Origin of the sequence: Mesorhizobium sp. M6A.T.Cr.TU.017.01.1.1 (genome assembly GCF_004023115.1) — a bacterium.
GTDB lineage: Bacteria > Pseudomonadota > Alphaproteobacteria > Rhizobiales > Rhizobiaceae > Mesorhizobium > Mesorhizobium mediterraneum.
Genome location: NZ_RZTA01000024.1, coordinates 1 through 56,051, shown reverse-complemented (window position 1 = coordinate 56,051; position 56,051 = coordinate 1). Strand labels below are relative to the sequence as shown.

Here is a 56,051-nt window from a genome sequence, read left to right as displayed (position 1 = left end):
CGAAGAACGCCCATGTCACGCCTTGCGCCAATTCGATCAGGACCTGGGTGGTAGCCGGGTGGGAGCCTGCTGCAAATCTGCCAGCCAGAATAAGGGCCTCCATGGCGAAGCCGAGTGCGATCGCCAACCATGCAACCATGACGACTCGCCTGAGTGCCAGCCTGGCGCCATGAGAAAGTGGATCCACGTCCGACACGCCGGACGAAAGCTCAGTCGTGGCCATGTTGGCCTCCCCAAAACGGAAATTTTTGCAGAGCCGCGAACTATCGGTCGGTTGTAACGGCCCGATGTTGCCCGTCTGGGCCAGGGTAACACCTCACGTGAGAAGAAAACGGGCATGTCGGAACGCTCAAGCTGGTTTTGACAGCGCCTTGTCCGTTTCCGTACAGCGTATATAATTTAGCCAACCGCCAACGGATAAAGGCAGGCAAATTGCAGCTCAGCGTCCAGACACGCCGCGAGAAACAAAAGGCCGAACTGCGCTCCGAGCTTGTCGATGCGGCGCACAAGCTCGTGCAGGAGGAAGGCTATGAAGGCCTCACCATCCGCAAACTGGCCAAGCGCGTCGGCTATGCTCCGATGTCGGTCTATTCCTATTTCGCCGACAAACAGGACATCTTGTTCGCATTGGCCGAGGATGCGTTCGAGACTCTGGCAAAGCGTATCGAGGATCATCCGGCCGACGATCCGATCGAGGCGCTGCAGGTGATCATGACCGAATACGCGGCCTTCGGCCTCGGCAATCCCAACGAATACCGCACGGTGTTCATGACGGAAAAGACCAGACCGCCGGAAGGTAGGACCTTCGCCGAGATGCAAGAGGGCAACCCGTTGATGAAGGTGCTCATCAGCAGAGTCGAGGCCTGCGTTGCCGCCGGCAGGCTCAAGGGCGACCCACGCGCCATCGCCACCATGCTGTGGGCGGTCGGCCACGGCACGATCTCGCTGCTGATCACCTTTCCATTTTATCCGTTCGGCGATCAGCAGGCTTTCGTGAAGCGGATGTGCGACTTCACGCTTGCCGGGCTGGCCACGCAGGACGTGCCGCCGCTGACCGAAACACCGGCCAATTGCTGAAGGGTTCCTTCGGTTTCGAAGACCTGAAATCTCGCAAGGCACTGGTGAACGGCGCCGGGCGGCGCAACTCGGCGCGTGCCGACGCGATGCGATTCCAAACATTCAAATAAAATTGGTCGTACATGTACGACTTCTGGCTTGAACCTCGCGACTGTCGGGCGTATATGTACGCCATATCGTACATGTACGAAAAAGTTCAGCCGAGGAAACCGGAGACAGACGATGAAAAAGACAATCCTCGCCCTCGTAGCCGTCCTGGCATTGTCGGGTGCGGCCCTCGCCGGCCAGAGTCAGCCCGGCAAGCAGGCGCCAGCCGCCTGCGCCGACACCAACATCAAGCTCGATTGCGGCGCGACCGGATCGGTGGAAAAGGCAGGCTCGGCCACTCGCGATGGCTCGACTGAAAGCAAGGGCCCGCGGCTCGGCATCGACATCGATCCGTGGATCGTGCCCAGCACATTCTGAGGTTCAAAACAAATAGGCGGCAGGAAATCCTGACCGCCCGTTTTCGTGGCCATTTCAGCCCGGCTCCGCTGGAGCCTGATGGAAGCTATTTCCTGCGCTTCTTCATTCCGGCCACGATCTTGGCCTTGCCGGGCCTTGCGGGAGCGCCGGAAATCGAAGTCCCGGTGATCGACACCGGATCGCTGGCAGGAAACGTGTCCTCGAGACCTTCCTCGAGTTCCTCTTCCATGTTTGATTCTTCGTGCTTCTCGTGTTCGAGAGAGCGCACGGCCGACGTCTTCTGGACCGGTGGATTCGGCGCGGATTTCGACGGCATCGACATTCTCCCTCGACTTGCTCCGGCAAACGGTCGAGCGCAGCGAATGTTCCTAAGCCGCTGCGTCGCCTGCCGCCTCCGACAGGAAAGTAAAAACATAATCGGAGAAGGAACGCCAGCATTCGACCCGGAACGCATCGGCCGCGGTGCGCAACAGCACGATCTCGACCTTGCCCAGAATGGTGCGCGACGCCGCGCCTACCGGAAAGGCGTCAAGCGAGAGATCCTGCGGGCAGCCTGAATTGATTGTTGCCGCGGCTGCCGGGCCGGTGACCGATATGGCGACGTTGCGATGCGAGATGCCGACCGCCGAATGCAGCGCGGTCACCTCAACGCAGTCGGCGAGCGGATCTTTTGCCGCCTCGTCGATGACCAGCCATTCGTCCGGCCCTAGCCACAATGCAGTGCGCCCGGCCTTTGCCGCCGAGGTTTTGGGCTTTCGCGGCAGGGTCACGCCGAGCGCCTTCGAAAGCGCCGCGACCGAGGCCTCCGGCGCGCGCAGCGAAATGCGCTCCGCCGGCGGCAACACAGCAAGCGTGACGCCGGTGGCGGAAAATTCCTGGCCGGCGAGCGCCGGGCGGCGTTCGACCGATGGCGCAGTGGCGGCAGTTTTCTTCGCGGCGGCCTTAGCCATTGAGGCGCTCCCCCTTCTCGTCGAAGAACACCATGCCGGTGACCTCCACCTCGATCGTCCCGTTTGGCATCGGCACGTAAAGCGTCTCGCCCGTCCGATCACGGCCTCCGGCAACCAGAGCCAGCGCGATCGAGCGGCCGCAATTTTGCGACCAATAGCTGGAGGTGACATGGCCGATCATGGTCATCGGGATCGCCTGCTTCGGATCGCCGACGATCTGCGCGCCTTCTTCCAGCACCACCTTGGGGTCCTTGGTCTTCAGGCCGACAAGCTGCTTGCGGCCCTTGGCGACAAGATCCGGCCGCGCCATGCCCCTGATACCGACGAAATCGGTCTTCTTCTTGCCGACCGCCCAGTCGAGACCGGCATCGCCAGGCGTCACCGTGCCGTCGGTGTCCTGGCCGACGATGATGTAGCCTTTTTCGGCGCGCAGCACGTGCATCGCCTCGGTGCCGTAAGCGCAGGCGCCATGCTTCTGGCCCTCGGCCCACAGCGCTTCCCAGACGGCCTGGCCGTGGTCGGCCGGCACGTTGACCTCGAAACCGCGCTCGCCGGTGAACGACATGCGGAACAGCCTCGTCGGCACGCCGCAGATCTTGCCTTCGCGCACCGACATATGCGGCAGCGCCTCATCCGACAAGTCGATGCCTTCGACCAGCGGCGCGATGATGTCCCGAGACTTCGGTCCCTGCACGGCGATCACCGCCCACTGTTCGGTGATCGAGGTCAGCCAGACGTTGAGATGCGGGAACTCGGTCTGGAGGTAATCCTCCATATGGTTCATCACCCGCGGCGCGCCGCCCGTCGTCGTCGTCACATGGAAACGGTCCGGCGCCAGTCTTCCAACGACACCGTCGTCATAGATGAAGCCGTCCTCGCGCAGCATGATGCCATAGCGGCAGCGGCCGGGCTCCAGTTTCTCCCACGGATTGGTGTAGAGCAGTTCCATGAACTTGGCCGCATCCGGCCCGACCACCTCGATCTTGCCCAGCGTCGAGGCGTCGAACAGGCCGGCGGCCTTGCGCACGGTGACACACTCGCGATCGACGGCGGCATGCATGTCTTCGCCCGCTTTGGGAAAATACCAGGCGCGCTTCCATTGGCCGACATCCTCGAACACGGCACCTTGGCGCTCGGCCCAGGGATGAATCGCCGTCTTGCGGGTCGGGTCGAAGAGCGGACCCCGCGCGTGTCCGACGATCGAGCCGAAGGTGACCGGCGTGTAGGGCGCGCGGAACGTCGTCAGGCCGACTTGCGGGATCGGCTTGCCCAGCGTCTCGGCTGCGATGGCCAGGCCGTGCATGTTGGAGGTCTTGCCCTGGTCGGTCGCCATGCCGTTGGTGGTGAAGCGCTTGACGTGCTCGATCGAGCGCATGCCTTCATGCACCGCCTGGCGGATGTCCTTGGCGGTGACGTCGTTCTGGAAATCGACGAAGGCCTTTACCGTCGTGTCCGCACCGGCGCCGGGCGCCGCACCCAGCATGCCGCGCGACCAACTCTCGCTGGTGTCGACCTTCGGCTTGGCGCTGGCGCCGGCATTCTTGACGCCCGCATCCTTGGCCGCCTTGGCGCCCGCCGCATAGGCCTCGTCGATCGTCGCCGACAGCCCGTCCGTGCCGTTGCAGGCGCCGACGGAAACGCAGTCCTGCGCATAGGCGCCGGGCACGAAGCGCTTGGTTTCGTCGTTGAAGGCAACCTTGCCGCGCGACTGCGAGAACAGATGCACCGACGGCGTCCAGCCGGCCGACATCAGGATCGCGTCGACCGGGATGGTGCGCTCGCCGCCGCCGTTCTTCGGCTGCACGGTCATCGACGAGACGCGCAATTTGCCGCCGGCGCGGATCACCGCGCGGCCGAAATTGACCTCGATGCCGAGCGCCCTCGCCTCGTCGATCACCGGTCCGGTCGGGTTGTCGCGCAGGTCGACGATCGCCGCCACGCCGACACCAGCCTTCTTCAGGTCGATCGCCGCCGCATAGGCGGAATCATTGGCCGTATAGACGCCGACATTCCTGCCGACCGCGACGCCGTAATGGTTGAGATAGGTGCGCGCTGCCGACGCCAGCATGATGCCGGGCCGGTCGTTGTCGGCAAACACCATGTGCCGCTCGATGGCGCCGGTTGCCAGCACCACGCGGCTGGCGCGGCCCTGCCACAGCCGCTCGCGCGGCAGGTCGCGGCCGGGGCTCTGCAGATGATCGCTGACGCGCTCGACCAGCCCGACGAAATTCTGCGCGTAATAGCCGAAGGCCGTCGTGCGGGACAGCACGCGGACATTGTCCATGGCCTTGAGCTTGGCGACTGCACCTTGCGCCCAGGCAAAACCATCCTGGCCGTCGATCCTGGCGCCACTCTCGAAACGAAGGCTGCCGCCGAAATCCGCCTGTTCGTCGGCAAGGATGACGCGCACGCCGGTTTCGGCCGCGGCAAGTGCGGCGGCGATGCCGGCAGCGCCACCGCCCACCACCAGCACGTCGCAATGGGCATAGCGCGCCGAATAGTGGTCGGGATCCGGCTGGTCGGGGGCGACGCCGAGGCCGGCCGCAGCCCTGATCTTGGGCTCGTAGAGGTTCTTCCAGGCGGACTTCGGCCACATGAAGGTCTTGTAGTAGAAGCCCGCCGAAAGCAGCGGCGAGGCGATGTCGCCGACCGCGCTGACGTCGAAGGAAAGCGACGGCCAGCGGTTCTGCGACTGTGCCGTCAGCCCGTCATAGAGCTCCTGCACGGTGGCGCGGACATTCGGCGTCTTGCGCGCTGCGTCGCGCTTGACTTCAACCAGCGCGTTGGGCTCTTCCGCCCCGGCGGACAGGAAGCCGCGCGGCCGGTGGTATTTGAACGAACGGCCGACCAGATGGACGCCGTTGGCAAGCAGCGCCGAGGCCAGCGTATCGCCCTCGACACCGGCATAGGGCCGGCCGTCGAAGCTGAAGCTGGCCGTCTCTGCCTGCTTGAGGCGCCCAGCGCCGGGAATGCGGAACGCTGCGATCATTTGGAGGCTCCCGGCAGCTTCGCGGGCTTCGGCTCGCCGGCCTTGTAGGTCATCAGGAACCTGTCGCTGACGGTATCGCGCACGGCATTGAAGAACCGCGCGCAGCCATGCATGTGCCGCCAGCGCTCATAGATGATGCCTTTGGGATTCGAGCGGATGAAGAAGAACTTTTCGAAGTCGTCATCGCTTGTCGCGGCCATATCTGACGAACGTGCAATATGCGCCTCGCCGGCGTTGCGGAATTCGAGTTCCGGACGCTCTTCCTCGCAATAGGGGCAGCGGATGAGAAGCATGATTGTTCCTACAATTCGCCGTGGCCGACGCGAGCGCCGGCAGGTTGATCGCAAAGCCTCTGGCCCAACGTCACGAAAGGAGCGACGAGCCGGATGCGCTCCTCGATGCTTGCCGCGGGGCGAAAAAGCGCGCGGTTCGCCATGTTGCCGATAGTGAGCTGGATCGGATCGGTGGTGACGATGAGGCCGCGCGGCTCGAATGGCTCGTCCTCGTCCAGATCGGATGGCCGGCCTTCAAAGAAGGAAACGATTCTTTGCCCGCCGCTCCAGACGCAGGCCAGAACGCCGTCATCGACAGCAAACGGCCATTCCGCCTCGTTTTCGGCGCGACTGATCGGCTGCACGCGCACCTCGTCCGGCGACGGAAAATGAAACAGGCCTTGCTCTCCCGCGAGCATCAGCGGCATGGCGACAGCCATCTCGGCCATCATCAGTGCGCCACCGCCGCCGCAGCCGCCTCGTCGATCAGGCGACCGGTGCGGAAGCGCTCGATGGTGAAAGGCGCATTGATCGGATGCGGATCGTCCCTGGCGATGGTGTGGGCAAAGACATGGCCCGATCCGGGCGTTGCCTTGAAGCCGCCCGTGCCCCAGCCGCAATTGACATAGAGACCGGGCACCGGCGTCTTGGCCAGGATCGGCGAGCGGTCGGGCGTCACGTCGACGATGCCGCCCCACGAACGCAGCATCTTCATGCGGGTGAACATCGGGAACATCTCGCAGATGGCGTCGAGCGTGTGCTGCAGGATGTGCAGGCCGCCGGTCTGCGAATAGGAAATATACTGGTCGGTGCCGGCGCCGATGACCAGCTCGCCCTTGTCGGACTGCGAGATATAGGCATGCACGGTGTTCGACATCACCACGCAGGGGAATACCGGCTTGACCGGCTCCGACACCAGCGCCTGCAGCGGATAGCTTTCCAGCGGCATGCGCACGCCGGCCATGTTCATGATGACGGACGAATGGCCGGCGGCAACGACGCCGACCTTCCTGGCGCCGATGAAACCGCGCGTCGTCTCGACACCCATGACCGCACCGTTCGGCGCCCGCTTGACGCCGGTGACCTCGCAATTCTGGATGATGTGGACGCCGCGCGCCGAAGCGCCGCGCGCATAGCCCCAGGCAACGGCATCGTGACGGGCGGTGCCGCCGCGACGCTGCAGGGTCGCGCCCATCACCGGATAGCGGGCATCGCGCGAAATGTTGAGCGGCGGGCAGAATTCCTTCGCCGCTTCCGGCGTCAGCCACTCATTGTCGATGCCGTTCAGCCGGTTGGCGTGGACATGGCGCTTCAGCACCTGGATGTCGTGGACATTATGCGCCAGCATCATGACGCCGCGTGGCGAATACATGACGTTGTAGTTGAGCTCCTGGCTGAGCCCGTCCCACAGCTTCAGCGCATGGTCGTAGATGCCGGCGCTCTCGTCATAGAGATAGTTGGAGCGGATGATGGTGGTGTTGCGGCCGGTATTGCCGCCGCCGAGCCAGCCCTTTTCCAGCACCGCGACATTGGTGATGCCGTGCACCGTGGCGAGGTAGTAGGCGGTGGCCAGGCCATGGCCGCCGGCGCCGACGATGATGACGTCGTACTCCTTCTTCGGCTCTGGCGAGGACCACTGTTCCTCCCAGCCCTTGTGGCCGCGCATGGCCTCACGGGCGATGGCGAATACCGAGTATTTCTTCAACGTTCCAGCCTCGCAGATAGCGGCCGGGCATCCAATCGAGCGCCGGCGCGCGAGGTGTATCACTAGCGAAACAGCGCTGCCAGCCTTGCGCTGTTTGCGACGGCGCTTGCCGTTTTGCGCCGCGACAAAAAAGACCGGTCCGAAGCGGCGGGCCGAACGACGATGCATCCGGGCACCTTCGCAGGTATCGGGTGGCTCGCGCCGCCTCGACCTGCGATCAACACCCCGATTGCCGGCCAAGCTGGCGCGAAAAAAGGATGCAAAAAAATGTTCGCACTCACCAACAACGTCGCCATCGTCACCGGCGCCAGTTCCGGCATCGGCCGCGCCACGGCAAAACTCTTTGCCGAGGCAGGCGCCAAGGTGGTCGTCGCTGCCCGTCGCCAGGCAGAGCTGGACGCGCTCGTCGCTGAAATCGAGGAAGCCGACGGCACCGCGATCGCCCTTGCTGGCGATGTCCGAGACGAAGCCTATGCCAATGCCCTTGTGGATCTTGCGGTGGACAGGTTCGGCGGTCTCGACATCGCCTTCAACAACGCTGGCTCCGTCGGCCAGATGGGACCGGTTCCCGACATGTCGCTGAAGATGTGGCACGAGACCATCGACATCAATCTGACCGGCGCCTTTATCGGTGCAAAATACCAGGTGCCGGCGCTGCTGGAACGCGGCGGCGGCTCGCTGATCTTCACCTCCAGCTTCGTCGGTCGCACCGCCGGCATGCCGGGCATGGCCGCTTACGCTGCGGCCAAGGCCGGGCTGATCGGTTTGACGCAGGTTCTGGCGGCCGAATACGGAGCACAAGGGTTGCGCGTCAACGCGCTGCTGCCCGGCGGCACCGACACGCCGGGCGCGACGACGACCACACCCGAGGCCCGGGCTTTCGTCGAAGGCCTTCACGCCCTGAAACGAATGGCGCAGCCGGATGAGATCGCCCGCTCGGCGCTCTACCTGGCATCGGATGCGTCGAGCTTCACCACCGGAACTGCGCTGTTCGCAGACGGCGGTGTCTCGATCAACCGGACGTGAGGCATTTCCCGCGTGGGCGAGCGAGCCGCAATGTCGCAAAGGCGGTCTTGCTTTCCAGCGCGATTTGGCGATTTCTTCGGACACTGCTGTTCGAAGACGGGCCTAAAACATGCTGCTGATCAGGACCTACATCGCCGCGAGCGCAATCGAAGGCGTCGGCGTCTTTGCCGCCGAGCCGGTCCGGAAAGGGACGTCGATCTGGCAGCTCGATCCGGACTTCGACCGCCTGATCCCGATGGAAAAATATGAGGCGGCGCCGCCGCACCTCCAGGAATTGCTCGACAGATATGCCTATCCAAGTCCGGACCGGCCCGGATTCATGGTCTATGAAGTCGACAATGGCCGCTTTATGAACCACGCCGAACGGCCGAACACGGACTTTTCGCAGCATGGCGGGGCAACCGCGATCCGCGACATAGCGGCGGGCGAGGAAATAACCTGCGACTACGGTGAGTTCTTCGAGGATTTCGAGCGACTTCATTTGGCCACGGCATCATAGCGATCTGGTTGCGTCGTTTGAAGAAAACCCGGAGCGATGATCGGCTCCGGGCCAAATTTCCAGCCCCCAGCTTTAGTTTCGCTGGGCGTGCGGCTCGTCGGTATGCCGGCCGTCATACTGCAGGTCCAACTCGCGAATTGCCTCCTGGCCTTTCTGCGGATCGACCAGGGTGAGAAGCGCGTCGATCTTGGCCTCCATCCGGTCGGTACCCTCCTTAGATTGCGGCGAGCCGACGAAGAGCAGGAACGCCAGGCCACCGACCTGCCAAAGCAGTTGCAGGAATTCCGATTGCCAGTTTTCGAGCGTGTCGCGGCCCATCTCGATCAGATAGCCGCCGAACTCGGGCGGTTGGCCAAGCGCTCGCTGCTCGTCGAGATAGGCGAACCAGCCGAAGACCCAGTGGCCGACAAGCGAGATGATGAAGAAGCCGAGGGTAATCCAGGCATAGCTGTAAGCCCGCCACACCGAAGATGGCTTCACTTTGCCCGACGGCCTGCTGTCCTCACCGCTTGGCATCGTCGCTGTCCGACGCCGTGCGAGCCAGGAACTGCTCCGTGGTCGCGGGCAGGTTGTTTTTCAGCCACTCGGCCATCGCCTCCTCTTCCCGCAGGTTTTGCTCGCAGACGCGGGCGACCTCTGTTTCGCCAAGAGATTCGGCGGCCGCGATGAGGATCCTGTAGGAGGCAATCTCCATATGCTCGAAAGTGTAGCTCGCGAGTGAACCTTTCATCACCTCGTCCCCTGCGAAGACGCCGCTCAGGGACTGCGCCGCCGCCATCAGCTTGCCGCCGGCGTCCTTCAGCGTGGATGTATCCTCGTCTAAACTTTCCAGGCAGGTTCTGAGGCGTGCGGCCTGCCCCTTCGTCTCGTCGACGTGCTGGCTGATGCGCCTACTGAGCTCGGGATAGCTCTCCAGCCGGCTTAGCTGTCCGTTCAGCATGGTTTCGGCCTGCTCCTCCATCGCATGCGCGTCCCTGAGCCACTGGACAAGCCATTCACGGGTGTCTGACATCGGTTTTCTCCTCTGCTTGCGTCGCCGCAACAACCACCGCGGAGCGAAGTTGGTTCCTTCATCGATCAAGCCAGGCGGGCCGTTTTGCCGGATTGGGCAGCAGAAATTTATCGGTGGCGGAAATGCCAACGATCGCTCATCCGCGCGACAGGGACCCCTATCGAGAAGGCCGACACACCGCCCGAGGTCGCGATTCTTGCTTTTTGACGGCAGTTATGCTAGGTATTTTGGCATGGTGCTGATTTGCGCCGACGACCCGCCGCCGAGGCGGGTTTTTCGTTTCGGCAGTGGACAGAGCGGCATGATTCTGCTATCAGCCGCCACAATTCGTGGTGTAAATCGCTGCGGAGGCTAGTGGCTATGGCCGCTTGCCTGTTGATATCAAACACGAAAGACAGGATTGCCCGTGCAGGTACTCGTCCGCGACAACAATGTTGACCAGGCGCTTCGCGCGCTCAAGAAAAAGATGCAGCGCGAAGGCATCTTCCGCGAAATGAAGATGCGCGGACATTACGAGAAGCCGTCCGAGAAGCGCGCCCGCGAAAAGGCGGAAGCCGTTCGTCGCGCCCGCAAGCTGGCCCGCAAGCGCGCCCAGCGCGAAGGCCTGCTGCCGATGACGCCGCGCCCGGTGGCGGCTGGTGGTGCTGCTGGCGCCGGCGCTCCGCGTCCGCCGCGGTTCTGACGCCAATTTTTCGTCCTTTTCGAAGGATATCCAAGGTGGCGCGATGCGTAATCGCCGCCACCTTTTTATTTTGAATTCCTCGATTCGGAGAGGCCGGTTCGCGAGGCCGGTTCGGAGGGGGAACAGACCTGACGGCGCGGCGGGCAGTGAGGACAGAGCAGACATGAACGCAATAAGCGTGGAGCGCAGAACCGCATTGCGCGGCTTTGCACTGACGGCAACCTTGCTTTCCGGGCTGGCGCTCGCCGGCTGCCAGACAGCCCCGACCGGCGAATTCACCAACATCGACAAGGCACAAGGGTCGGCCGAGAACATCTCCTCGCTGTCGGCCGTTATCCAGCGCAGTCCCCAGGATCCGGAAGGCTACAATGTGCGTGGCTCGGCCTATGGTCGCGGCGGCCAGTATCAGGCGGCGCTCAAGGACTTCAACACCGCCATCCAGCTCAATCCGAATTTCTACCAGGCCTATTCGAACCGTGCTCTCATCCAGCGCTTCCTCGGCGACCAGGCAGCCGCGCTTACCGACTACAACCGCTCGATCCAGATCAATCCCGACTATGACGCCGCCTATATCGGCCGCGGCAATCTCTACCGCAAAGCCGGCCGCACCCAGGAAGCGTTCAACGATTTCCAGAAGGCGATCCAGCTCGACACGACCGATGCGCGCGCCTACCACAATCGCGGCCTGATCTATCAGAGCCAGGGCCAGCACGCTTTCGCCATCGAGGATTTCTCGACCGCCATCTCGCTGGCGCCGGACGCCGCCGAACCCTACAATGGCCGCGGCCTCTCCTACCTCGCCATGAACGACGAGGATAATGCCTTCGCCGACATCAACATGGCGATCAAGCTCGACGGCAAGAATGCCGAGGCCTGGTCCAACCAGGCGCTGATCTACGAGCGGCGCGGCGACAAGGCCAAGGCGGCGAAATCCTACCGCGAGGCAGTGCGTCTTAATCCCACCTACCAGCCGGCCAAGGACGGCCTGGCGCGCACCAGCGCCGGCTGACCGACGGCGACGTTGGGCCTGATATGGCAGGCCTGCCGTTTGGCATGCCTTCGAAGCCTTCAATCACTGTGCGTTAACGCCCGCCTTGATCGCGCCAAGTTTTCGGCGGAACGCTCGGGATGCTCAGCCGTTGTTCAAGGCAATTCGCAAAAGGACCCCTCCCATGATCAAGAAACTCGCCTGTGCCGCCGCCCTCGCCACCACGGTGCTCGCTGCCCCTGCCAGCGCGGGCAAGCTGGAGCTCGGCGTGCTCGACTGCACCATCGATGGCGGCACCGGCTATATCGTCACATCCAACAAAGGCGTGGCCTGCACCTTTCGCCCCCATCATGGCGGCCCGCCCGAAGCCTATACCGGGGTCATTTCCAAACTCGGCGTCGACGTCGGCAAGACGCACCAGGGCGAATTGATATGGGCGGTTCTGGCGGCCACTCGCGACCGTGATTCCGGCGATCTTGCCGGCAGCTATTATGGCGTCAACGCCGAGGCCAGCCTGGTGACCGGCGGCGGCGCCAATCTGCTGGTCGGCGGCTTGAACAGCGCCTTCTCGCTGCAGCCTCTCAACGTACAGGCGCAGACCGGCGTCAACCTGGCAGTCGCCGTCACCTCGCTGGAGCTGATCCACTCTTTCAAATAAGCGGCATTGCGTAGCTCTGCGCGGCGGAACAGGACAGGACCTGTTCCGCCGCCATGATTTTTGGGAACCGCCACGTCAATGATGTTCACAGCGATCGCCATGATCGCCGCCGGCATCAATCTTCTAAAGCGCGTCGCGTTGAAACGGATTCAATCGACGCGCTTTAAGCCTTTGTTTTATGCATGTCGTTATCCCAAAACCGCTGCGCACTTTTGGGCGACATGCACTATCATGCTGACTTCCCGCCTTCAGCATCCTCGGTGCACCCGCAAAAAACCTCTTGAACTCAACTGCGGTTGAGGTTTTACAACCCGTCCCCGAAGCGCCGCGTGCCATCTGGAGACGAAGAGCGCTCCACCATTTTTTGAATCGGCGTATAAGAAAGTTCGGAGGGCGGGGTGACCGAAACCAGCACAAACAGGGTCGATTGGCGCGCGCTGTGGGCGAGCGGCGATCTGGCGCGCTTCTGCTTCATCAGCCTCGGCATCCTGCTGCACGCCACCAATGAAACCATGGTGGCGACGGTGATGCCGGCCATGGTCGGCGAACTCGCTGGCGTTCAGCTGGTCGGCTGGTCGCTGGCGATCTACGAGCTCGGCGCCATCGTCGCCGGCGCTGCCGCCGGGCGGCTGGTGAGCTACGTCGCGCTGCGCACCAACATGGTGGTGGCCGCCCTGCTTTATGCGGCCGGCGCACTGGTCTGCGCCATCGCGCCCTCCATGCCGCTGTTCCTGACCGGGCGCCTGATCGAGGGGTTTGGCGGCGGCGCGCTAGTGTCGTTGGCCTTCGTCTCGGTCGAGCGGCTGTTTCCACGCGCCATCTGGCCACAGCTTTTCGGCGTCATGTCGGCGATCTGGGGCGTCGCCGCCTTCAGCGGCCCGGTGCTGGGCGCGTTGATGACCGAGTTGCTCTCCTGGCGCTGGGCTTTCGGCGTCTTCACGCTCGGCGGCACGGCCATGGCATTGGCGAGCTTCATCGTGCTCGACACGCCTGAGGCGACCAAGCCGCAGGCGATCACTGGGACGGCGCCGCCCTTCCCCTTCGCCGCGCTCGGCTGCCTTGCCGTCAGCGTCGTGCTGATCGCCACGGCCGGGGTCGACATTGCCCTGCTGCGTTCCTCCCTGCTGCTGGCCCTCGGCCTGGTCGGGCTTGCGCTGTTTGTCCGCATCGATGCGCTGAAGCCGCGCTCGCGGCTGTTCCCGTCGCGGCTGTTCTCTTGGCGCTCGCCGGTCGGCGCAGGCATGACCATGGTCGCTGCGTTCTCCGTGGCGACCTGTTCCTTCGCCGTCTACGGACCGCTGCTTCTGACCAGCCTGCACGGCATTCCGATCCTGACCACCGGCTACATCATCGCCGCCGAATCGATCGCCTGGTCGATCCTGTCGATCCTCGTCGCCAATGCGCCGCCGGAGCGCGAGAGGCTGATCATCACCGGCGGCGCGCTGATGATCGCGATGGGCATCGCTGGTTTCGCCTATGCCGTGCCGGCGGGTTCGATTCCGCTGATCCTGTTCTGCGCCTTGCTGCAAGGCGGCGGCTTCGGCATTGCCTGGCCCTTCGTCACCCGCGTGATCGTGGCATCGGCCAGGGATGGTGAGCAGACGATCGCCTCTGCCGCCGTGCCGACCATGCAGCGCATCGGCTATGCGGTCGGTGCAGCACTGACCGGCATCGTCGCCAACGCCAGCGGTTTTTCCGAAGGCCTGAACCGTGAGGCGGCGGCGAATGTCGCCACCTGGTTGTTCCTCGCCTTCGTGCCACTCGGCCTTCTGGGATGCCTTGCAGCCCTGAGGATCTCGGGGCCGGCAGCCCGGCCACAGGAAGCAACCGGCTAGACAGTAATTGTCTTCAGCCGCTCGGCGATCAGTGCCGCAAGCCGCGTCGCCACCTCGTCCTTGCTCATCTCGGGCCATTCGTCGACACCGGCCTTCGAGACGATCCGCACCCGGTTGCGATCGCCGCCCATCACGCCGCCTACGCGGGACACGTCGTTGGCGACGATGAAATCGGCGCCCTTCTTCCTGAGCTTGGCCTCGGCGTTCTTGACGAGATCCTGCGTCTCAGCGGCAAAGCCGACGACCAGGCTGGGCCGCCTTTTGTGATGACCGACACCGGCAAGAATATCGGGGTTTTCGATCATCTGCAGCGCCGGCGGCCCCTCGCCTGCCACTTTCTTGATCTTCTCGCCGGCCGAAGTCTCGCTACGCCAGTCGGCAACGGCAGCCACGAACACGGCCGCGTCCGCCGGCAGCAGCTGTTCGACCGCGCCCTTCATCTCGTTCGCGGTTTCGACATGCAGCGTGGTGACCCCGGCCGGATCGGCAATACCGACCGGACCGGAGACGAGGCGCACATCGGCGCCGAGCCTTGCCAGCGCCGCCGCAATGGCATGGCCCTGCTTGCCGGACGAGCGATTGGCGATGTAGCGCACCGGGTCGATCGGCTCATGCGTCGGCCCTGAGGTGACGATGATCTTTCTGCCGGCCAGCGGCTTCGGCCTGATGTCGAGCAGCGCCTCGATCGCGGCGACGATCTCCAGCGGCTCGGCCATGCGGCCCTCGCCTGCCTCGTTGCTCTCTGCCATCTCGCCCTTTGCCGGGCCGATGAATGCGATGCCGTCCTTCTGCAACGTCGCGCGGTTTCGCCGGGTCGCCGGGTGCGACCACATTTTCGGGTTCATGGCGGGCGCCATCAAAACCTGCTTGTCGGTGGCAATGAGCACAGTGGAGGCAAGGTCATTGGCGTGGCCGTTGGCGAGCTTCGCCATCAGGTCGGCGGTGGCCGGCGCCACGACGACAAGGTCGGCCTCGCGCGACAAGCGGATGTGGCCGACATCGTGCTCGTCATTGCGGTCGAACAAATCGGTGAAGACGTGGTCGGCAGCCAGCGCTCCAACCGACAGCGTGGTCACGAACTCCTGCGCCGCAGCGGTCATGACGACACGCACCGCAGCGCCCCGCTCGCGCAGCCGGCGGATCAGGTCGAGCGCCTTATAGGCGGCGATGCCGCCGCCGATGATCAGCAGGATGCGCTTGCCGGAAAGGATCATGCCCGAGACCAGTCCTTGTCCAAAGTCATGCCGGCTTCAGTACCGGCGTGATATCGGTATGGATGAAATCATCGCCCTTGAAAAGCAATGGCAGATCTCGGGTCTTGGCGAGAGCGTAGGCGAAGCAGTCGCCCATGTTGAGGTTGGCCGGGTGGCCGGTGCCGCGGCCATAGGTTGAATAGGCAAGGCGAGCTGCAGAAAGCTGCACCAAATCGAAGGCTAGAATTTCGAGTTGAAGCTCCGAAACTATCGCTTCAAGTCGGGCAGCTCCCTCCGGATATCTGCCTCGCAAGGCGACGCAATATGCTTCATATAGCGTGCCAGAACTGATCGACGGCAGCTCCGATCGGGCGATGGCGTTGGCGAACAACACGTTGTCTGATTCCCGCCCCAGAATGGAAATCAATGCCGACGTGTCGACGACAAGAGCGCTCACCGGAGGCCTTCGTCCCACATTTCATCTGTGAGTTTCTTCAGGTCGAAAGGCTCCGCTGGTTTCACGCCAAGCGCCAGAACCTTGTCAACGTCGATCCTTCGTCGTGCAGGGCTTTTAACCTCTCGCGCAAGAACTTCCCGAGCCTCCTGCTCCATCGAAACACCTCGCGCGGCGGCGCGCTCGCGAAGGGCCTGCTTCACGCTGTCGTCAAGATTGCGGATGGTGAGCGTACCCATGGCATTGCTCCTTCTCATCCAACATAGTTGATGAAAGGAATGCTTTCAATGACAGCGCCGACAGCACTGCTGTCATTGCTTGCATTCAAAGCAGCTTCCAAGCGATATAGACCAGCGTCACCGCGATCACCCACAGCGCCAGCCGGCCGGATCGGGTGTGGCGCGCCTCGGCCTTGCCGATCGCGTGCGCTGTCCTTTCGTCGAAGCGCAACCCATGTTCGGCCATCAAATCGATCTCGCGCGACAGCCGCTCGGTGCGGGCGGCGAGGTCCGGCGCCTGGCGGGCCAGCGCCAGCAGCGCGCTTGCGCCGTCGCGCGCGTCGGCCAGCAGAGCACGCGGGCCGAGATTGCCCGATATCCAGCCGCTGACCACCGGTTCGGACGTCTTCCACATGTTGAAGGCCGGGTCGAGGGTGCGGGCGACGCCCTCGACCACCACCATGGTCTTCTGCAGCAGCACCAGTTCGGAACGCGTCGCCATGTCGAAGAGGTCGGTCACCTCGAACAGAAGCGTCAAGAGCTTGGCCATCGAGATGGTATCGGCCGGCTGGCCGTGGATCGGCTCGCCGATCGCCCGGATCGCCTGGGCGAACGCCGCGACATTGTGCTGGCGCGGCACGTAGCCGGCCTCGAAATGCACTTCGGCGACGCGCAGATAGTCACGGGTGATGAAGCCATAGAGGATTTCGGCGAGGAAACGGCGCTCCTTCTTGCCGAGCCGGCCGGCAATGCCGAGATCAACGGCAACGATGGTGCCGTCGGCCTCGACGAACAGGTTTCCCGGATGCATGTCCGCATGAAAGAAGCCGTCGCGCAGCGTTTGACGCAGGAACGACTGGATCAGATTGGCGGCGATCGCCTTCAGATCGTGGCCGGCAGCAGCGAGGCCGGCAATGTCGTTCATCTTGATGCCGTCGACCCATTCCATGGTCAGAACGTCGCGGCCGGTGCGCTCCCAGTCGACCATCGGCACGCGAAAGCCGGGATCGTCCTTGGTGTTCTCGCCGAGCTCCGAAAGCGCTGCCGCCTCGAGCCTCAGATCCATTTCGATCTTGGTGGTCTGCGCCAGCGTCTCGGTCACTTCGACCGGCCGCAGCCGGCGCGACGACGGGATGTACTTCTCCTGCAGGCGGGCAGCGAGAAAATAGCTCTCGAGATCACGAAAGAAGAGGCGGCGCACGCCTGGCCGGATGACCTTGACCGCCACCCGCGAACCGACGCCGTCGTGCAGGGTTTCTGCGATATGGACCTGAGCGATCGAAGCCGCGGCAACGGCATCGCCGAAACTGGCGTAGAGGTCGCCGACCTTGCGCCCGAGCGAAGCCTCTATCGCCGCAATGGCCTCGGTCTGCGGAAAGGTCTGCATCTTGTCCTGCAGCATGGCGAGGTCGAGCGCCATGTCGTTGCCGACGACATCGGGCCGTGTCGCCAGGAACTGCCCGAGCTTGACATAGGATGGCCCGAGCCGGACGACCGCCTTGGCCAGCCGGTCGCCACGCTCATAGGCAAGCGCGCGGCGGCGGGTGAACAGCCGTGCCATCCGCCAGCCGAGTTTCGGCAGGCCGGAAAGCTCGTCGCCCGGCAAGGCCGCCACGACGCCTTCGCGGACCAGCACCCAGCCGGCCCGCACGAGCCTGAAACCAGCGCCGACCCTGCTCATGACTGCGCTAGCCTCAAAGCTTCCAGCCCGAATGAAGCGCAGCAATGCCGCCGGAATAATTGCGAAAAGAAGCGCGGTCGAAGCCGGCGCGGGAAATCATCGCCGCAAAATTCTGCTGATTGGGAAACTTGCGGATTGATTCGACCAGATAGGAATAGGGCTCGCCGTCACCGGTCACCGCCTTGCCGATCCTGGGGATGGCGTTGAACGACCACGCCTCATAGACCTTGTCGAGCAACGGCATGTCGACCTCGGAAAATTCGAGACAGAGAAAGCGTCCGCCGGGCTTCAGCACGCGATAGGCTTCCGCAAGCGCCACATCGATACGCGGCACGTTGCGAATGCCGAAAGCGATCGTGTAGGCGTCGAACGTGGCCTCAGCGAAGGGCAGCTCCTCGGCATTGGCTTCGACGAAATCGGTGTTATCAGTCAGTCCCTTTTTCTCGGCCCGGTCGCGGCCGACGGCGAGCATCGAGCCGTTGATGTCGAGAACGGTGGCATGGGCGTTCCTGCCGCTCGCCTCGACGATGCGGAAGGCGATGTCGCCGGTGCCGCCGGCAACGTCGAGAACGCTCCAGCGCGGTCGTTTCGGTGGATTGAGCCATGTGACCATAGCGTCCTTCCACAGCCGGTGCAGGCCGGCCGACATCAGGTCGTTCATCAGATCGTAGCGGTTCGCGACCTTGTGGAAAACGTCATTGACCAGGGACTGCTTCTCGCCTGCCCCTACACGCTTGAAACCATAGGAGGTCTCCATGCCGCCAACGGCCGTGGTTCTCTCAACCGACATTATTTTTGATCCGCCATAAAACCGGCGGGACCATAGCCGATCGATGGTGCCGACGCTATTGTTTAAGGCGCGGTGTTCGGCCGCGCTTCTCGGTCGTGGAATCATGCTTATGGCTCCGCGAACTGGGCTGACCTGACGGGATGACTGCATGCCTTTGAAAGCGGAACTGCACTGCCATATCGAAGGGGCAGCGGCGCCCGAACTCGTCATCCGCCAGGCGCAGAAATACGGCAAGGACACCTCGCCCTACATTCAGGACGGCTCCTTCGTCTGGCACGATTTCACCTCCTTCCTCGCCGCCTATGATTTCTCCTCCGACCTGTTCCGCACGGAAGAAGACTATGCGCGGCTGGCCGATCATTACCTGACCAGTCTCGCCCGCGACGGCGCCATCTATTCCGAGATCTTCACCTCGCCGGACCATGCCGGCAAGGCCGGCCTGTCGCCCAAGGCCTATACGGACGCGCTCGGCGAAGGCATGGCGCGTGCCAAGGCCAAGACCGGCATCGAGGGCCGCATGATCGTCACCGGCGTGCGCAACGCCGGCGTCTATTCGATCGAGCAGGCGGCGCGCTTCGCGGCCCGCTGCGGACATCCGCTGGTCACCGGCTTCGGCGTCGCCGGCGACGAGCGGATGGGCGATCTGGAGGACTATGTCAGGGCCTTCGAGATCGCGCGCGAGGCCGGCCTCGGCATCACCGTCCACGCCGGCGAGCTGATGGGCTGGGAAAGCGTCAAGGCGGCGCTCGACCATATCCGCCCCGCCCGTATCGGCCATGGCGTGCGCGCCATCGAAAATCCCGACCTTGTCCGGCGCATAGCCGACGAAGGCGTCGTGCTCGAATGCTGTCCCGGCTCCAACATCGCGCTGAAGGTCTTCGACAGTTTCGCCGATCACCCTTTTCCGGCGCTGCAGGCGGCGGGCTGCAAGGTGACGCTAAACTCCGACGACCCGCCCTATTTCTGGACGTCGCTGAAGCGCGAATACGACATTGCCGCAGAGCATTTTTCGATGGACGACAAGGCGCTCGCCGCCGTCACCAGAACCGCAATCGAGGCCGCCTTCGTCGATAAGAAGACCAGGACGGCGCTTCTCGCCCGCCTCAACGCCGCCCGCTAACTCTCTCCTCCTGCAAAAACTGTGGTAGGTGATCGCAAGCAGTTCCTTGGCCGGCGCATTGTCGATAGGGTTCACGTAAGCAGCCGGAATTTCAGGAGAACACCATGAAGGGCGTCACCGTCGTCGACCACCCGCTTGTCCAGCACAAGCTGACCATCATGCGAAAGAAGGAAACCTCGACGGCCGGCTTCCGGCGGTTGTTGCGGGAGATCTCGCTGCTGCTCGGCTACGAGGTCACTCGCAACCTCGAACTGACGACGACAACGATCGAAACGCCGATCGAGACGATGGAAGCGCCAACGCTGGAGGGCAAGAAGCTGGTCTTCGCCTCAGTGCTGCGCGCCGGCAACGGCTTGCTCGAGGGCCTGCTTGACCTGGTGCCGGCGGCGCGCGTCGCCCATATCGGTCTCTACCGCGATCATGAGACGCTGGAAGCGGTCGAATATTTCTTCAAGGCGCCGAGCGATCTCGCCGACCGGTTGGTGATCGTCGTCGACCCGATGCTGGCGACCGCCAATTCGGCGATCGCGGCGATCGACAAGCTAAAAGGGCGCGGCGCCACCAACATCCGCTTCCTCTGCCTGCTGGCTGCGCCAGAAGGCCTCGAGCGCTTCATCAAGGCGCATCCCGATGTCCCGGTATTCACCGCGTCCATCGATCGCCAGCTCAACGAGAAAGGCTACATCATGCCCGGCCTCGGTGATGCCGGCGACCGCATGTACGGCACTAAATGACCGTGCCACTCGTTTACCGATCGTTTACGCAAACGGCCGCTTTCCGCATCTGTTAAAGCGGCAAACACCATGTCGCGATAAGCATGGGCGTTCACGAAGGCCGGTCCATGCTGCTGCGCAATCTTCTCATCCTTGGCGTGCTCGCCGTAACATCGGCGTCGTTCCCGATCCTCTATCAATCGAATCCGCAGATGCTCGATGGCCTGCTGAAATCGGCGGTCGGGGCGAGGCCCACGATCGAAACGCAAACGGACCTGAACCTGGCCGGGGTTCCCGACAGATCGGCGACGCCGCAGCCGCTCGGCCGCAAGGTCGTGGTCACGGCGGATGCGCGCGGGCATTTCACGTCGGCGTTCAAGCTCAACGGCCGTCAGGTCGACGGCATGATCGACACCGGCGCCACGCTCGTCGCCATCAACAGTTCGACCGCACGCAGGATCGGCATTTCGCTGAACGCGTCTGACTTCCGCCACACCGTCAACACCGCCAACGGGGCGATCAAGGCTGCCCTGGTGACCGTCGATCGCCTGCAGATCGGCAAGATCACGGTCGACGGCGTCCAGGCGGTGGTGCTCGACGACAAGGCACTGCGCACCAATTTGATCGGTCTGAGTTTTCTCCAGCGGCTTGAAAAATACCAGGTCGAAAACGGCGCGCTGTTGCTCGTCCAGTGATCACCCGCGCGGCAGGATCCGCCGGATGACGGCTTTTTCCGCAGGCGGCTTCGAAGCGCCGATCGTATAGGCCGAAAGCACGGCGGCCGCGGCCGCCTCGGCATCGGAGGCGTTGCGGGCATGGACCAGCGCCAGCGCCTCGCCGGCGCGTACCTCCGCACCGACCGGCAATAGCCTGGTGATGCCGACCGCATGGTCGATCCTGTCGTCGGGCCGTATGCGCCCGCCGCCAAGCCCGACGACCGCAAGCCCGATGTCGCGGGTGGCGATGCCGGTGACAAAGCCGTTTTCGGTCGCCTTGACCGCAAGCTCAGTCGCCGCCTTCGGCAGGTATTTTTCCGGATTCTCAACGAAGTCGGCCGGACCGCCGAGCGCCGCCACCATGCGCGCGAAGACGGCCGCCGCGCGGCCACCGGCAAGCGTTTCGGCGGCGCGCCGCATGCCGTCCTGGTTGGACGATACCAGCCCGGCCGATTGCAGCATGTCTGCGGCCAATGCCAGCGTCACATCCTCCAGGCGCCGGTCGCGAAAACGGCCGGTGAGAAAATCGACGGCATTGCGCACCTCGACCGCGTTGCCGGCTGCCGACGCCAGCGGCTCGTTCATGCCGGTGACCAGTGCCGAGGTCTTCAGTCCTGCGCCATTGGCGACGTCGACCAGGCTGTTCGCTAGCGCCGCTGCGTCGCGCGATTTCTCCATGAAGGCGCCGTTTCCGACCTTCACGTCAAGCACCAGCGACTGCAGGCCGGCCGCCAGCTTCTTCGACAGGATCGAGGCGGTGATCAGCGGCACCGATTCGACGGTTCCCGACACGTCGCGGATCGCATAGAGCCTGCGGTCGGCAGGCGCGAGGTCAGCGGTCTGGCCGATAATGGCACAGCCGGTTTCGAGCACCACCTTGCGGAACCGCGCGACATCCGGCTGGCTGATATAGCCGGGAATGGCATCCATCTTGTCGAGCGTGCCGCCGGTATGGCCGAGGCCGCGGCCGGAAATCATCGGCACATAAGCGCCGCAGGCGGCTACAATCGGCGCCACCATCAGCGAGACATTGTCGCCGACGCCGCCTGTCGAGTGCTTGTCGGTGACCGGGCCTGGCAGATCCGACCAGTCGAGCACGTCGCCGGAATCGCGCATGGCCAGCGTCAGCGCCACCGCCTCGTCGCGGCTCATGCCGTTGAAGAACACCGCCATGGCGAAGGCCCCGACCTGCCCGTCCGAGACGGTGCCTGATGTCACGCCTTCGATGAAGCTGGCGATCTCCTGCACCGACAGCTTGTGGCCGTCGCGCTTGCTGCGGATGATTTCCTGGGGAAGCATCAGGCCGGGACCTTACTCTCCGGTAACCCATGCTGGAACACACGCTGGAGAATGGTCGCCAGCCGCGCACCGCCGACCGGCGCCATGTCCTTGGTCTCCTGGTGCGAAAGCTCCGCCCCGGTCATCCCTGCGGCGAGGTTGGTGATGACCGAACAGGCGGCGACGCGCAGGCCGAGGAAGCGAGCAAGAATGACCTCCGGCACGGTCGACATGCCAACGGCGTTGGCGCCCATGATACGCGCCATGCGGATCTCGGCGGGCGTCTCGAAGCACGGCCCGGAAAACCACATATAGACACCCTGGTGCAGCGCGGTATCCGTCGCCTTCGCGGCCGTCTCGATCGCCGCGCGAAGGCCGGCATCATAGGCTTCGGTCAGGCCGACAAAACGGCGGTCGCTCGGCTCGCCGATCAGCGGGTTGGAGCCCGAGAAATTGATGTGGTCGGTGATCAGCATCACCGAGCCCGGGCCCATGTCCGGATCGACCGAGCCGGCGGCATTGGTGAGGATCAGTTGCGAGATGCCGAGGCCGGCGAGCACCTCCAGCGCCGGCCGCATCGCAGCCGCGTTGCCGTGCTCGTAATAGTGTGCGCGGCCGGACAGCATCAGCACTGGCGTGCCGGCAAAGCGTCCCGCCACCACCTCGCCGGCATGACCGGTGACGCCGCTTCTGGGAAAGCCCGGCAATTCGGCATAGGAAATGCGGACAGCGTCCTCGACCTGGTCGACGAGCCCGCCAAGGCCCGACCCCAGCACCAGCGCGGTGGCGGGCGCCAGCCCGTCCAGCCTTTCGACGAGACAATCAAGCGCTTCCTTCATTTCAAAATATCGCCCTGGAAGCCGTAGGGCAGCATATCGCCCATGGTCACGGTCTCGACCACGCCGCCATTGTCGCAGAGATAAAGCTTGGTTTCCGGCCGGCAGAATTCGGCCAGCCGCTGCCGGCAGCCGCCACAGGGGGAGCATTTCGCCATGCGCTCGGCGATCACCGCGATCTCCGTGATCCTGCCGCCGCCACCCATGATGTAGTGGCCGAGCGCGGTGGTTTCGGCGCACCAGCCTTCCGGATAGGACGCGACCTCGATGTTGGCGCCGGCAAAGACGCGGCCGTCCTCGGTGCGCAGTGCCGCCCCGACTGGAAACTTCGAATAGGGCGCATAGGCCTTGGCCATGGCGGCCTTGGCCGCTTCGAACAGATCATGCGACATTTATTTTCCTTTTCGCATGGCCCGGTCCGAAAACCGGCTTCCACTTTTCGGGGCCATGCTTAGCGTTCCTTGACATAGGGCACGCCGCCGGCGCGCGGCGGGATCGCCTTGCCGATGAAGCCGGCGAGCAGGATGACGGTGAGGATATAGGGCAGCGCCTGCATGAGCTGTACCGGCACCTTGCCGATCAGCGGTAGCGGCGTGCCCTGCAGGCGGATCGACAGCGCGTCGAGAAAGCCGAACAACAGGCAGGCGAACATGGCGTTGACCGGCTTCCACTTGGCGAAGATCAGCGCGGCCAGCGCGATATAACCCTTGCCGGCGGTCATGTCCTTCACGAAGCCGCCATTTTGCACCATCGACAGATAGGCGCCGGCAATGCCGGTGAGCACACCGGTGCAGATCAGCGCCCGATAGCGCAGCCAGGCGACCGAGATGCCGGCGGTGTCGACCGCGGCCGGGTTCTCGCCGACCGCGCGCATCCGCAAGCCGAAGCGGGTGCGAAACAGCACCCACCAGGTGAACGGCACGGCGAGGAACGCGATATAGACCAGCACGGAATGGCCGGAGATCAGTTCCGAATATATCGGACCGAGGATCGGCACGCCCCTGAGCGCGTCCGCACCGGGCCAGACGACCGCCCCGAACCGCTCGTCCGAGGCCAAAGCTGGCGTACGACCACCTTGCTGGAACCAGGCCTGGCCAAGCATGATCGTCGATCCCGCGGCGATAAAATTGATCGCCACACCGGAGACGATCTGGTTGCCACGATGGGTGATCGAGGCAAAGCCGTGGATCAGCGCGAAGGCGACCGAGATGAGGATGGCCATGCCGAGGCCGAGATAGGCGGAGTGGAAGACGGAGGCTGCGGCGGCACCGGCGAAGGCGCCGACCAGCATCTTGCCCTCGAGCCCGATGTCGAAGATGCCGGCCCGCTCCGAATAGAGGCCGGCGAGGCAGGCGAGCAGCAAGGGCACCGACAGGCGGATGGTCGAGTCTAGAACCTGGATGATGGCGTTGAACAAATCCATCTCAGGCGCCCTTCCCCTTGACCGCTTCCATGCCGACAGATCTCGGGCTGAGCGAAGCGAACAGCGCCTGGACGTAGGGCCGGAACATGTGCTCGAGCGCGCCGGCGAACAGGATGACCAGGCCCTGGATGATGACGATCATGTCGCGGCTGATCGCCGGCATCTCGAAGGCAAGCTCGGCGCCGCCCTGATAGAGCATGCCGAACAAGATGGCGGCGAGCACGATGCCGACCGGGTGCAGGCGCCCCATCAGCGCCACGGCGATGCCGACGAAACCGGCACCCGAAACGAATTCGAGCGCGACATTGTGCTGGTCGCCCATCGTCGGATTGAGCGCCATCATGCCGGCCAGCGCGCCCGAAATCATCATGGCTATGATGATGATACGGGTCTCCGAAATGCCGGCATAGCGCGCCGCTTTCGAGCTGTGGCCGTAGGTGCGCATCTCGTAGCCGAGCCTGGTGCGCCAGATCAGCACCCAGACCAGAAAGGCCATGGCCAGCGCCAGCAGAAAGCTGATGTTGAACGGCGCCGAACGGATCTTGGCGCCGAACAGCTCGATGACCCAGTTGAGCTTCGGCAATTGCGCGCCGTCGAGGAAGGTGCGCGTCTGCGGCGCCATCGAATTGGCCGGCTTCAAGAATCCGACCAGTGCGTAGACCATGACGCTGGCGGCGATGAAATTGAACATGATGGTGGTAATGACGATGTGCGAGCCGCGCTTTGCCTGCAGATAGGCTGGGATCAGCGCCCACAGCGCCCCCATCGCCGCAGAGGCGATGATCGCCAGCGGGAAAGTGAGCCACCATGGCAGCACGCTGTCGAAGGCCAGGCAGACAATGCCGATGCCGAGGCCGGCGATATAGCCTTGGCCCTCGCCGCCGATGTTGAACAGGCCGCAATGCGCCGCAACCGCCACCGAAAGCCCGCTGAAGATGAAGGTGGTGGCGTAGAAAAGCGTGAACGCAATGCCTTGCCCACGGCCGAAGGCGCCCTCGACCAGGACGGCGGCCGCGCGGAACGGATTTTCGCCAACCAGAAGCACGACGAAGCCGGCGACGACGAAGGCAACGGCGAGATTGATCACCGGGATCAGCCCGTAATCGGCCCAAGCCGGCAACTTGGCGTAAGGCGTGCTCATGCCGCCGCCTCCTGGCGCTCGACGCCGGCCATCAGCAGGCCGAGCTCACCCTCGGTCGCCTCCGGTCCGCGCTCGCCGACGATACGGCCGGCAAACATCACCAGGATGCGGTCGGACAGCGAACGGATCTCGTCGAGTTCGACCGACACCACCAGCACGGCCTTGCCCTGGTCGCGCATGGCGATGAGCCGCTTGTGGATGAATTCGATGGCGCCGACATCGACGCCGCGCGTCGGCTGGCCAACGATCAGCACGCCCGGGTCTTGTTCCATTTCCCGCGCCAGCACGATCTTCTGCTGGTTGCCGCCGGAGAAATTAGCGGTCTTGAGCCGGCAGTCCGCCGGGCGGATGTCGTATTTGGTGATCTTGTCCTTGGCGTCGTCGCGGATGGCGTCGATGTTGAGGAACGGCCCCCGGAGATAGCGGGGATCGTCGTGATAGCCGAGGATCGAATTCTCGTTCTCCTCGAAGGCCAGCACCAGCCCGACGTGATGACGATCCTCCGGCACATGGGCGAGACCGCGGTCGCGCAGCTCGCCGGGATCGGCAGCCCCGGTGAGATCGATCGGCTTGCCGTCGAGCATGACCGAGCCCGAGACGGCGCGCCTGATGCCGGAAATCGCCTCGAGCATTTCGGATTGCCCGTTGCCGGCAACGCCGGCTATGCCTACGATCTCGCCGGCACGCACATCGAAGGAGATGTCGTCGACCATGGTGACGCCGCGGGAATCCTTCACCGTCAGGTTCTTCACCGCGAGCTTGACGCCGCCGGCTTCCGCCTCGCCCTTCTCGACCCTGAGCAGCACGCGCCGCCCGACCATCAGCTCGGCCAGCTCCTCGACCGTCGTCTTCTTGGTCTCCCTGGTCGCCACCATTGTGCCCTGGCGCATGACCGACACGGTGTCGGTGATCGCCATGATTTCGCGCAGCTTGTGGGTGATCAGCACGATCGTTTTGCCCTGCTCCTTCAACTGCTTGAGGATGCGGAACAGGTGGTCGGCTTCAGCCGGAGTGAGCACGCCCGTCGGCTCGTCGAGGATCAGGATCTCGGCGCCGCGATACAGCGCCTTGAGGATTTCGACACGCTGCTGCAGGCCGACCGGCAACTCCTCGATGATCGCATCGGGATCGACCTCCAGCCCGTATTCGCGTTCGAGCCGTTCCAGCTCCGACCGCGCCTTGGCGATGCTCCTCTTCAGCAAGGCATCGCTTTCGGCGCCGAGAATGACGTTTTCCAGCACCGTGAAATTGTCGACCAGCATGAAGTGCTGATGCACCATGCCGATGCCGAGCGCGATGGCGTCGTTTGGCGACTTGATCGACGCCGGCTGGCCGCCGACGCGGATCTCACCGCTGTCGGCCTGGTAGAAGCCATAGAGGATCGACATCAGTGTCGACTTGCCGGCGCCGTTCTCGCCGACAATGCCGTGGATGGTGCCGCGCACGATCTCCAGATTGATGTCGCGGTTGGCGCGCACGGCGCCAAAACTCTTGTTGATGCCGATCAGCTCGATTGCGGCTTGCGCCATGCAGCCTGTCCCACTCTTATTTTTTTATCGCTTGGTCAAAACGCCTAGCATGACGCCCCGTCTGTGCCAATTGGCCGGAGCAGCGTTCACTCTCGACAAATCCCCGCGCGCTTGTCAATTTCGAACGTGGCCGCAGCCTTCACATTCGCTGTCGCATCGGCCGGAAAACCGGATTCGATTTTCGGAAAGCACGATGCGAAGATTGTAAGTGTCAGAGCGTAGTTTGTGCGTCCAATTGGACGCCCGTCGCTCTAATGTGGCAGACCCAGAAAATTCGCATCTCTTGGGAGTTGCGCAGCGAGAACCGAGGTTTTTCAAATGACCATGCCCGCCGACCGGCTGACAACGCTGGAAATACGCGCCGCCGAGCAGGAGAAGACCATCGAGGAACTGTCCGGCCAGATCGCCGAGCAGTGGAAGGTGATCGAGCGCATGCAGCGCAAGCTCGATGCGCTGACCGACCGCTTCCTGGCGTTGGAAGAACAGGCCGCACCGGACGTGCCGGTGACCAAGCCGCCGCATTGGTGAGCGACTGAGGAAGAGCAACGAGCGTGGCCGGTGAAAGCGACCGCTTAGCCGGACGGCCGCGAATACGTGCAGCCGGCCCACGCGGTTCTCAGGTCAGGCAGCGGCTTTCGACGGCTGCCAAAGTTCGATCGGATTGCCTTCGGGATCATGAATGCGGCAGAAGCGGCCGGCCTCTGAATCCCATTCGGCGCGAGTTTCGACGGCGATGCCCGCCGCCTTGAGATCGGCCACGGTCGCATCGATGTCATCGACGCGGAAATTGATCATCCACTGCTGATCCATACGACCGAAATAGTCGCTCTCTCGACGGAACGGTGCGAAGACGGTCGGGCCAGCCTCCTGTTTCCAGACGGTCTTGGCGATGTCGGCAATGCCCAGATGCTTCTCGTACCAGGCGGTCAGCGCTTGCGGGTCGCTGGCGCGAAAGAAGAAGCCGCCTATTCCCGTCACCGTCGCCATCGGCCGTTACCTCCTCTTGCCGGATATTATTTTTGCGGTCCGCCATCCATAACGCAAAACCGCCGGGTTTTCACCCCGGCGGCTTTGATCAGATCCGCGATGTCGGTCGATCAATAAGGGCAGGCGTTGTCCGACATGTAGTCGTGCACCTTGACGGTACCCGCGATAATGTCGGCCTTGGCCTTTTCGACCGCCGCTTTCATCGCGTCGTCGACAAGCGCCTTGTTGTTGTCGTCCATGGCGTAGTCGACGCCGCCTTCCTTGAGGCCGAGATCGTTGATGCCGCCGGTGAACTTGTCGTTCTTGGCGTCCATGAAGGTGTTGTAGACCGCAACGTCGACGCGCTTGACCATGGAGGTCAGCACCTTGCCGGGCTGCAGGCCGTTCTGGTTGGAATCGACACCGATGCCGAGCTTGCCGCCGTCGGCCGCTGCCTGCAGCACGCCAACACCGGTTCCGCCTGCCGCCGCGTAGATCACGTCGGCGCCCTGGTCGATCTGCGTCTTGGCGATCTCGCCGCCCTTGGCCGGATCGTTCCAGGCTGCCGGCGTGTCGCCGGTCATGTTCTGGATGACATCGGTCGCGCCGGCCGCCTTGGCGCCGCCGACATAGCCGCAGCCGAATCTGCGGATCAGCGGAATGTCCATGCCGCCGATGAAGCCGACCTTCTTCGACTTGGAAGCCATCGCTGCCATCACGCCGACGAGGTAGGAGCCTTCCTGCTCCTTGTAGACGACGGAGCGGACGTTGGGCTTGTCGACGACCATGTCGATGATGGCGAATTTGGTGTCGGGAAACTCGACGGCGATCTTCTCCAGCGCATCCGCCCAGGAGAAGCCCGCCATGGCGATCGGATTGCGGCCATCCTCGGCGAAACGGCGCAGCGCCTGCTCGCGCTGGGTCGCGTTGCTGACCTCGAATTCCACATAGGCGATACCGGTTTCGGCCTTGAATTTTTCGGCGCCATTGAAGGACGCCTCGTTGAACGACTTGTCGAACTTGCCGCCGAGATCGTAGAGAAGCGCGGGCTGAATGTCCGCGGCGAAGGCCGGAAGAACCATCGCAGTTGCGGCCAGGAGGCCGAGAACAATACGTTTCATGTGATCCACACCCTGTCGGTTATTTTTTCCGTTATGCACCGCCCGCCTGCCCGGTTCTCCGGCAGGCATGCGACATCAGACAGGAGCGTCTTCCTCCCGCTTCGGGCCAATCTGGCACGGCCCGAAACAAAATTCACGCGGAATTTTGACCTTTTGGAAAAGCGTGGCGCCGCGTCCCGGCGCCACGGATCATCGCCTCGCCAAGGGCCTCAAGCGGAGACGGCAGCCGGGATGGCGCAGGCAACGCCGGTGCCCTGCAGGTTGCAATAGCCGTAGGGATTCTTCGCCAGATATTGCTGGTGGTCTTCCTCGGCGAAGTAGAATTCGGGCGCCGGCGCGATCTCGGTGGTGATCTTGCCGCGGCCAGCACCGCGCAACGAGGCCTCATAGGCGTCGCGCGAAGCGATCGCCGCCTGGTATTGCGCATCACCGAACGTATAGATCGCCGAGCGGTAGGTGGTGCCGACATCGTTGCCCTGGCGCATGCCCTGCGTCGGGTCATGGCTTTCCCAGAACAGCTTCAGAAGCTGTGCATAGGACACGATCTTCGGGTCGTAGACGACGAGCACGACTTCGGCATGGCCGGTCAAACCGGTGCAGGTTTCCTGGTAGGTCGGGTTGGGGGTGACGCCACCCGCATAACCGACAGCCGTGACCCATACGCCCTCGACCTGCCAGAACATACGCTCGGCGCCCCAGAAGCAGCCCAGTCCGAACATCGCTGTCTCCAGCCCCTCGGGATAAGGCCCCTTGAGCGGCCGCTTCGAGACAAAGTGCTTGGATGCCGTCGGGATAGGCTTGGCACGACCCGGCAGCGCCTCGGCAGGCTTCGGCAGATTGAGCTTCTTGTTCAGCATGTCGCTGAGAAAAAACATGCGCGGTCTCCCTTTCTCTTTGATTTGGGATTTCTCTTCGTTTGGGGACGCCAGAAGGCCATCAGCAACAAGTCATCAAGTCCGGGCGAACCGCCCTGTCGGCCGCTCCCGCCTGTAGCCGATAATGTAGAGAATGAAGGCAAGCACCGCGAACACGGCGAAGCCGGGCTGGTTGAGCACCCAGGCGACGGCGCCGTCCCACAGCAGCGGACTGACCTTGTCGCGGACGAAGCTTTCGAAGGCGCTTCGCGTATCCGGCGAGACGGCGAGCCAGCTTGTGTTGAGCGGGGTCATGACCAGCGCCGAGGCCGCCACCGAGCGTGTCGTATCGAGCACCGCCATGATGACGGAAACCGAAAGCGCAACCATTGCCGCGAGACGGAAAAGAAAGCGAAACATGCAGACCTTTCCTCCCCAGGACTTTAGCAGACAGACTGCAACGTCTGTTTCGAACAGAGAGATAGTGTGCGCGCGCTTTGTTCGCAATCGCGACACGCGAATTTGAAGCTACGCCGCCGGTTTCAGCTTTCGCCGATTGACGCGCCAGACAGCGAGCACACCGCCCGCCACCGCGCCGACAACCAGCCCGGCCAGCCCGACGAACAGGGCAAAATAGGCGCAGGCACCCTCGAAGCAGCTCATGTCGGTGAGATTCGCGACCATCAAGCCGCCGAAAAACCCGGCGCAGGCGCCGAGCGCGGCGCCGAGAATGACCCCGAGCAAGGTGGCGATGATCGAGGCCAGCACCGGCGGGCGTTCGGTTCCCGGATTGGCATAGACTGCATCGGCGCCCGAGCCGCGGCGCAGAAGGTAGATGCAGAGCAAGCCGATGGCGATTTCAGCGCCGGTGATGGCCAGCCCTCTGGCCGAGAAAACGAAGTCCGGCGTGACCAGGATGTAGCACTGCCTCGCCAGCAGCCACAGTATGGTGGCGACCTGCCAAAGCGTGAAATGCCTGGGAAAACGCGCCGAGCGGTTGAAGGCGAGACCGAGGACAAAAAGCCCCCACAGAAAGATGACGATGCTGGCGGCGAGGCTGCCATAGATGAGATAGTAAACGCTGTCCGGCAGGCCGTAGTCGCTGGTCAGCGGCCATCCCGAGATCATGCCGTAAACAGACCAGGCCATGACCAAGGCGAGCCAGGCAGGCGGGATGTAGGACAGCCCGCTGTCCGGTCGCCTGGCCGGCCGTCCGCTGGCCGGCTGCTCGTTGCTCGATGTCATGCCGCCCCCGCAAAGCTGACGGACACTCGATAGGCGGCCCACAGCGAAGTCAAGCGCGGCAGGTTTTTTTCGGCATTTCCCGTGCACGTCGTTCGACAGTCGCCGCATCGGGAGCATTGCGTCGGTAGCACGACAAAACCATCTGTACCCGGCAAAGCGAATAGAGTGCCGTTATGGCTTGGCATTCGATGCCGGATCGACTAGATGAGCCCCGCGCCTGTTGCTTTGACGGCTCAGGTGCGGGGAAAGGGTGTCCGTTGGTTGACGGCGCCCACGGTACCGAGTTCCGGACCGGAATCCCCCAAGGGAGACGCATCTCCCCAACCCGCGCGGCGAAACCGGCCGACGCGAAATGCCAAGACGGAGAGGTGGCCGAGTGGTTGAAGGCGCACGCCTGGAAAGTGTGTTTACGGGAAACCGTAACGCGGGTTCGAATCCCGCTCTCTCCGCCATCCAGCTTCCATAAAAATCCTTTCTTTTCAAAAACTTCCTTGTTGCGCTTGACCAGTGCGAAGCGAAACCTATCTCAGACTGTGTAACAAACTGTGTAACATTAGAGAAAGATAATGCGACGTTCCGCAGCGCCAAGGCCGCATAAACGTGAAGGCATCTGGTATCTCGTTCGCAGGGTGCCGAAGGAATTCGCGGCGTTTGATCGCCGCTGCCTGGTACGCATTTCCACGGGGGTCGCCGTGGCTGACGATCCCCGCGGTGTACGGGCGCGAGATGCAGTGCAAAGCCTCGGCGCAGGGCTGGAGGCGTATTGGCGTAGACTGCGGGAAGGCCAATCCGCCGAGGCGGGGCTGCGTTTCGAAGCCGCGAGGAAGCGCGCGCGGTCATTTGGATTGGCCTATCGCACTAACGAGGAACTAGCAGCGGGGCCGCTCGACGAACTCATGGCCCGCATCAAGCTGCTTCTCGACAAAAAATCGATCGAGGACGCGGAGGACGTCTCGGCGGTGATGGGTGGGGAGAAGCGGCCAGCGGTCCGCCTGAGCGGTCTTATCAAGGAATTCGAGACGATCGAGCAACAGAACTTGCTGACTATGTCGCCCAACCAAATCAAGAAATGGCGTAACCCCAAAAAGCGCGCAGTTGCCAATCTGGTTGGAGTCATTGGCGACAAGGAGATCGCAAGCCTCACTCGGGACGACGCAGTCGCGTTCCGCGAGTGGTGGCAAAAGCGGATCGTTGAGGACGGACTTGATATCGGTACGGCCAACAAGGACATCGGCCATGTTTCGAAAATGCTGCGCGTCGTCGATCTGACTCACCAGCTCAAGCTGGAGCCGGTTTTTCGCAACCTCCGTCTTTCCGGCGCCGTCCCCGGGCAACGCGCTGCGTTCCCAGCGGAGTTCATTCAGGAGAAGATACTCGCTGAAGGCGCGCTCGACGGACTCAATGACGAAGCCCGCCATCTAATCTATGTAATTGCCGATACCGGACTCAGGCTTTCTGAAGCGGCAAACCTCACCACCGAAACAATCCACCTCGATCAAGAAATCCCGCATGTGCGGGTGCGCCCCAATGGCCGTCGCTTGAAGACCGGTCATTCAGCCCGTGACATTCCCTTGGTTGGCGGCGCACTTGCAGCCATCAAGCTCCATCCGGGCGGCTTTCCTCGCTATCGCGACAAGGCCGCCTCACTTTCAGCGCTCGTCAACAAGGTGCTCGCCAGCAAGGAACTTCTGCCGACTTCCGAGCATAGTCTTTATAGCCTGCGTCACACTTTCGAGGACCGGCTGACGGCAGTTGAGGCGCCGGAGAAGGTAATTGCCTCTCTGATGGGCCACAAATGGATCCGGCCGAAATACGGCGCGGGACCTTCGTTAGCGCAAAAGCGCGAGTGGCTCCAAAAAATCGCTTTTACCCCGCCCGGGCGAATGTGATTGCGCCATCCAGGCCGTGAGAACCAACCTCACGGCTCCAGCTGTCCGAGCCATTTAGGTTGAGCGTGGCCAGCACGCGCTGCGCTCGCTCGCGATTTCCGAGCTTCCGCCGCATTTGTTCGACCTCGTATTCCAGCCTTTCGAAGGTCGGTGTATAGGCATCTCCATGACGGATGACCAAGTAGGCCGCAACAGCTAGACAGCATTCGAGCTCCGTGGCCGATGGACCGGAAAAAGGGGCGACGCCATAGCAAGGCGCGCAACGCCTCTCGAAAGCTTCCGAACTAGGCAAACGGCCAGCACGTGGCATCGTGACAGAAACCTATGCCTGATCGACGAACCTGAAGTGCTCACGAAGCTTGACCGGTGCGCAGGCCATCGGAGGGACAATTCCGCTCTGCCTAAAACCGACAAAAATTTTGAAACACCCGTCCCTCCGGCTCGAATTCAAAAGTTCAGCCCAGACAGGAACGCCTGATATCTTGTCGTGCACTGTCACCGTGCCAAACCTGGTGCCGGCGACAACGGCAGTTTGGCGAGCAGAAGAATTCCCGAGACTGAGACGTTCTACGGCTTGGCTCATGTTCGCGTTCCTCCTCGATTGGAAACAGGATGGGCCATATGGAAGCGAATAAAAGGAGGTTGGTGACGAGTCTCGGTAGTGGAGTAGAAACGGATGGAAAAGCTTGCGCTATTCGCCATCGGCGCCGCTAAGCGCACTTGAGAGAAGGGGCATGATCGCCAAGAGATGACGTCCGAAGAACTCTAGCGCGTCGCTTGTCGCCCCACTCTGAACTCTCGTCGGTCTGGTCCATTTATTCGACTCGAGGATGTTCGTCCGTTCATCCGGCAGGCTGCATGATCGGCATTGGCGAGGCAATCGAGGCGACAAACATCGCTCGATATGAGTAGCCGACAGGCAATCTCTAATTGCGAGGAGCGGATAGAATTGGGTACGGTCAAGGGATGAAAACGCGATATGGCTACGCTGGCGTCCATATGTTCGACCGCACATCCAGCCTTAGCCGGTCGCTGTGTGTCAAAGCGATTTAGAGGCGCGACACCGCAAGCCAGTTAGAAATGCGACAGTGACGCGTCTTTTTGGCACGACCTTAGCACCCGATCGGGCCTCAGCTGGTCGTGGTTGCGCAGCCCGATCGGGTGCGATTTTATAGAGCTCCCCTGGCTTTAGCTTTGAGATCCCGTCATCGACACAAATGCAAGGGAACGGTCCGACCGCTTGCGGACATTCGACATGCCGTGGCAGCTTGCTATGGTGAGCCAGCGCATTCCGATACACGTTTTCCGCGCTCTTCAATTCGTCAGGCGTGAGACGGTCGTGACCGCTGCGCCAATTGATCTCGTGGCAGGGTTTGAGAAGCCTCTGGTTCTCGTTGTCGACGGACGAAGCTTTGATCCCACTCGATCAAGAGTGCGCTCTTTGCGAAGCCGGCTATACCGTTGCTCCAGCCCCTGTGCTGAGGCTGAGCGCTTGATCAAGGACAGCCCCCGGCCGCTGCTGTTCTGGACGTGAAGTTGCGGGATGGTGACTGCGTTGAGGTCGCGAAGACCTTGACCGCGGGTACGTTGTTCATCCGGATGAGCGCTGAGCCGAGAAGCGGCCAAGAACGCTTGCCTGTATTCGAATCCTACGGGAACCGCGAAACGAGCGTCCAAGGGACGCAATTCTCCGACGTCGTTCACTCAAGCTCATCTCGCAACTTGAACGCTTGTATCAAGCCGCTGCGTGTGCGCCGGTGGACCGGATTGCTGCATCCAAACCACGTGCTCAGTTCCGCCCCCGCAATAACTCTACCGTCCGAAACGGCTTTCGCGCGCCAGGTCCACCCCACATGAAAGTTCCGCGAGCAGCACGGACGGAGAGGCCGGTCACAACTCCTTCGCGTGCTCTTTTACTACCGAATCAAGTGCCAGATGGAGAGGCACTGCCTTAGAGAACAGGAAGCCCTGCGCGGTTCTGCAGCCAAGCTTGTACAGAGTTTGCCGATCTGCCTCTGTTTCAACGCCCTCGGCCATGACCTCGATCCCGAGCGTCCTACCAAGATCAATCACCGCTTTGACAAGCAGCCGATCCTCCCGGGACTTGGCTAAGCCGCGAATGAAGCCCTGGTCTATTTTCACCTTCCTGATCCGACTGTCCTTGAGCGATGCCAACGTCGAAAAACCGGTGCCGAAGTCATCGAGCGCGATAGAAATGCCAGCATGTGAAAGCCGGCCGAGCTTTTCATCCACTCTGTCCGGATCCACTGGGCCTTCTTCGGTAATCTCGATATCGAACATCGTTGCAGGGAGGTCTTTTGCCGCCAGACCATTAAGAATCATGTCGTCAATATCGCCAGCTTCCAATTCGCGCGGTGAAACATTCATCGCCACACGAACATCACGACAGTCAGCTTTGACCAAGCCCTCGATAAGAGCGCAACAGTCGGCGAATACCGTTTGAGTTAGCAGCTGAAGCATTCCAGTTTCGCGTGCCGCTGTCATGATCTCGGGCGGAGAAATGGGACCGTGAAGCGGGTGAGACCACCTTAGCAAGGCTTCAAAACCGACGACGGCTTCAGTTTCGAGTCTTACGATTGGCTGGAACCAAGGGACCAAGCTTCTCATCGTTATCGCCGAATGAAGATCGCGTTCGATTGACTGGCGGCGTTGCAGTTCCCGGGCTAGCTCGGCATCGAACAGACAAAATTCATTCCTGCCGCGGCGCTTAGCTGTGTAAAGGGCGATGTCGGCCCGCAACAACATTTCCGTTAGTCCGGGGTTTTCAGCCAAGTAGATTCCTATAGACGCTCCAATGCGGACCGATGCGATCCCAGGATAGGGGCGAGCAAGCTTGGCTATGAGATTGGACGCGAGATTGGTGGGAGAAGGAGAATTCTTTCGCGAAGAAAAAATCAGCACGAATTCATCCCCACCGATGCGGGCGAGCGTTGAGCCCTCCGGTGCTTCTTCCTCTATTCGGCGGGCGATCCTGACAAGCAGCTCGTCACCCGTTCTGTGACCGTAGGTATCGTTGACAGATTTGAACCCATCCAGATCAATCAGCATGGCGACAAAGGGCCCATCAGTGTTCTCAAACTGATCGATTGCATGTTCGAGGCCGCGCCTGTTGAGGAGCGCGGTAAGATGGTCCTCCCTGGAATTGCGCTCCATTTCCGCGGCAAGCCGCTCGGCTTGATGTCTCAGGCGGCTCGCGTCACGGAAGCGCGCTTGTCCAACGAACGAGGCTCGAACCAGGCCGCCCTCGAAAAGCAGGACGGCAAAAGCCAGAATGTAGTTTTCCAGGGTTCCCTTCGTCAGCAAGCATGCGGCGGCAATGAGGAGTGGCGGTGTGATGAAGTATATCGCTGCCGCAGCATATGAGCTGCCGTACGTGACCGCGCCAGCTGAAATGCCCGCCAGAATTATTAGATGCAGCGATGCTTGAGACGTAGTGTACCCAGCCGTTAGGACGGCAAGGAATGACCAGGTGAATCCCGCCAGAAGAGCAAGCCTGCCAAACCAGCGAAGCCGCAGCCAAACCCGTGTCAGATCATCCTGGACTCCGGGTTCCTTCAGCTGATGACGGGCGAGTGCAAGGCGGGCGGCATTTATCGCATTAACGACCGAAAACCAGGCCGCGCCAGCAAGACCGTTCCCGGAAAGGGCCTGCACGGTCAAAATCAGCCCGGACAGCACAATGCTTATCGGCATTGAGACGAAAAGGCCTGCCCTCAGATCAGCGAGCTGGTCCTGAAGGATTCTCGCCTCCAGCGGATCTTCTTTTTCCAGGGCTGGACGGGTCAGCTTGCTTACTCCTGCTTGTCCGCAGCCTACGCAGCCCCCCTGAAGGACGGGTTAATTCTTCAATCGGAGATCAGCGTCGGGAGCAGGATTACTCCGGCGCATGATGCACTCTCTCGCATCGCTCGCCCAGCACATCGCGCAAAAATGCAACTGCTGGTGCAGTATCACCGCTGGAGCTCCGCCGAAATCCCATGCCGGACAAGGGGAACATGTTGGGCAAAGCGAAGCCCCAGATGCCTTGCAAGCCGTGCCGCCAGGTGGTCTCTGGAGTAGAGTCCAACCAGTATGTTCGTTGCATGGTAGAGCGGCGCCGCCGACAGGCGCAGCCGCCTTTCGTATATGTGCAGCATGTCGGGGTCGCCAACATTGCGGCCGTCGCGGCACGCAGTCATGATTCCACGGGCGAGCTGCTTCTGGCTGCTGAGGCCGATGTTGAATCCGTGAGCGGTCACCGGGTGCATGCCGATGGCAGCGTCGCCGATGAGTGCGGCGCTCGGGGCCCGGAATTTGTGCGCCCACGTCGTGACCAGCGGATAGGTATGGCGCTTGCTTGCCAAGGTCATTTTTCCAAGGCGCCCTCGACACCGTTTCGTCAACTCCGACAGGAACAAATCGTCATCGAAGGCAAGCAGTCTATAGGCCTCGTTTGAGCGCAATGTGAGCAGCAGCGACGACACGCCTTCCGCGAGGGGCAATATCGCTATCGTCTGATGGTGATCGAACCATTCGATGGCGATCTGGTGGTGGGCGCGCTCGTGCCTCACTCGGCAAATCAGCATCGAGTGGCCAAGCCGGTTGATATCGGCGCCGATGCCCAGCAGATCACGCGTGGCGGACAAACGCGAATCCGCGGCAACAACAAGCCGAGCAGTTAAACGCGCGCCATTAGAGAGCGTTACGACTGCTCCTTCTTGGCTGTTTGTTGCATCGACGACCGAGTGGCCGCACAACAGCCGGGCGCGATCCTGCAAGCGGACGATTTTGAACAGCGCCTCGCGGATCCGGCAATTTGGAACCAAAACCCCCAGCGGTTCTCCAGAGTTGCTGGGAGGATCGAAACGAAGAGCGAATGCGCTCGAGCCGTTGAGCACGCGCGCGCCTTGAAGTGCTGATTTGTCCGAAGCCGGGATGACATCCCAGGCGCCGAGCTCGCGAAGGGTTCTGATCGAAGCGTTGGTCAGCGCGATTTCGCGACCATCGAAAGCCGGATTCGCCAGACTATAGAATGTGTTCTGTTCAACAACTGCCACCTTGAGTTCGCTTTGGGCAAGCGACGCAGCGAACGAAAGGCCGACCGGCCCGGCTCCAACGACAACGATGTCAAAATTCTCGTCAGAGCCCATCAGCGTGCCGCCATCCCGTCGGCTATCCTCGTGTAACGGTGGAACTGAGCCGAGTGACCTCCGCTGAGCTCCGTGCCCGCCGCATTGCCTAAAGGCGCTGGGCCGCGGGATTCGCATGGATCGGCAACGAAGCACGCAACCCGCTCAGAGGTGGATGCGGCTAACCGAACCCGCCCTTTCGCCGCGCAGCCGCGCAGATCGCCGCCAGCAAGCGAGACACTCGCGACGCTGGTCAGCCACGGCCGCGCCGCATCGATGGCCACATTCGACTTGGAACCCGTGCGCATAGCTACTCACGCTCCACGACGTCGAAGCGGGTTCTCTTGCTAGGGTATCGAACGTAGCGCTCTCTCTCGTCATCCCAGCCAAGGTAGCGGAAACTTTTATGCACGACCGCGCATATCTTCGCAAGAACCTGCTGCATGGCTTCGATGTCGATGTCCTTGCAATTCAGTCGCCGATAGAGCAAAGCCCACGCGGCGACATAGTCGTCGAAATAGCGCGCGTCACTCGAACCAATGATCAACTTCGGACGGTTGGTCGATCTCGAAAACGCACGTCCCAACCCCGATGATGCTCCGCAGCACGTTGACATCACGAGGATCTTCGGCGCTGGATCCGAGCCCTGGAACATTTCTACGAAGTCAGCCCAAAGTAGGCTACCTCGCCCACTGGATGAAGCGATCCCGTCTCCATTGCCGTGCCCAGCGATGTGAAGCACGTCGCACTTCGCCTTGTTCGCTTGGACTACAGCCTCACGAAAATGCTTTCGGTCCAAAGTAATGCGATAGTCCGAGTGGATGTTGAAAGCCTTTAACAACTGCTGCAGGATCGGTCCCTCGTGCTTGTCGTGGTAGTAGTCTTTCGCGTAGTGGCAGTCGATGATGTGAACGGTTTTCATGGCACTCCAGCCGTTTGTTCGTTGATCGTCGTGACGAGCGGACACCACGCGCCCGGAACCGCGTGACGTACGCTGAGTTCCGGTGCCGTCGCATAGCCTCAAGGCGCGGGCCGGGAATCCGGATGGATCGGGAACGACGCACACAACCCATCAAAGGCGAAAGCTGTTGATCGGCCCCCGTTTCCGCGCAGCCACGCTGATGGCCAGCCAGCAAGCGAGATACACACGACCCTGGTCAGGTAAATGGCTGCGCCGTAAGCACAAGGCATAGCCGACCACACGACAGAAAAACCCGGCACCGTGAAGGTGCTGATAATGACGACCAAACTTTCCGTGAGTCATGCATTTCTCCCTCGAAGACTGGTCTATAGACCACACCGATGAGTATGACCCTGATCTGGATCAGCCAGACATGACCAACCGGCACTGTCGGTTCTCGGTCGGGTGATCGATCGCGACGTTCCACTTTGGAACCCGTGCGCACATTGCCAAGCTCTCGTCGGCCACGCGAGGTACTTTCGTGGCATCAGCCGCCTCATATTGGTGCAATGGGAGGCAGTCCTTCGCACGACAGAGGCTTTTCACAAATCGATGTAGTGCGCAGCTTAGGTCAAGGTGGTCATGGAGCATGGACAGCTTGTTCCCGACCGAGCCGGCTCGACTGACGAGCGCGATCCGCGCATCTTATGCACAGCGGATTGAAATCAGCGTTCCGGTTTGTCGTCCCGATCAATTAGTATCCGCTCGGCGGCTCCGTCGAGATCTTCGTATTGACCGCTTCGCAATGCCCAGACGAAGCCGGACAGGCCCAATGCACCCAGAAAAAGGGCCACGGGTATGAGATAGAGTAAGGTCGTCACGAGGATTGTGCCGAATAGCTGACTGCGGAGCGTCTGACTTTTTGAATAACTTGCACCGTCGCATTCGCCATGAAGCCGTGCAAGCGCAATGCGTTTCCAATAACAAGCAGCGATGAGGCAGACATGGCAATCGCCGCTATCAAGGGCGTGACGTGCCCGAGGATGGCGATTGGTACTGCCACCGCATTGTAGACGATTGCGATTGCGATGTTCTGCCGGATCAGGTGTCCTGCCTTGCGCGAGACGCCCAGGGCGAGCGGCACCGCCAGGAGGCTTTCGCGCAGGAAGACGAAGTCTGCCGCGTTGCGGCCAATGTCGACGGCGGTGGCCGGTGCGATCGAGACATGCGCCACGCTCAGCGCCGGCGTATCGTTGAGGCCGTCGCCAACCATCAGAACCTTGTGCCCAACTTTCGCGAGGGTCTCGATGCGCTCGACCTTGCCCGATGGCAGCAGGCACGGAACGAAGTCGTCGATATCCAGCAGCTTTGCCACTTCGGCGCAGGCTGCGGCGGTATCGCCCGACAGCATTTCGATCGACACCCCGTCACCGTTCAACTGTTGGATGCCCGCTCCAGCGTCGGCGCGCAACGCATCCTCGAAAACGAAGGATGCGGCAATCATCCCGTTTCTCGTCAGGACCGTTCCGCCGTAGCCGTGTTTGCCTTCACCGCCAGTTCGAGCCTTCCAGCCGGCCCATCCGCGTCGACCCAGTCGCCAGGTGCTTCCCGCGTCAGTGGCTTCGATTCCAAACCCGGGATGCTCGGTCACAGTATCGAATTTGTGCTGCCCGCCAGGAGCGGCAAAACCGGCTATGGCCTTTGAAAACGGATGGCGGGAATGCGCAGCCATGTCGGCGGCGATTGCCAGCATCGCCGGATCAATCGAGTCCGCATTGACCAGCCGGGGCTGGCCGAGCGTGAGCGTGCCGGTCTTGTCGAACACGGCAGTATCGATCGCCGCGAGGCGCTCCATGGCCGAACCGTCCTTGACCATGATGCCGCTCTCGAAAAGCCGCCGCGCCGCGACCACCTGCACGATCGGCACCGCGAGGCCAAGCGCGCACGGGCATGTGATGATGAGAACGGCGATGGCGATCGTCATCGCCCGATGCCAGTCGCCGGTCGCCGCCATCCAGCCCAGGAATGTCACAAAGGCGGTGAGATGGACCACTGGGGCATAAAGCGCTGAAACGCGGTCGGCGATACGGCGATAGTGCGCGCGGCCGCCCTCGGCGGCCTCCATCAACCGGACCATTTCCGCGAGGAACGAATCCTTTGCGGCGGCTGTCGCCTCAATCGTCAGCGGGCCGGTAAGGTTGAGCACGCCGGCCTGTACTGCTTCGCCCGGCGCCACGTTTTTCGGCGTGCTTTCGCCTGAGGCCAGCGAGCAGTCGAGATCCGACGTTCCCTGGATGATCTTGCCGTCGACGGGGATCCTCTCACCGGCCGCGATCAACAACCGCATGCCTGGTTCGATCTCGCCGACCGGCAGATAGTCGCGCGCGCCGTCGCCGCGCATCACCATGGCGCCACGCGCGGCCAGCTGAGACAGGCCCTTCACGGCAGTCCGGGCACGCTCCCGCATCACATGATCCAGCGTGCGCCCGATCAAAAGGAAGAACAGCAGCGATACCGACGCGTCGAAATAGGCGTGGTCGCCATGATTGATCGTCTCATAGAGGCTCATGGCATAGGCGAGCGAAACACCGACCGCGATGGGCACGTCCATATTCATGCGACCATGGCGCAAAGCATTCCAGGCCGAACGGAAGAAGATTCCGCCGGCGAAGGCGAGGGCAGGAATGGCGATCAGCGCCGAGACCCAGTGAAACAGGTCGCGGGTAGCACCTTCGGCGCCGGACCAGACAGAGACCGAAAGCAGCATGATGTTGCCCGCCGCAAAGCCGGCAACAGCGACGGCGCGGATCAGTTCGGCAAGCGTCTTGTCCTTGTCATCGACCTCGGGTGTGAACAGATGCGCCTCGTAGCCCAGCCTGCCAAGCGCGGCGACGAAGGGTGGCACCTCGTCTCCTCGCCACCGGACCGCGACCCGCTTCGTCGACAGGTTGACGCGCGCGCTTTCGACGTGATCGAGCTTTCCAAGTGCCGCCTCGATCGTCTGGATGCAGGCGGCGCAATGAACCGTCGGCACTGAAAGATCGGTCTGCCGAAGATTGTCGCCAAGCGATCGGCTCGCCAACCTGATCTCCTGGCTGGATGGCAGGACCGACGTGGCGCCGTTCAGATCCAGCGCCATTTCAGCGCCCGGTGCACAACAGCTCATTGCAGCGCTCCATGGGAAATCATAATCCTGCGGACGTCGCGATAGGGTCGTGTCAGGCCGGCATCGGCGTCGACTTCGACGATCCAGACGCCGTCCTTCGGCATATGCTGGGCGGCGAACTCCTGGCCGGAGGCGAGGGCGAGCGTGACGGACTTGTCCTCTTTCTCGTAGGCGGGATGACGAAACAGCACCTTGACGCCGTGCAGAGGAACCGGCTTGCCGGCGGCGTCGGTGAGGCTGTAGCGGACTTCGCCCCATGCGATGGTCAGCTTGCCGGTCCAACCGAGCGCTGCTTGGGCGCGGCCGGCCTCGGCCTCCTTGTTGAATTGCTGGCTGGCCACATAGGTGTTCTCGACGACGAGGCCGGTCCAGCTCGTATTGGCGAGCGTGGCCATGGTCAGGTTGACGGCGATGACCACCCCGAAGAAGGTGAGAATGATGGCCAGCATGTGCCTGCCGGTGAATTCGCGAAGCTTTTGGGCATTGGCGGTCATTTGGCGGCCTCTGGCGCGTTGAATGTGGCGGTGTATTCGTTCGACTCGAAGCTCGCCTTATCCTCGACACGGAACTTGAAGGTCTGTGCCGGGGCGTGGATCTGGTCCGCGGGCTGGCGAACGAAGACCTTCAACGTTTTCAGGCGGTCGGGTTCGACCGGGATGGCGAAAGACCGGCCCGCCGGGATGTCGTCGCCGACGACGACCATGTCGGCACCCTTCAGACCCTGCATGGTGACGACGATTGTCCTTGGCTCAGGGATCATGTTGAGCAGCTTCACGGTATAGCCATTGCGGATGGAGCCATCGGATAGCGTGACGAATTGCGGATTGCGGTCATGCAGCACGTTCAGTTCGAGCCGATCGCGCGTCAGCAGCGAATAGAGCAGGCCCAGCCCGATCAGCGACCATAGGCCCATGTAGATGTAGGTGCGCGGCCGGAAGATCTTGCGAATGTGAAAATGCGCCACCTGATCGGAGAAGGTGCCGACAGCAGTCCTGACCAGCGACGGATTGATTGAACTGGAGCCGCCTGCGGTCGCCAGCATCATGTTGGCGTTGTAGTCGGAGAGCGTCGCGTAGGAGATCAGCCCGCGCTCCTTGCCGAGCTTGTCCATGACGCCGTCGCAGGCGTCGATACACAGCGCGCAGGTAATGCATTCGAGCTGCTGGCCGTCGCGAATGTCGATTCCCATTGGGCAGACCGCGACGCAGGCATTGCAGTCGACGCAGTCGCCGACGGACTGCCCCGAGGCTTGCACCTTCTTGGCGTGGCGCGATCGCGGCTCGCCGCGCCAGTCATTGTAGGTGACGGTGAGCGAATTCTCGTCGAGCATGGCTGCCTGGATGCGCGGCCATGGGCACATATAGGTGCAGACCTGTTCGCGCATCAGGCCGCCGAACGTGTAGGTGGTCGCCGTCAACACGGCGATGGTGATGTAGGCGACAGGTGCGGCGGTACCGGTGAAAAGCTCGCCCATAAGTGTCGGTGCATCAGCGAAATAGAAAATCCAGGCGCCGCCGGTCGCCGCAGCGATGACCAGCCAGACGGCATGCTTCGATACGCGCAGCATCAGCTTGCGGGCGGTCCAGGGACCAGCGTCAAGTTTCATTCGGGCGTTGCGGTCCCCCTCGATCGCACGTTCAACGAGAAGGAACAGATCGACCCACACGGTCTGCGGACATGCATAGCCGCACCAGGCACGGCCGACAGTCGAGGTAATCAGGAAAAGTCCAACGCCGGCCATGACCAATAGGCCGGCCACATAGAAGAATTCCTGCGGCCAGATCTCGATGAAGAAGAAGTAGAAGCGCCGATTGGCGACATCGAGCAGCACGGCCTGGTCCGGGGCAAATGGACCGCGAGCCCAAGGCAGCCACGCAGCCAGGTAATAGATGCCAAGGGTGATCGTCATCACCAGCCATTTGAAGCGACGAAAGTTGCCCGAGGCGCGCTTCGGAAAGATCTTTTGACGCGCGGCATAAAGGGGCTTGCGGGTTTTGGCGGAATTGACAGTTTCTGTTTCGAGCCGTGTCAACTGCGTCTTGTCACGCACGTGCAACTCCACTTTCCCAGCCAATGTCAGGGGCACCTGTCGAAAAGCCTCGCGGTAGGACAGCCTTGGCGGGTTGTGCAGATCGCATTAGGAATGGTGTCGAGGCCCGGCTCACGCCGGGCCTCGTCCGCTTGGCAGGGGGGACCGAAGAATAGGGCTTCCATTCCTATTCTCCGCCGCCAAGCGAATGGACATAAACTGCAAGTTCCTTGACCTTGATTTCGCCGAGACGGCCAACCCAGGCCGGCATGATACCCTGCTTTGGCGCACGAACCTGGGCGGCGATGGCCGTCTCGCCGGACCCGTAAAGCCAGATCGCGTCGGTCAGGTCGGGGGCGCCGAATTCCCTGTTGCCTTTTGCATTGTCGCCGTGACAGGCGACGCAGTTCTCGGCAAAGACCTTGGCGCCGGGTTGGATCAGACTTGCATCGCGGACCTTGCCGGAAAGGCTGGCCACGTAGGCGCTGACTTGTGCGATCTGGTCGGCGGCGATGATGTCGCCGAAGGCCGGCATTTCTGACAGTCGCGTGTCCGGATCGGAAGCAAAGCGGAGGCCGTGCGTGATCGTCTGCTGGATCTGGTCGGGGCTGCCGCCCCACAGCCAGTCATCGTCATTCAGGTTGGGAAAGCCCTTCGATCCCTGAGCGCCGGAGCCGTGGCATTGCGTACAGTTGACCTTGAACGCGGCAGCCCCGGCAGCGACCGCGAATTCGCGCAAGTCATCGTCAGTCAAGATCTCCGAGACGCTGTTTGCCTGGATGGCTGCAACATACTTGCCATTGGCGGCCTCGGCCGCGGCAAGGTCGTTCTTGACGTCCTTACGGCTTGAATAGCCGAGCATGCCCTTGGTTGCCGAGGTCAGCATCGGCCATGCCGGGTATGCGGTCGTATAGACGAGCGCCCACGCTATGGTGACGTAGAAGGTAATCACCCACCATCGCGGCAGAGGATTGTTGAGCTCCCTGATGCCGTCCCATTCATGCCCGGTGGTTGAGACGCCGGAGACCTCATCGATGTGCTCGTCGCTCATGATCACTCGTCCTCGAGCGGAATGCGGGCAGCTTCGTCGGCCAGCCTTCGGCTGCCGGGGCGTAGGGCAAAGGCGATGCACCCGACGAAGAACAGCGCCATCGCAACCAGGCCCCAGCTGTCGGCAAACGCCCGCATCAAATTGTAGGTCATCAGCGTTCTCCTCAGCGGTAGCCGGCGGCTTCGTCGTAATTTTTGAAGTCGACCAGTGTGCCAAGCATCTGCAGGTAGGCGAGCAGGGCATCCATTTCGGTGACCTGTTGCGGGTTGCCGTCGAAGTCGCCGATCTTGGCTTTGGGGTAACGCGCCTCAAGGCCTGATGTGTCGGCATTGGGATCGGCCTGCGCCGCCAAATCCGCATTGGCGTGCGCGATCATGTCATCGGTGTAAGGGACGGCTACACGCCTGTTGGCGATCAGATGCGTCGAGAAATCCTTCACGTCGATCGGCGTGTCTTTCAGGAACCCATAGCTCGGCATGATCGATTCCGGCACCACCGAGCGCGGGTCGGTAAGATGCGCGACATGCCATGCATTCGAGTAGCGGTCGCCAACCCTGGCGAGATCCGGCCCGGTGCGCTTCGATCCCCACTGGAACGGGTGATCGTACATGGACTCGGCAGCCAGGCTGTAGTGGCCATAGCGCTCAACTTCGTCGCGGAACGGCCTGATCATCTGGCTATGGCAGAGAAAGCAGCCCTCGCGCATATAGATGTTGCGCCCGACAAGTTCGAGCGGCGAATAGGGGCGCATCCCTTCCACCTTCTCGATCGTATTGTCGAGATAGAAGAGCGGCGCTATCTCGACGATACCGCCGACCGTCACCACGAGCAGCGAGCCAACGAGAAGAAGCGTGGCGTTCTTCTCGATGATTGCGTGTTTGTCCATCAAGCCCATCACCTGGCTCCTGATCGCGCAGGTCGGATGGCGACGGGGCTCGGCATCGGCTCCTCCTCGCGCTGGTGGCCGAGGATGGTCATGGTGATGTTCCAGGCCATGATCAGGGCGCCGGAGAGGTACATGGCCCCACCGATGGCGCGCATGACGTAGTATGGGTGCATGGCAGCGACGGTTTCGGCGAAGGAATAGACCAGGAAGCCCTGCTGGTCGTATTCACGCCACATCAGGCCCTGCATGATGCCTGACACCCACATGACCGAGGCGTAGACGACGATCCCGAGTGTCGCCAGCCAGAAGTGCCAGGTGACGAGCCGCAGCGAGTAGAGCCGGTGACGGTTCCAGAGCTTCGGCACCATGTAGTAGATTGCGCCGAACGAGATCATGCCAACCCAGCCGAGCGCGCCCGAATGGACGTGGCCGATGGTCCAGTCGGTATAATGCGACAGCGAATTAACCGCCCTGATCGCCATGATCGGGCCTTCGAAGGTCGACATGCCATAGAAGGCGACGGCCATCACCATCATGCGGATGATCGGATCGGTGCGCAGCTTGTCCCAGGCGCCGGACAGCGTCATCAGACCGTTGATCATGCCGCCCCATGACGGCATCCACAGCATGATCGAGAACGCCATGCCGAGCGTCTGCGCCCAGTCGGGCAAGGCGGTATAGTGCAGGTGATGCGGGCCAGCCCAGATGTAGAGAAAGATGATCGCCCAGAAATGGACGATCGACAGCCGGTACGAATAGACTGGCCGGTTCGCCTGCTTGGGCACAAAGTAATACATCATGCCGAGAAAGCCGGCGGTGAGGAAGAAGCCGACCGCGTTGTGGCCGTACCACCATTGCGTCAGCGCATCTTGGACACCGGAAAAGGCGGAGTAGCTCTTGGAGCCCAGGAACGAGACTGGCATCGACAGGTTGTTGACCACATGCAGCATCGCGATGGTCACGATGAAGGAGAGGTAGAACCAGTTGGCGACGTAGATGTGCGGTTCCTTGCGCTTCAGGATCGTGCCAAGGAATAGGATAAGGTAAGCGACCCAGACGATGGTCAGCCAGACATCCACATACCATTCGGGTTCGGCGTATTCGCGGCCCTCGGTGATGCCGAGCAGATAGCCGGTCGCGGCCATGACGATGAAAAGCTGGTAGCCCCAGAAGACGAACCAGGCGAGATCACCGCCGAAGAGGCGGGCGCGGCAGGTGCGCTGCACGACATATAGAGACGTGCAAAGCAGCGCGTTGCCACCGAAGGCGAAGACGACACCGGATGTATGCAGCGGCCGCAAACGGCCGAAATTGAACCAGGGCTGGATGTTGAGATCGGGATAGGCGAGCTGAAGCGCGATCACCACGCCGACCAGCATGCCGACGACACCCCAGAACACGGTGGCGATCGCGCCGTAGCGGATCGGACCGTCCATGTGAGCGGATGGGTCGATCGGAGCTGCTGGCTTGAACTCCGTGTTGCGCAACAGGATCGCAGTGAAACCAGCCACTGCGAAGAACAACACCCACATATGTCGGCGGAAAGGTTCATCCACGCCGAAGCCGGCGGCCACCAGGGCCGCAAAAGCGAACACGCTTAGAAGGACGATCTCAGTGCCGAATTTCATTGCAGATCCCGATCTCGAATCTGGTGGATGCCAAATCCGCAGCGCACTAATTGCGCAGCCGCCGCCCCCTCGCCCTGATCTATGTCAGGCCGCACGATTTTGTGTCGGCGGCGCAATCAGCAGGTGGCGAATGAACGAGGAACGCAGCGCGGGCTCACCCCCTCATGGACAAGGGAGGCGTTCCCTGGGTTGGGCGGGCGCAGACGCGATCGATTGAGGCGAAAGCTGAGGCTCTGCGACGCGTTGGATGCTATTGCCGATGCCCTACCAAACGTTGTTCGAATCCCATTGGAAACGAACGCGATCGTTCGGCCGAGCCGTGGCAGCTTAAGGACCGTGCTTCGCCGGTATGTGCCGAAATACACCTGGCGATTGGTCATCGTCCCTATCAAAGCCCGAAAGCTGTCACGACCGTGACGCCGCTTCTTCGAAGGCGCGGCGAGATCGCATTAGAAGGCAAACACGGCCCGCCCCGGAGCCATGCGACATGGGCCTCGCCGCTTAGGGCCGCTCGCGTCCGCCGCCACAGCGCTTCTCCAGACGGCTTATGCTGTCCACCGTCACATGGCGTGCGTTCTCAATCCGAATCACCCCGTCAGCCCGCAATCGCGTCAGTTGGCGGCTCACGGTTTCGTTGGTAATTCCAAGGAAATCAGAGATTTCGGCACGCGTCAGCGGCAGATCGAAGGACGCTGACCTGGAAGCCGCGTCGAGACTGGAATCGATATTCCGGGCCATCATGAGGAGAAAACTCGCCACCTTTTCCGGAGCTGTCTTGCGCCCCAGCGTCACCATCCACTCGCGCGCCTCATCGAGTTCATTCAGCGTCTGTTCGAGCAGGCGATGCTCGAATTCCCGTGACGCCTTCATCATCCGTTCGACGGCCGCTCGCGGAAACGAGCACAGCGTGACTGCTGTTGCCGCTTCCGCATTGATCGAGCTTTCCACCTTGAAAGGACGTCCCAGAAAATCCGGTGCAAACTGGAGACCGACGATCTGCTGGCGCCCATCCGACAGGCTCTTTGATAGCTTTACCACGCCTGAAAGCACGTTCGAGTAGCTGTCGACGTTCTGTGCCTCGCCGGTCAACTCCATTCCTGACTCGATCCGGCGACGCGAGCAAGTCTTGGCGAGCCCAACCAAATTGTCTGGATCGAGCGCACCGCAGACACCGCGACGCCGTGCCTCGCAAGGGAGGCAAAGAACAGGAATGCCGGAAGTATGAATGTCTTGCCGAAAGGTCATGCGTTCGCTTTACCCGATCCTAACTGCCGGCAGGATACCCATCCAGGGTAGAGAAGTCCTGCGGCGGTTTGTCCATGCGCGCGGCTGATCGAGATCAGGGTCTGCTTCAGCGATGCGTGCAGTGTTCGGCGGGCAACACGGTGAACGCGAGATGCAATCGGAAATAGCTGTCAAACTCAGCGAGAACGTCCCACGCTACACCAGCTATCCGACGGCGCCGCATTTCCATTCCGGGGTCGATGCTGCCATTTACCGTGGCTGGTTGGAGGCGCTGGAAAGTGGCGACGAAATCTCGCTGTATTTGCACATTCCTTACTGCGACAAGCTCTGCTGGTTCTGCGCCTGCCACACCAAGCAGACGCACCAATATGAGCCGGTGGCCGCTTATCTGCGCTCGCTGAATGCCGAAATCGTCACGATTGCCGGTCTGGTGAGCGGCAAGGCACATGTCCGTGCAATCCACTTCGGTGGCGGTTCGCCAACGATGCTGAGGCCCGATGACATGGTTGCTCTTGGAGCGGCCTTGCGGGACAGCTTCGACCTTCTCCCGGATGCTACGGTCAGCATCGAAATCGGAACCAACGACATGGACAAGGCGCGCCTTGATGCGCTTGCTCAAATCGGCGTAACGCGGGCGAGCCTCGGCGTGCAGGATTTCGATCCGCAAGTGCAAAAAGCAATTAATCGTGAGCAAAGTTTTTTGCAGACCAAGGCAGTCGTCGACGGGGTTCGTTCGCGGGGCGTTGAATCGGTCAATCTGGACCTGCTCTACGGGCTCCCGAATCAGACACGCGAGACGATCTGTTCCACGGTGGCGCAGGCACTGACCTTGGAACCAGACCGGATGGCTCTGTTCGGCTACGCACATGTGCCCTGGTTCAAGAAGCATCAGACGATGATCGACGAGGCATGGCTGCCGAGTCCCACCGAGCGTTTCGCCCAATCTCAACTCGCGGCGCGGGCAATTGTCGCCAAGGGATATGAGGCAATAGGACTCGATCATTTCGCGAAGCCCGACGATGCGCTGGCCATAGCGGCCCGCGCAGGGGTTTTGCATCGCAATTTTCAGGGCTACACCGAGGATCGCTGCCCGACACTGATCGGACTTGGCCCTTCGTCCATCGGTCGTTTTCGCCAAGGCTACGTGCAGAACATGGCTTCGACTGCCGGGTACGGGCGCATGGTTGCGGATGGCGGGTTGGCTGCCGTCCGGGGCGTTGCCCTTTCCGACGACGATCGCGTCCGTGGCTGGATAATCGAGCGGCTGATGTGTGATTTTGCCTTCTCGGCAGTCGATCTGGTGGAGCGGTTCGGCAAAGCCGGCGAGAAGCTCCTTCATCGCTCAAGGTCCATCGCCCTCCACGATCCTGCCCGAGCGCTTGAATTCGATGGCGACAGTTTCGTCGTACGGGCTGAAAGTCGCCCCTTCGTTCGAACCATCGCGGCCAAGTTCGATACATATTTCAAAGGGGGAACGGCGAGGCACTCGGTGGCGGTCTGAGCAAAGCACAGTGCGCTCGCCGTTTGGTCGATCGCGAACCAGCTGCGTTTCATTTTGACCGCTCATAGGCGACTACCGCATCCAATCGAAAATGCAAACTTAGGCTGTTGCGCGGTATTTCCTTCCACATCCTCTCTTACGCATACCTGCATTCCAAGGTGTTTGATCCTATGCTTCGCGAGGAGCAGGTAGGCCGCGACAGCTAGGCAATGTTCCAGCTGCCTCTAGCGGAGGAGTCACGATTTTTCGGCAAGCTCCGTCGGCAGACCTTCTTTTCGGGCCTTGGCAAAGGCTCGGTCGCCTTCCAGAAACGCCGCCAGCATGAAAGGGATGAGTTCTGCCACGGTTTCAGACTGACGATAGGTCTGACGGTAAAGTGCAGCATACTCCTTGAGTGTTTGGCCCAGCTCCGCGCTGACGGTAATGGTGATCTTCGAAGCTGTTCGGTCTGGAAGCTTTCCAAGTTTCAGGTCAGCCATGGTAACTCCTGATCAACTCGCGTATGGCCGCAGCACGATGTCCTTGTGCACGATGACGCGCAGTGGCCAACCTGGGCGGACGATGATGGTGGGCTGGATATTGAGGTTTTTTTCGGTGATGCGCTGGCCGGCTCGACTGGCGTTCTGCTGGGCTGATTCCCGGATCGCCTTGACCAGATCGCTCTCGTTTTCGCCGAGGCTGAATTCCGTGCCGACACCGAGCAATGTGGCAAGCGCCACCCCCTTGATCAGCTGCCAGGTGTGGAAATCGACTTTGTCTTCCAGCCCTGCGTAGCCGGCGGTGTCGCTCGCGGGCAGATTGTCGATTTCGACCGACGAGCCGTCGGGCAGCAGAATGCGCTGCCAGACCAGCAGCGCTCGCTTTTGCCCGAACGCGACGACGCTGTCGTAGACGCCGATAAGACGTGAGCCCTGCGGAATCAGCAATATGTTGCCCGTGACCGTGTCGTGCACATTCTCGGTGACTTGCGCGACGACAAGGCCCGGCAAATCGGAATTGATGCCGGTGATCAGGCTGGCGGCAATCACGCTGCCAGCCATCAGTTGATACGGCGAGATCGGCGTCTGCAGCGCATGCGGATTGTAGATCCCGCCAGTGCTCCGCTGGCTGAGGAAATCAAGCTTTCGCTGCTGATTGTTCTGGTCGCTTTCCGCCGGCGCCACCGAGGCTGACGCGCGTGCTGCTTCGGATTGGGGAAGTGCCTCAAATGGATGCTGAGCAGTTTGCACGCTCTCACCGACATCTGTCTGTTGAGCTCGATTTTCGACGCGGAAAAGCACCTGCGATTCACGCGCTTCGATCGCCTGCTGCGCTAGACGCTGCTCCTCGGCCGAGATGTCTTGGCCCGGCACGATGCCGAGCTGGCGCTGCCGCTCGAGGATGGGGCGACCGAGGTCGCCCGGCAAAGGTGGCCCAAGGACGGGAGACTTCGGCTTCATGCCGGAATAGTCATGGGGAAGCGTATCGAGTCCCTCGACGGTTGGTTTGCGCTCAGTGCTGTAGAGATCTTCCGCCTGATCCCTGATGCGAAGGGCCGGCCCCTGGAGCGCCATCATGGCAACGCCGAACACAGCGCCGGATCCGAGCGCTGCGATCGCGATGATCACACCGCGCCTGAACCGCACCACGCGGCGGGGAGAGGCCCGAAGCTGCAGTTCCTCGGGATCCAGTTTCGGCGGGATGCCAGAGCGGGAATTTTCGATCATGAGCCCTCACCTCACCGGCTGGAACGCGAAAAGAGCGAGATCCGCCGTAGCGGTTGGCTGTCGTCAATCCTGCTGATGCGGATCACCTGCTGCTGCTTGGTGCCGAGGCGAAGTTCGGCCGCGGCGAAGAGCCGATCGACGATGTAATAGTTGCCGCGCACGCGATAGTTGACGAGCTCGCTGCTCCCATCTGCGCCGACGATGAAGAGTGGTGGCGCCTCGCCCTGATCTATGCGACGAGGGAACTCAATATAGACCTTGCTGCCGTCGTCGAAGGCTCGCGTCGGTCTCCAGGGCGGTGTGTCGCCACTGATCGAGTAGCGAAAGCGAAGGTTTTCGAGCGCGATATTCGACGCGACCGGTGTAACTGCCTCGGCTTGAGCATTGCGCTGGCGAAGCGCGATGATCTGGTCTTGGCTGTAGGTCCAGGAGATTGCCGCCATTGCTGTCTTCTCGGTGCTTTGAAGCTGCAAATGATAGGTCCGCCGGTCCGTCGTAATGACGACATTGGTGGCAAGACCCGGCGCGAAGGGTTTCACCAGAACATGGGTGCGCTGATTGTCACCGGTGCCGCTTGCAGTATCGCCTATGACCCAGCGCACGGTGTCGCCAGCCGACACGGCGGTTAGTTTCTCGCCCGGCTGCAGAGCGATGTCGGTCACGCGCTCCGGCGCGGCATAGAGCTGATAAAGCGCGCCATCGGTGAAGGGGTAGACTTGCACGGCATTAACATACCCGTACTTGGTGGGTTGCTGGGTCGCGGCTTTGTTGGCATCAGCGACGCGTTCTTCAGGGGGGCGCTTGTCCTCGGCCTTGCCGGGCTCGGGCTGCAATTGGCCAGGCAGCGGCAGTGGTTTTGGCACCTCGACAATTCTAATCGGCCTCTCCGGCGCCTTCTCGATCGCGGCCGGTTTGAAGTCAGCAGCGTCATAGGAAATCTCAGGCGGCGGCACCTTCTTCGATGCACAAGCGGAAACGACCGCTGCCGACACCGATAGGATCAGCACGGCACGAATCGGTGACATTTTATCTTTCATTGGTGGACTCCGTCGGAGAAAGGGGGGGTGGGACGGCGCTGTCGAGCTCGCGTGACCAGTCAATGGCGTTGATGAAGACGCCGAGCGGATTCTTGCGCAGCTGATCCGTATTGCTTGGCGAGCGGATCACGATCGTGAGGATCGCAGTCCAGCGCATCGTGCTGGCAAGGCTTCCGCGCTCAAACACCTGCTCGGTCCATTTGACCTGGAATGAACTTTCGGAGGCCCTGACCACGCTGGTGACCTGTACCGAGACACTGCGCGTTCCGATCTGACCGAAGGGGTCGTTCGCCTTGGCGTATTCGTTGAGGAAGAGCGCTGCGCGATCGCTAGCAAAGTCGTAAGCTGCCAACCAGTTCTGCCGTACCAAAACCGGATCGGTGGAAACGGAACGGACATTCTGGATGAAGCGGCCGAGATGCCAGGCGATCTGAGCATCCGAGGGCTCATAATTCCGGATTGCCGGCGCGACGGCGCGCGTCTCGCCGAAGCCATCGACCTCGACGACGTAAGGCACGACACGGCTTTGCATCGACTGCCATACGAGTCCGCCGGAAAGTCCGGTCGCCAAGGCCAGGCACCCAAGGGCCATGAGCCGCCAGTTCCTGGCCTGCAGTCGAGATGAGCCGATGCGCTCGTCCCACAGCTGGGCGGCTTTTTGATAGGGCGTGACCGGTTCGGGTGTTTTGCCGTAACGGTGCACGGGTCGCTTGAAGAGCATCTAGTCATCCTTGTCGTTGAGAGAGGGGTTGGCGCTGCCTCCCGGCCGGTCTCCGTCTCGGACAGCTTGCATGGCAGCGTGGCGATGTGCACGGGCGGTCTGTTCAGAACGTAGGCGCCTTGCCCACGTCGGCGCCGAAACAGTGGCCGAACCGGCAGAGCGTTCGGTCATTGACGCGGTCGGCGTGCCGCCGGTCGCGGTCCACGCGGCATCGCGCCCGGCATCGGCGTTGCGCCCAACACTTGCAGTGGCGGATCGCGCTACGCGTATAGCGGCGCCGCCAGCGGCACTGGTTACACCATGCATTCCAGCAGCCACACCGGAGAGGCCAACGTCGGGCGAGGTTGCGCGCCCGATCTGCCAGGACGTGGAAGCAGCCGATCCCATTGTTGTGCCGGCGCGGATGGCGGCGAGACCGCCGCTGGTTGCCATACGCGCGCCAGAAAATGCCGTGCCTCCAGCAACGAGTGATACACCCGCTGCCGCCGCGGTCGTGCCGAGGGCGGCGCCCGCGCCAAGCTGCGGTGCGCCTGAGACAAGACCCGACGCGATCCCCGGCCCAAAAATGCCAAGGCCAAGCAGTGCCAGTGCGCCCAGTACCTGGGACATGGCAGCGGCCAGATCCGGCTCCTTGCCTTGCAATGCGGAAGCGAACTCCCCGAAGAGCGTGGAGCCGATGCCGACAATGACGGCGAGCACCATCACCTTGATGCCTGACGAGATAACATGGCCGAGCACGCGTTCGGCCAGGAAGGCTGAACGGTTCCAAAGTGCGAATGGAACCAAAACAAAACCTGCCAGCGTGGTGAGCTTGAACTCAAGGATGGTGATGAAAAGCTGGATGGAAAGGATGAAGAAGGCGATGATGACCAGGAACCAGGCCATCAGCAGCACGAAGATGGTCAGTGCGTTGCCGAAGATTTCCGGGAAGCCCAGGAGCTGACTGGCTTGGTCAAGCATTGGCCAAGCACCTTCGAAACCGGTCGCGGCAATGCGGCCCGGGCGCAAGAGATTGTCTGCCGACAGATTGCCGGCCGACGCCTTAATCCCGAGACCGGCAAAAGAACGATAAACGATATCGGCGAGGTTCTTGAAATTGTTCAGGATGAAGGCGAAGACGCCAACATAGAGCACCTTGCGGACAGGCCGGCCGAGAACGCTGGTTTCGTCGCCGAGCGCCCACGCCAGGCCGGCAAGTGTGATGTCAATGCCGATCAGAATGGTAGTGAGGAAGGCGACGTCGCCCGATAGCAGACCGAACCCGCTGTCGATGTAGCGGATGAAGGTCTCCATGAAGCGATCGATGACGCCAAGGTCGTTCATGCCGCTGCCTTCCTCGTCGTGATGAACTCGTGATTAATTGCCGGGATAAGCCGAGCCGGTACCCAAGAATCGCTTCGTCATCTCGCGGGCGGCTTCCTCTGACTGGGCCTTGCGGGCGGCATCCTCGGCCTCAGCTCGAAACTGCGTTGCGAGCAGCGTCTGGATCTGCATCTGCTGCTTTGTCGAAAGCGCCATCAGCTGGTTGGTGGCCTGGCTTGCCTGAAGCGCACCGGCCGCCCCTTGGCTGCGGTTGACGAGATCGGCGAGCAGATCGCCGTCGGCGCGGACGTTCTCGACGATTTGCGACTGGACCCCCATGGTCTGGCGGAACGCCTGCATGGCGGTTTGCCAACGCTCGCGCGCAGCACTCGCCACATCGCTGACCTTGATCGTGGCGTCGTAG

Annotated in this window: 56 protein-coding genes, 1 tRNA gene and 1 pseudogene (1 of these 58 running past the window's edge); 15 read left to right on the top strand and 43 right to left on the bottom strand. The window is 62.0% G+C overall.

Features of this window, described 5'->3' with window-relative positions; genetic code table 11:
• Positions 1 to 223, bottom strand: the start of a protein-coding gene (locus tag EOB36_RS10675) for a hypothetical protein (protein WP_128284818.1). It extends 479 nt beyond the left edge of the window; 223 of the gene's 702 nt are visible here — the first part of the coding sequence; the start codon lies at positions 221 to 223; its stop codon lies beyond the left edge, outside the window.
• Positions 224 to 432: 209 nt separating this feature from the next.
• On the opposite strand from EOB36_RS10675, the gene EOB36_RS10670 reads away from it, so the two are divergent.
• Positions 433 to 1,077 (top strand): TetR/AcrR family transcriptional regulator, encoded by a 645-nt coding sequence (locus EOB36_RS10670; RefSeq protein ID WP_095488496.1) that lies wholly within the window; start codon positions 433 to 435, stop codon positions 1,075 to 1,077.
• A gap of 222 nt (positions 1,078 to 1,299) precedes the next feature.
• The gene (locus EOB36_RS10665) at positions 1,300 to 1,542 is read left to right on the top strand and encodes a lipoprotein (protein WP_127294664.1); all 243 of its coding nucleotides are present in this window, start codon (positions 1,300 to 1,302) and stop codon (positions 1,540 to 1,542) included.
• An 85-nt stretch (positions 1,543 to 1,627) separates the two neighbouring features.
• Here the strand turns inward: EOB36_RS10665 and EOB36_RS10660 are convergent, their stop codons facing one another.
• The 6 genes from EOB36_RS10660 to EOB36_RS10635 are packed head-to-tail and all read right to left on the bottom strand — an operon-like array spanning position 1,628 to position 7,458.
• Complete coding sequence (locus EOB36_RS10660; protein ID WP_128284817.1) at positions 1,628 to 1,858, bottom strand: hypothetical protein; 231 nt, start codon at positions 1,856 to 1,858, stop codon at positions 1,628 to 1,630.
• 52 nt (positions 1,859 to 1,910) lie between these two features.
• Positions 1,911 to 2,492 carry a sarcosine oxidase subunit gamma gene (locus EOB36_RS10655; protein WP_128284816.1) on the bottom strand — a complete coding sequence of 194 codons (582 nt, stop codon included), beginning with the start codon at positions 2,490 to 2,492 and terminating at the stop codon, positions 1,911 to 1,913.
• Positions 2,485 to 5,481 (bottom strand): sarcosine oxidase subunit alpha, encoded by a 2,997-nt coding sequence (locus EOB36_RS10650; protein ID WP_128284815.1) that lies wholly within the window; start codon positions 5,479 to 5,481, stop codon positions 2,485 to 2,487. Before EOB36_RS10650 ends, EOB36_RS10655 begins: the two co-directional genes overlap by 8 nt.
• Complete coding sequence (locus EOB36_RS10645) at positions 5,478 to 5,774, bottom strand: sarcosine oxidase subunit delta (protein WP_095488500.1); 297 nt, start codon at positions 5,772 to 5,774, stop codon at positions 5,478 to 5,480. Before EOB36_RS10645 ends, EOB36_RS10650 begins: the two co-directional genes overlap by 4 nt.
• 8 nt (positions 5,775 to 5,782) lie before the next feature.
• On the bottom strand, positions 5,783 to 6,205 hold the full coding sequence (locus EOB36_RS10640) for a hypothetical protein (RefSeq protein WP_095488501.1): 423 nt from the start codon (positions 6,203 to 6,205) through the stop codon (positions 5,783 to 5,785).
• Complete coding sequence (locus tag EOB36_RS10635) at positions 6,205 to 7,458, bottom strand: sarcosine oxidase subunit beta (protein WP_095488502.1); 1,254 nt, start codon at positions 7,456 to 7,458, stop codon at positions 6,205 to 6,207. Before EOB36_RS10635 ends, EOB36_RS10640 begins: the two co-directional genes overlap by 1 nt.
• Positions 7,459 to 7,725: 267 nt before the next feature.
• Between EOB36_RS10635 and EOB36_RS10630 the strand changes: the two genes are divergently transcribed.
• Positions 7,726 to 8,484 (top strand): SDR family oxidoreductase, encoded by a 759-nt coding sequence (locus EOB36_RS10630; protein ID WP_128284814.1) that lies wholly within the window; start codon positions 7,726 to 7,728, stop codon positions 8,482 to 8,484.
• Between the two features lie 109 nt (positions 8,485 to 8,593).
• The gene (locus EOB36_RS10625) at positions 8,594 to 8,983 is read left to right on the top strand and encodes an SET domain-containing protein-lysine N-methyltransferase (RefSeq protein ID WP_095488503.1); all 390 of its coding nucleotides are present in this window, start codon (positions 8,594 to 8,596) and stop codon (positions 8,981 to 8,983) included.
• Between the two features lie 72 nt (positions 8,984 to 9,055).
• Here EOB36_RS10625 and EOB36_RS10620 read toward each other — a convergent pair whose 3' ends face one another.
• Positions 9,056 to 9,499 carry a DUF6766 family protein gene (locus EOB36_RS10620; RefSeq protein WP_126105083.1) on the bottom strand — a complete coding sequence of 148 codons (444 nt, stop codon included), beginning with the start codon at positions 9,497 to 9,499 and terminating at the stop codon, positions 9,056 to 9,058.
• Positions 9,486 to 9,995: a DUF892 family protein gene (locus tag EOB36_RS10615; RefSeq protein WP_126105082.1), complete on the bottom strand. Its 510-nt coding sequence runs from the start codon at positions 9,993 to 9,995 to the stop codon at positions 9,486 to 9,488. Before EOB36_RS10615 ends, EOB36_RS10620 begins: the two co-directional genes overlap by 14 nt.
• 406 nt (positions 9,996 to 10,401) lie before the next feature.
• Between EOB36_RS10615 and rpsU the strand changes: the two genes are divergently transcribed.
• From rpsU to EOB36_RS10595, 4 genes are all read left to right on the top strand, one after another.
• The gene (gene rpsU / locus EOB36_RS10610; protein ID WP_095488505.1) at positions 10,402 to 10,677 is read left to right on the top strand and encodes a 30S ribosomal protein S21; all 276 of its coding nucleotides are present in this window, start codon (positions 10,402 to 10,404) and stop codon (positions 10,675 to 10,677) included.
• 163 nt (positions 10,678 to 10,840) lie between these two features.
• Positions 10,841 to 11,686: a tetratricopeptide repeat protein gene (locus EOB36_RS10605; protein WP_095488506.1), complete on the top strand. Its 846-nt coding sequence runs from the start codon at positions 10,841 to 10,843 to the stop codon at positions 11,684 to 11,686.
• Between the two features lie 163 nt (positions 11,687 to 11,849).
• Positions 11,850 to 12,323: a DUF992 domain-containing protein gene (locus EOB36_RS10600; protein WP_127206344.1), complete on the top strand. Its 474-nt coding sequence runs from the start codon at positions 11,850 to 11,852 to the stop codon at positions 12,321 to 12,323.
• Positions 12,324 to 12,721: 398 nt separating this feature from the next.
• A complete protein-coding gene (locus EOB36_RS10595) occupies positions 12,722 to 14,158 on the top strand; it encodes an MFS transporter (protein WP_126105077.1) in 1,437 nt (478 codons plus the stop codon).
• Here EOB36_RS10595 and coaBC read toward each other — a convergent pair.
• From coaBC to ubiE, 5 genes are all read right to left on the bottom strand, one after another.
• Positions 14,155 to 15,372, bottom strand: a complete 1,218-nt coding sequence (gene coaBC / locus EOB36_RS10590; protein WP_127294652.1) for a bifunctional phosphopantothenoylcysteine decarboxylase/phosphopantothenate--cysteine ligase CoaBC — start codon at positions 15,370 to 15,372, stop codon at positions 14,155 to 14,157. The genes EOB36_RS10595 and coaBC overlap by 4 nt on opposite strands.
• A gap of 25 nt (positions 15,373 to 15,397) precedes the next feature.
• The gene (locus EOB36_RS10585; protein ID WP_095488513.1) at positions 15,398 to 15,808 is read right to left on the bottom strand and encodes a type II toxin-antitoxin system VapC family toxin; all 411 of its coding nucleotides are present in this window, start codon (positions 15,806 to 15,808) and stop codon (positions 15,398 to 15,400) included.
• Complete coding sequence (locus EOB36_RS10580) at positions 15,805 to 16,044, bottom strand: hypothetical protein (RefSeq protein ID WP_008874379.1); 240 nt, start codon at positions 16,042 to 16,044, stop codon at positions 15,805 to 15,807. The genes EOB36_RS10585 and EOB36_RS10580 overlap by 4 nt, the downstream gene beginning before the upstream one ends.
• Before the next feature lie 85 nt (positions 16,045 to 16,129).
• Positions 16,130 to 17,704 carry a 2-polyprenylphenol 6-hydroxylase gene (ubiB, locus tag EOB36_RS10575; protein WP_095488514.1) on the bottom strand — a complete coding sequence of 525 codons (1,575 nt, stop codon included), beginning with the start codon at positions 17,702 to 17,704 and terminating at the stop codon, positions 16,130 to 16,132.
• A gap of 13 nt (positions 17,705 to 17,717) precedes the next feature.
• The gene (gene ubiE, locus EOB36_RS10570) at positions 17,718 to 18,494 is read right to left on the bottom strand and encodes a bifunctional demethylmenaquinone methyltransferase/2-methoxy-6-polyprenyl-1,4-benzoquinol methylase UbiE (protein ID WP_095488515.1); all 777 of its coding nucleotides are present in this window, start codon (positions 18,492 to 18,494) and stop codon (positions 17,718 to 17,720) included.
• 148 nt (positions 18,495 to 18,642) lie between these two features.
• On the opposite strand from ubiE, the gene EOB36_RS10565 reads away from it, so the two are divergent.
• The 3 genes from EOB36_RS10565 (at position 18,643) to EOB36_RS10555 (ending at position 21,022) form a co-directional block, all read left to right on the top strand.
• A complete protein-coding gene (locus EOB36_RS10565; protein WP_095488516.1) occupies positions 18,643 to 19,614 on the top strand; it encodes an adenosine deaminase in 972 nt (323 codons plus the stop codon).
• A 104-nt stretch (positions 19,615 to 19,718) separates the two neighbouring features.
• Positions 19,719 to 20,348 carry a uracil phosphoribosyltransferase gene (gene upp, locus EOB36_RS10560; protein WP_095488517.1) on the top strand — a complete coding sequence of 210 codons (630 nt, stop codon included), beginning with the start codon at positions 19,719 to 19,721 and terminating at the stop codon, positions 20,346 to 20,348.
• Positions 20,349 to 20,458: 110 nt separating this feature from the next.
• A complete protein-coding gene (locus EOB36_RS10555; protein WP_126107359.1) occupies positions 20,459 to 21,022 on the top strand; it encodes a TIGR02281 family clan AA aspartic protease in 564 nt (187 codons plus the stop codon).
• On the opposite strand, the gene deoA is transcribed toward EOB36_RS10555, so the two are convergent.
• From deoA to EOB36_RS10525, 6 genes are read right to left on the bottom strand one after another with little or no spacing between them, the layout of a single operon-like run.
• Positions 21,023 to 22,342: a thymidine phosphorylase gene (gene deoA / locus EOB36_RS10550; RefSeq protein WP_128284813.1), complete on the bottom strand. Its 1,320-nt coding sequence runs from the start codon at positions 22,340 to 22,342 to the stop codon at positions 21,023 to 21,025.
• Positions 22,342 to 23,160 (bottom strand): purine-nucleoside phosphorylase, encoded by an 819-nt coding sequence (locus EOB36_RS10545; RefSeq protein ID WP_128284812.1) that lies wholly within the window; start codon positions 23,158 to 23,160, stop codon positions 22,342 to 22,344. The genes deoA and EOB36_RS10545 overlap by 1 nt, the downstream gene beginning before the upstream one ends.
• On the bottom strand, positions 23,157 to 23,549 hold the full coding sequence (gene cdd, locus EOB36_RS10540) for a cytidine deaminase (protein WP_127204612.1): 393 nt from the start codon (positions 23,547 to 23,549) through the stop codon (positions 23,157 to 23,159). The genes EOB36_RS10545 and cdd overlap by 4 nt, the downstream gene beginning before the upstream one ends.
• 59 nt (positions 23,550 to 23,608) lie before the next feature.
• A complete protein-coding gene (locus EOB36_RS10535) occupies positions 23,609 to 24,580 on the bottom strand; it encodes an ABC transporter permease (RefSeq protein WP_128284811.1) in 972 nt (323 codons plus the stop codon).
• Position 24,581: 1 nt separating this feature from the next.
• Positions 24,582 to 25,721, bottom strand: a complete 1,140-nt coding sequence (locus EOB36_RS10530) for an ABC transporter permease (RefSeq protein WP_128284810.1) — start codon at positions 25,719 to 25,721, stop codon at positions 24,582 to 24,584.
• Entirely contained in the window at positions 25,718 to 27,250 is a 1,533-nt protein-coding gene (locus EOB36_RS10525; protein ID WP_128284809.1) for an ABC transporter ATP-binding protein, read from the bottom strand. The genes EOB36_RS10530 and EOB36_RS10525 overlap by 4 nt, the downstream gene beginning before the upstream one ends.
• Before the next feature lie 318 nt (positions 27,251 to 27,568).
• On the opposite strand from EOB36_RS10525, the gene EOB36_RS10520 reads away from it, so the two are divergent.
• Positions 27,569 to 27,778: a SlyX family protein gene (locus tag EOB36_RS10520; protein WP_095488524.1), complete on the top strand. Its 210-nt coding sequence runs from the start codon at positions 27,569 to 27,571 to the stop codon at positions 27,776 to 27,778.
• Positions 27,779 to 27,871: 93 nt separating this feature from the next.
• On the opposite strand, the gene EOB36_RS10515 is transcribed toward EOB36_RS10520, so the two are convergent.
• The 5 genes from EOB36_RS10515 to EOB36_RS10495 form a co-directional block, all read right to left on the bottom strand.
• Positions 27,872 to 28,237, bottom strand: coding sequence for a VOC family protein (locus tag EOB36_RS10515; protein WP_127204616.1), 366 nt, complete (start codon positions 28,235 to 28,237; stop codon positions 27,872 to 27,874).
• Between the two features lie 110 nt (positions 28,238 to 28,347).
• The gene (locus tag EOB36_RS10510) at positions 28,348 to 29,337 is read right to left on the bottom strand and encodes a BMP family ABC transporter substrate-binding protein (protein WP_128284808.1); all 990 of its coding nucleotides are present in this window, start codon (positions 29,335 to 29,337) and stop codon (positions 28,348 to 28,350) included.
• A gap of 209 nt (positions 29,338 to 29,546) precedes the next feature.
• A complete protein-coding gene (gene msrA / locus EOB36_RS10505; protein ID WP_095488527.1) occupies positions 29,547 to 30,212 on the bottom strand; it encodes a peptide-methionine (S)-S-oxide reductase MsrA in 666 nt (221 codons plus the stop codon).
• A 75-nt stretch (positions 30,213 to 30,287) separates the two neighbouring features.
• Positions 30,288 to 30,611 carry a hypothetical protein gene (locus EOB36_RS10500; protein ID WP_128242897.1) on the bottom strand — a complete coding sequence of 108 codons (324 nt, stop codon included), beginning with the start codon at positions 30,609 to 30,611 and terminating at the stop codon, positions 30,288 to 30,290.
• Between the two features lie 108 nt (positions 30,612 to 30,719).
• Positions 30,720 to 31,436 (bottom strand): DUF2569 family protein, encoded by a 717-nt coding sequence (locus tag EOB36_RS10495; RefSeq protein WP_128242898.1) that lies wholly within the window; start codon positions 31,434 to 31,436, stop codon positions 30,720 to 30,722.
• A gap of 362 nt (positions 31,437 to 31,798) precedes the next feature.
• Here EOB36_RS10495 and EOB36_RS10490 point away from each other — a divergent pair.
• Both EOB36_RS10490 and EOB36_RS10485 read left to right on the top strand, forming a co-directional pair.
• A tRNA-Ser gene (locus tag EOB36_RS10490) sits at positions 31,799 to 31,888 on the top strand.
• Between the two features lie 114 nt (positions 31,889 to 32,002).
• Positions 32,003 to 33,325 carry an integrase gene (locus EOB36_RS10485; RefSeq protein ID WP_095488529.1) on the top strand — a complete coding sequence of 441 codons (1,323 nt, stop codon included), beginning with the start codon at positions 32,003 to 32,005 and terminating at the stop codon, positions 33,323 to 33,325.
• Between the two features lie 1,890 nt (positions 33,326 to 35,215).
• On the opposite strand, the gene EOB36_RS10480 is transcribed toward EOB36_RS10485, so the two are convergent.
• From EOB36_RS10480 to EOB36_RS10425, 12 genes are all read right to left on the bottom strand, one after another.
• The gene (locus EOB36_RS10480; RefSeq protein ID WP_245330026.1) at positions 35,216 to 37,039 is read right to left on the bottom strand and encodes an EAL domain-containing protein; all 1,824 of its coding nucleotides are present in this window, start codon (positions 37,037 to 37,039) and stop codon (positions 35,216 to 35,218) included.
• 257 nt (positions 37,040 to 37,296) lie between these two features.
• Positions 37,297 to 38,478, bottom strand: coding sequence for a 5-demethoxyubiquinol-8 5-hydroxylase UbiM (gene ubiM, locus EOB36_RS10475; RefSeq protein ID WP_206073007.1), 1,182 nt, complete (start codon positions 38,476 to 38,478; stop codon positions 37,297 to 37,299).
• A 286-nt stretch (positions 38,479 to 38,764) separates the two neighbouring features.
• The gene (locus EOB36_RS10470; RefSeq protein WP_095488532.1) at positions 38,765 to 39,376 is read right to left on the bottom strand and encodes a hypothetical protein; all 612 of its coding nucleotides are present in this window, start codon (positions 39,374 to 39,376) and stop codon (positions 38,765 to 38,767) included.
• 704 nt (positions 39,377 to 40,080) lie between these two features.
• The gene (gene ccoS, locus EOB36_RS10465) at positions 40,081 to 40,236 is read right to left on the bottom strand and encodes a cbb3-type cytochrome oxidase assembly protein CcoS (protein WP_095488533.1); all 156 of its coding nucleotides are present in this window, start codon (positions 40,234 to 40,236) and stop codon (positions 40,081 to 40,083) included.
• A complete protein-coding gene (locus EOB36_RS10460; RefSeq protein ID WP_095488534.1) occupies positions 40,233 to 42,521 on the bottom strand; it encodes a cation-translocating P-type ATPase in 2,289 nt (762 codons plus the stop codon). The genes ccoS and EOB36_RS10460 overlap by 4 nt, the downstream gene beginning before the upstream one ends.
• Positions 42,518 to 43,015: a FixH family protein gene (locus tag EOB36_RS10455; RefSeq protein ID WP_095488535.1), complete on the bottom strand. Its 498-nt coding sequence runs from the start codon at positions 43,013 to 43,015 to the stop codon at positions 42,518 to 42,520. Before EOB36_RS10455 ends, EOB36_RS10460 begins: the two co-directional genes overlap by 4 nt.
• Positions 43,012 to 44,571 carry a cytochrome c oxidase accessory protein CcoG gene (ccoG, locus tag EOB36_RS10450; RefSeq protein WP_095488560.1) on the bottom strand — a complete coding sequence of 520 codons (1,560 nt, stop codon included), beginning with the start codon at positions 44,569 to 44,571 and terminating at the stop codon, positions 43,012 to 43,014. Before ccoG ends, EOB36_RS10455 begins: the two co-directional genes overlap by 4 nt.
• 166 nt (positions 44,572 to 44,737) lie before the next feature.
• Positions 44,738 to 45,601, bottom strand: coding sequence for a cytochrome-c oxidase, cbb3-type subunit III (gene ccoP, locus EOB36_RS10445; RefSeq protein WP_095488536.1), 864 nt, complete (start codon positions 45,599 to 45,601; stop codon positions 44,738 to 44,740).
• A 2-nt stretch (positions 45,602 to 45,603) separates the two neighbouring features.
• Positions 45,604 to 45,753 carry a cbb3-type cytochrome c oxidase subunit 3 gene (locus EOB36_RS10440; protein ID WP_024502864.1) on the bottom strand — a complete coding sequence of 50 codons (150 nt, stop codon included), beginning with the start codon at positions 45,751 to 45,753 and terminating at the stop codon, positions 45,604 to 45,606.
• A gap of 11 nt (positions 45,754 to 45,764) precedes the next feature.
• Positions 45,765 to 46,496: a cytochrome-c oxidase, cbb3-type subunit II gene (ccoO, locus tag EOB36_RS10435; protein ID WP_095488537.1), complete on the bottom strand. Its 732-nt coding sequence runs from the start codon at positions 46,494 to 46,496 to the stop codon at positions 45,765 to 45,767.
• Complete coding sequence (gene ccoN, locus EOB36_RS10430; protein ID WP_095488538.1) at positions 46,496 to 48,115, bottom strand: cytochrome-c oxidase, cbb3-type subunit I; 1,620 nt, start codon at positions 48,113 to 48,115, stop codon at positions 46,496 to 46,498. The genes ccoO and ccoN overlap by 1 nt, the downstream gene beginning before the upstream one ends.
• Positions 48,116 to 48,616: 501 nt before the next feature.
• Positions 48,617 to 49,360 carry a Crp/Fnr family transcriptional regulator gene (locus EOB36_RS10425; RefSeq protein WP_095488539.1) on the bottom strand — a complete coding sequence of 248 codons (744 nt, stop codon included), beginning with the start codon at positions 49,358 to 49,360 and terminating at the stop codon, positions 48,617 to 48,619.
• Between the two features lie 151 nt (positions 49,361 to 49,511).
• Between EOB36_RS10425 and hemN the strand changes: the two genes are divergently transcribed.
• A complete protein-coding gene (hemN, locus tag EOB36_RS10420) occupies positions 49,512 to 50,861 on the top strand; it encodes an oxygen-independent coproporphyrinogen III oxidase (protein WP_091595897.1) in 1,350 nt (449 codons plus the stop codon).
• Positions 50,862 to 51,097: 236 nt separating this feature from the next.
• On the opposite strand, the gene EOB36_RS10415 is transcribed toward hemN, so the two are convergent.
• The 6 genes and pseudogenes from EOB36_RS10415 to EOB36_RS10390 all read right to left on the bottom strand — a co-directional run.
• Entirely contained in the window at positions 51,098 to 51,340 is a 243-nt protein-coding gene (locus tag EOB36_RS10415) for a DUF2274 domain-containing protein (protein ID WP_029354949.1), read from the bottom strand.
• 12 nt (positions 51,341 to 51,352) lie between these two features.
• Complete coding sequence (locus EOB36_RS10410) at positions 51,353 to 52,567, bottom strand: TrbI/VirB10 family protein (protein WP_095488540.1); 1,215 nt, start codon at positions 52,565 to 52,567, stop codon at positions 51,353 to 51,355.
• Between the two features lie 11 nt (positions 52,568 to 52,578).
• Positions 52,579 to 53,592, bottom strand: coding sequence for a P-type conjugative transfer protein TrbG (gene trbG / locus EOB36_RS10405; RefSeq protein ID WP_164897493.1), 1,014 nt, complete (start codon positions 53,590 to 53,592; stop codon positions 52,579 to 52,581).
• Position 53,593: 1 nt separating this feature from the next.
• Positions 53,594 to 54,325, bottom strand: coding sequence for a conjugal transfer protein TrbF (gene trbF / locus EOB36_RS10400; RefSeq protein WP_029354943.1), 732 nt, complete (start codon positions 54,323 to 54,325; stop codon positions 53,594 to 53,596).
• Entirely contained in the window at positions 54,326 to 55,648 is a 1,323-nt protein-coding gene (trbL, locus tag EOB36_RS10395) for a P-type conjugative transfer protein TrbL (protein WP_095488542.1), read from the bottom strand.
• Between the two features lie 33 nt (positions 55,649 to 55,681).
• A pseudogene (locus tag EOB36_RS10390) lies at positions 55,682 to 56,051 on the bottom strand (P-type conjugative transfer protein TrbJ); the annotation flags it as partial.

Coding starts and splice junctions, on each gene's coding strand:
- EOB36_RS10665 (WP_127294664.1), top strand. CDS start 1,300: ATGAAAAAGACAATCCTCGCCCTCGTAGCCGTCCTGGCATTGTCGGGT.
- EOB36_RS10660 (WP_128284817.1), bottom strand. CDS start 1,858: ATGCCGTCGAAATCCGCGCCGAATCCACCGGTCCAGAAGACGTCGGCC.
- EOB36_RS10655 (WP_128284816.1), bottom strand. CDS start 2,492: ATGGCTAAGGCCGCCGCGAAGAAAACTGCCGCCACTGCGCCATCGGTC.
- EOB36_RS10650 (WP_128284815.1), bottom strand. CDS start 5,481: ATGATCGCAGCGTTCCGCATTCCCGGCGCTGGGCGCCTCAAGCAGGCA.
- EOB36_RS10645 (WP_095488500.1), bottom strand. CDS start 5,774: ATGCTTCTCATCCGCTGCCCCTATTGCGAGGAAGAGCGTCCGGAACTC.
- EOB36_RS10640 (WP_095488501.1), bottom strand. CDS start 6,205: ATGATGGCCGAGATGGCTGTCGCCATGCCGCTGATGCTCGCGGGAGAG.
- EOB36_RS10630 (WP_128284814.1), top strand. CDS start 7,726: ATGTTCGCACTCACCAACAACGTCGCCATCGTCACCGGCGCCAGTTCC.
- EOB36_RS10625 (WP_095488503.1), top strand. CDS start 8,594: ATGCTGCTGATCAGGACCTACATCGCCGCGAGCGCAATCGAAGGCGTC.
- EOB36_RS10620 (WP_126105083.1), bottom strand. CDS start 9,499: ATGCCAAGCGGTGAGGACAGCAGGCCGTCGGGCAAAGTGAAGCCATCT.
- EOB36_RS10615 (WP_126105082.1), bottom strand. CDS start 9,995: ATGTCAGACACCCGTGAATGGCTTGTCCAGTGGCTCAGGGACGCGCAT.
- EOB36_RS10605 (WP_095488506.1), top strand. CDS start 10,841: ATGAACGCAATAAGCGTGGAGCGCAGAACCGCATTGCGCGGCTTTGCA.
- EOB36_RS10600 (WP_127206344.1), top strand. CDS start 11,850: ATGATCAAGAAACTCGCCTGTGCCGCCGCCCTCGCCACCACGGTGCTC.
- coaBC (WP_127294652.1), bottom strand. CDS start 15,372: ATGATCCTTTCCGGCAAGCGCATCCTGCTGATCATCGGCGGCGGCATC.
- EOB36_RS10580 (WP_008874379.1), bottom strand. CDS start 16,044: ATGGGTACGCTCACCATCCGCAATCTTGACGACAGCGTGAAGCAGGCC.
- ubiB (WP_095488514.1), bottom strand. CDS start 17,704: ATGAGCAGGGTCGGCGCTGGTTTCAGGCTCGTGCGGGCCGGCTGGGTG.
- ubiE (WP_095488515.1), bottom strand. CDS start 18,494: ATGTCGGTTGAGAGAACCACGGCCGTTGGCGGCATGGAGACCTCCTAT.
- EOB36_RS10565 (WP_095488516.1), top strand. CDS start 18,643: ATGCCTTTGAAAGCGGAACTGCACTGCCATATCGAAGGGGCAGCGGCG.
- upp (WP_095488517.1), top strand. CDS start 19,719: ATGAAGGGCGTCACCGTCGTCGACCACCCGCTTGTCCAGCACAAGCTG.
- deoA (WP_128284813.1), bottom strand. CDS start 22,342: ATGCTTCCCCAGGAAATCATCCGCAGCAAGCGCGACGGCCACAAGCTG.
- EOB36_RS10545 (WP_128284812.1), bottom strand. CDS start 23,160: ATGAAGGAAGCGCTTGATTGTCTCGTCGAAAGGCTGGACGGGCTGGCG.
- cdd (WP_127204612.1), bottom strand. CDS start 23,549: ATGTCGCATGATCTGTTCGAAGCGGCCAAGGCCGCCATGGCCAAGGCC.
- EOB36_RS10535 (WP_128284811.1), bottom strand. CDS start 24,580: ATGGATTTGTTCAACGCCATCATCCAGGTTCTAGACTCGACCATCCGC.
- EOB36_RS10530 (WP_128284810.1), bottom strand. CDS start 25,721: ATGAGCACGCCTTACGCCAAGTTGCCGGCTTGGGCCGATTACGGGCTG.
- EOB36_RS10525 (WP_128284809.1), bottom strand. CDS start 27,250: ATGGCGCAAGCCGCAATCGAGCTGATCGGCATCAACAAGAGTTTTGGC.
- EOB36_RS10520 (WP_095488524.1), top strand. CDS start 27,569: ATGACCATGCCCGCCGACCGGCTGACAACGCTGGAAATACGCGCCGCC.
- EOB36_RS10515 (WP_127204616.1), bottom strand. CDS start 28,237: ATGGCGACGGTGACGGGAATAGGCGGCTTCTTCTTTCGCGCCAGCGAC.
- EOB36_RS10510 (WP_128284808.1), bottom strand. CDS start 29,337: ATGAAACGTATTGTTCTCGGCCTCCTGGCCGCAACTGCGATGGTTCTT.
- msrA (WP_095488527.1), bottom strand. CDS start 30,212: ATGTTTTTTCTCAGCGACATGCTGAACAAGAAGCTCAATCTGCCGAAG.
- EOB36_RS10500 (WP_128242897.1), bottom strand. CDS start 30,611: ATGTTTCGCTTTCTTTTCCGTCTCGCGGCAATGGTTGCGCTTTCGGTT.
- EOB36_RS10495 (WP_128242898.1), bottom strand. CDS start 31,436: ATGACATCGAGCAACGAGCAGCCGGCCAGCGGACGGCCGGCCAGGCGA.
- EOB36_RS10485 (WP_095488529.1), top strand. CDS start 32,003: ATGCGACGTTCCGCAGCGCCAAGGCCGCATAAACGTGAAGGCATCTGG.
- EOB36_RS10480 (WP_245330026.1), bottom strand. CDS start 37,039: ATGCCGATAAGCATTGTGCTGTCCGGGCTGATTTTGACCGTGCAGGCC.
- EOB36_RS10470 (WP_095488532.1), bottom strand. CDS start 39,376: ATGAAAACCGTTCACATCATCGACTGCCACTACGCGAAAGACTACTAC.
- EOB36_RS10460 (WP_095488534.1), bottom strand. CDS start 42,521: ATGAGCTGTTGTGCACCGGGCGCTGAAATGGCGCTGGATCTGAACGGC.
- EOB36_RS10455 (WP_095488535.1), bottom strand. CDS start 43,015: ATGACCGCCAATGCCCAAAAGCTTCGCGAATTCACCGGCAGGCACATG.
- ccoP (WP_095488536.1), bottom strand. CDS start 45,601: ATGAGCGACGAGCACATCGATGAGGTCTCCGGCGTCTCAACCACCGGG.
- EOB36_RS10440 (WP_024502864.1), bottom strand. CDS start 45,753: ATGACCTACAATTTGATGCGGGCGTTTGCCGACAGCTGGGGCCTGGTT.
- ccoO (WP_095488537.1), bottom strand. CDS start 46,496: ATGGGCTTGATGGACAAACACGCAATCATCGAGAAGAACGCCACGCTT.
- ccoN (WP_095488538.1), bottom strand. CDS start 48,115: ATGAAATTCGGCACTGAGATCGTCCTTCTAAGCGTGTTCGCTTTTGCG.
- EOB36_RS10425 (WP_095488539.1), bottom strand. CDS start 49,360: ATGACCTTTCGGCAAGACATTCATACTTCCGGCATTCCTGTTCTTTGC.
- hemN (WP_091595897.1), top strand. CDS start 49,512: ATGCAATCGGAAATAGCTGTCAAACTCAGCGAGAACGTCCCACGCTAC.
- EOB36_RS10415 (WP_029354949.1), bottom strand. CDS start 51,340: ATGGCTGACCTGAAACTTGGAAAGCTTCCAGACCGAACAGCTTCGAAG.
- EOB36_RS10410 (WP_095488540.1), bottom strand. CDS start 52,567: ATGATCGAAAATTCCCGCTCTGGCATCCCGCCGAAACTGGATCCCGAG.
- trbG (WP_164897493.1), bottom strand. CDS start 53,592: ATGTCACCGATTCGTGCCGTGCTGATCCTATCGGTGTCGGCAGCGGTC.
- trbF (WP_029354943.1), bottom strand. CDS start 54,325: ATGCTCTTCAAGCGACCCGTGCACCGTTACGGCAAAACACCCGAACCG.
- trbL (WP_095488542.1), bottom strand. CDS start 55,648: ATGAACGACCTTGGCGTCATCGATCGCTTCATGGAGACCTTCATCCGC.